This window comes from Shinella pollutisoli (genome assembly GCF_024609765.1).
In the GTDB taxonomy this organism is placed as follows: Bacteria; Pseudomonadota; Alphaproteobacteria; order Rhizobiales; family Rhizobiaceae; genus Shinella; species Shinella pollutisoli.
Genome location: NZ_JANFDG010000003.1, coordinates 112,984 through 169,535, shown reverse-complemented (window position 1 = coordinate 169,535; position 56,552 = coordinate 112,984). Strand labels below are relative to the sequence as shown.

The 56,552-nt window shown below is 66.0% G+C and carries 50 protein-coding genes and 1 tRNA gene (2 of these 51 only partly in view); 29 read left to right on the top strand and 22 right to left on the bottom strand.

Annotated elements, in window-relative coordinates:
• Nucleotides 1-1,141, top strand: partial view of an MFS transporter gene (locus NNZ72_RS03625; protein ID WP_257312857.1) — the 3' portion only. 59 nt of this gene lie to the left of the window's left edge; only the last 1,141 of its 1,200 coding nucleotides appear in the window; its start codon lies beyond the left edge, outside the window; it ends in the stop codon at nt 1,139-1,141.
• A gap of 4 nt (nt 1,142-1,145) precedes the next feature.
• Here the strand turns inward: NNZ72_RS03625 and NNZ72_RS03620 are convergent, their stop codons facing one another.
• Complete coding sequence (locus NNZ72_RS03620) at nt 1,146-2,429, bottom strand: NAD(P)/FAD-dependent oxidoreductase (protein WP_257312855.1); 1,284 nt, start codon at nt 2,427-2,429, stop codon at nt 1,146-1,148.
• A 170-nt stretch (nt 2,430-2,599) separates the two neighbouring features.
• On the bottom strand, nt 2,600-3,493 hold the full coding sequence (locus tag NNZ72_RS03615; protein WP_257312852.1) for a LysR family transcriptional regulator: 894 nt from the start codon (nt 3,491-3,493) through the stop codon (nt 2,600-2,602).
• Between the two features lie 218 nt (nt 3,494-3,711).
• Between NNZ72_RS03615 and amaB the strand changes: the two genes are divergently transcribed.
• Entirely contained in the window at nt 3,712-5,238 is a 1,527-nt protein-coding gene (gene amaB, locus NNZ72_RS03610; RefSeq protein WP_257312850.1) for an L-piperidine-6-carboxylate dehydrogenase, read from the top strand.
• A 21-nt stretch (nt 5,239-5,259) separates the two neighbouring features.
• Nucleotides 5,260-6,492, top strand: a complete 1,233-nt coding sequence (locus NNZ72_RS03605; RefSeq protein ID WP_257312847.1) for a pyridoxal phosphate-dependent aminotransferase — start codon at nt 5,260-5,262, stop codon at nt 6,490-6,492.
• A gap of 148 nt (nt 6,493-6,640) precedes the next feature.
• On the opposite strand, the gene NNZ72_RS03600 is transcribed toward NNZ72_RS03605, so the two are convergent.
• A complete protein-coding gene (locus tag NNZ72_RS03600) occupies nt 6,641-7,741 on the bottom strand; it encodes a saccharopine dehydrogenase family protein (protein WP_257312844.1) in 1,101 nt (366 codons plus the stop codon).
• Nucleotides 7,742-7,854: 113 nt separating this feature from the next.
• Here NNZ72_RS03600 and NNZ72_RS03595 point away from each other — a divergent pair, with 113 nt between their 5' ends.
• Both NNZ72_RS03595 and NNZ72_RS03590 read left to right on the top strand, forming a co-directional pair.
• The gene (locus NNZ72_RS03595) at nt 7,855-8,295 is read left to right on the top strand and encodes an Lrp/AsnC family transcriptional regulator (protein ID WP_257312842.1); all 441 of its coding nucleotides are present in this window, start codon (nt 7,855-7,857) and stop codon (nt 8,293-8,295) included.
• An 81-nt stretch (nt 8,296-8,376) separates the two neighbouring features.
• A complete protein-coding gene (locus NNZ72_RS03590) occupies nt 8,377-8,817 on the top strand; it encodes a hypothetical protein (protein ID WP_257312839.1) in 441 nt (146 codons plus the stop codon).
• Nucleotides 8,818-8,845: 28 nt separating this feature from the next.
• Here NNZ72_RS03590 and NNZ72_RS03585 read toward each other — a convergent pair whose 3' ends face one another.
• Nucleotides 8,846-10,099, bottom strand: a complete 1,254-nt coding sequence (locus NNZ72_RS03585) for an NAD(P)/FAD-dependent oxidoreductase (protein ID WP_257312836.1) — start codon at nt 10,097-10,099, stop codon at nt 8,846-8,848.
• Nucleotides 10,100-10,189: 90 nt separating this feature from the next.
• A complete protein-coding gene (locus NNZ72_RS03580; protein WP_257313117.1) occupies nt 10,190-10,843 on the bottom strand; it encodes a GntR family transcriptional regulator in 654 nt (217 codons plus the stop codon).
• A 183-nt stretch (nt 10,844-11,026) separates the two neighbouring features.
• Between NNZ72_RS03580 and NNZ72_RS03575 the strand changes: the two genes are divergently transcribed.
• Both NNZ72_RS03575 and NNZ72_RS03570 read left to right on the top strand, forming a co-directional pair.
• Nucleotides 11,027-12,376, top strand: a complete 1,350-nt coding sequence (locus NNZ72_RS03575) for a glutamine synthetase family protein (RefSeq protein ID WP_257312833.1) — start codon at nt 11,027-11,029, stop codon at nt 12,374-12,376.
• Nucleotides 12,376-13,683: an NAD(P)/FAD-dependent oxidoreductase gene (locus NNZ72_RS03570; RefSeq protein ID WP_371747688.1), complete on the top strand. Its 1,308-nt coding sequence runs from the start codon at nt 12,376-12,378 to the stop codon at nt 13,681-13,683. Before NNZ72_RS03575 ends, NNZ72_RS03570 begins: the two co-directional genes overlap by 1 nt.
• A 128-nt stretch (nt 13,684-13,811) precedes the next feature.
• Here NNZ72_RS03570 and purU read toward each other — a convergent pair whose 3' ends face one another.
• From purU to rplU, 9 genes are all read right to left on the bottom strand, one after another.
• Nucleotides 13,812-14,696 carry a formyltetrahydrofolate deformylase gene (purU, locus tag NNZ72_RS03565; RefSeq protein WP_257312832.1) on the bottom strand — a complete coding sequence of 295 codons (885 nt, stop codon included), beginning with the start codon at nt 14,694-14,696 and terminating at the stop codon, nt 13,812-13,814.
• Between the two features lie 172 nt (nt 14,697-14,868).
• Nucleotides 14,869-16,080, bottom strand: coding sequence for a TIGR03862 family flavoprotein (locus NNZ72_RS03560; RefSeq protein ID WP_257312828.1), 1,212 nt, complete (start codon nt 16,078-16,080; stop codon nt 14,869-14,871).
• 68 nt (nt 16,081-16,148) lie between these two features.
• A complete protein-coding gene (locus NNZ72_RS03555; protein WP_257312824.1) occupies nt 16,149-17,204 on the bottom strand; it encodes a sulfate/molybdate ABC transporter ATP-binding protein in 1,056 nt (351 codons plus the stop codon).
• A 13-nt stretch (nt 17,205-17,217) separates the two neighbouring features.
• Nucleotides 17,218-18,084: a sulfate ABC transporter permease subunit CysW gene (cysW, locus tag NNZ72_RS03550; protein WP_257312821.1), complete on the bottom strand. Its 867-nt coding sequence runs from the start codon at nt 18,082-18,084 to the stop codon at nt 17,218-17,220.
• Complete coding sequence (gene cysT / locus NNZ72_RS03545; protein ID WP_257312819.1) at nt 18,074-18,937, bottom strand: sulfate ABC transporter permease subunit CysT; 864 nt, start codon at nt 18,935-18,937, stop codon at nt 18,074-18,076. Before cysT ends, cysW begins: the two co-directional genes overlap by 11 nt.
• Nucleotides 18,938-18,942: 5 nt before the next feature.
• Complete coding sequence (locus tag NNZ72_RS03540) at nt 18,943-19,968, bottom strand: sulfate ABC transporter substrate-binding protein (protein ID WP_257312816.1); 1,026 nt, start codon at nt 19,966-19,968, stop codon at nt 18,943-18,945.
• A gap of 291 nt (nt 19,969-20,259) precedes the next feature.
• Entirely contained in the window at nt 20,260-20,889 is a 630-nt protein-coding gene (locus NNZ72_RS03535; RefSeq protein WP_257312813.1) for a GNAT family N-acetyltransferase, read from the bottom strand.
• A 124-nt stretch (nt 20,890-21,013) separates the two neighbouring features.
• Nucleotides 21,014-21,283 (bottom strand): 50S ribosomal protein L27, encoded by a 270-nt coding sequence (gene rpmA, locus NNZ72_RS03530; protein ID WP_257312809.1) that lies wholly within the window; start codon nt 21,281-21,283, stop codon nt 21,014-21,016.
• A gap of 29 nt (nt 21,284-21,312) precedes the next feature.
• Nucleotides 21,313-21,684 carry a 50S ribosomal protein L21 gene (gene rplU, locus NNZ72_RS03525; protein WP_257312807.1) on the bottom strand — a complete coding sequence of 124 codons (372 nt, stop codon included), beginning with the start codon at nt 21,682-21,684 and terminating at the stop codon, nt 21,313-21,315.
• A gap of 309 nt (nt 21,685-21,993) precedes the next feature.
• Here rplU and NNZ72_RS03520 point away from each other — a divergent pair.
• The 13 genes from NNZ72_RS03520 (at nt 21,994) to NNZ72_RS03460 (ending at nt 35,119) form a co-directional block, all read left to right on the top strand.
• Nucleotides 21,994-22,083 (top strand) — tRNA-Ser (locus NNZ72_RS03520).
• 85 nt (nt 22,084-22,168) lie between these two features.
• Nucleotides 22,169-23,737, top strand: a complete 1,569-nt coding sequence (locus NNZ72_RS03515; RefSeq protein ID WP_306766170.1) for a DUF6538 domain-containing protein — start codon at nt 22,169-22,171, stop codon at nt 23,735-23,737.
• Between the two features lie 223 nt (nt 23,738-23,960).
• Nucleotides 23,961-25,433 carry a hypothetical protein gene (locus tag NNZ72_RS03510; RefSeq protein ID WP_257312801.1) on the top strand — a complete coding sequence of 491 codons (1,473 nt, stop codon included), beginning with the start codon at nt 23,961-23,963 and terminating at the stop codon, nt 25,431-25,433.
• Nucleotides 25,434-26,275: 842 nt separating this feature from the next.
• Entirely contained in the window at nt 26,276-26,509 is a 234-nt protein-coding gene (locus NNZ72_RS03505) for a hypothetical protein (RefSeq protein WP_257312798.1), read from the top strand.
• Nucleotides 26,510-26,701: 192 nt separating this feature from the next.
• Complete coding sequence (locus NNZ72_RS03500; protein WP_257312797.1) at nt 26,702-26,893, top strand: hypothetical protein; 192 nt, start codon at nt 26,702-26,704, stop codon at nt 26,891-26,893.
• On the top strand, nt 26,890-27,234 hold the full coding sequence (locus tag NNZ72_RS03495) for a hypothetical protein (protein WP_257312793.1): 345 nt from the start codon (nt 26,890-26,892) through the stop codon (nt 27,232-27,234). Before NNZ72_RS03500 ends, NNZ72_RS03495 begins: the two co-directional genes overlap by 4 nt.
• A gap of 12 nt (nt 27,235-27,246) precedes the next feature.
• A complete protein-coding gene (locus NNZ72_RS03490) occupies nt 27,247-27,501 on the top strand; it encodes a hypothetical protein (RefSeq protein WP_257312792.1) in 255 nt (84 codons plus the stop codon).
• Entirely contained in the window at nt 27,498-27,716 is a 219-nt protein-coding gene (locus NNZ72_RS03485; RefSeq protein ID WP_257312788.1) for a hypothetical protein, read from the top strand. The genes NNZ72_RS03490 and NNZ72_RS03485 overlap by 4 nt, the downstream gene beginning before the upstream one ends.
• Nucleotides 27,646-29,181 (top strand): DNA cytosine methyltransferase, encoded by a 1,536-nt coding sequence (locus NNZ72_RS03480; protein WP_371747687.1) that lies wholly within the window; start codon nt 27,646-27,648, stop codon nt 29,179-29,181. The genes NNZ72_RS03485 and NNZ72_RS03480 overlap by 71 nt, the downstream gene beginning before the upstream one ends.
• Before the next feature lie 386 nt (nt 29,182-29,567).
• Nucleotides 29,568-29,891 carry a plasmid mobilization protein gene (locus NNZ72_RS03475; protein WP_257312783.1) on the top strand — a complete coding sequence of 108 codons (324 nt, stop codon included), beginning with the start codon at nt 29,568-29,570 and terminating at the stop codon, nt 29,889-29,891.
• Nucleotides 29,888-31,075, top strand: a complete 1,188-nt coding sequence (locus tag NNZ72_RS03470) for a relaxase/mobilization nuclease domain-containing protein (RefSeq protein WP_257312780.1) — start codon at nt 29,888-29,890, stop codon at nt 31,073-31,075. The genes NNZ72_RS03475 and NNZ72_RS03470 overlap by 4 nt, the downstream gene beginning before the upstream one ends.
• Nucleotides 31,072-31,707, top strand: a complete 636-nt coding sequence (locus tag NNZ72_RS03465) for a hypothetical protein (protein WP_257312778.1) — start codon at nt 31,072-31,074, stop codon at nt 31,705-31,707. The genes NNZ72_RS03470 and NNZ72_RS03465 overlap by 4 nt, the downstream gene beginning before the upstream one ends.
• Nucleotides 31,708-31,882: 175 nt before the next feature.
• The gene (locus NNZ72_RS03460) at nt 31,883-35,119 is read left to right on the top strand and encodes a type ISP restriction/modification enzyme (RefSeq protein ID WP_257312776.1); all 3,237 of its coding nucleotides are present in this window, start codon (nt 31,883-31,885) and stop codon (nt 35,117-35,119) included.
• 307 nt (nt 35,120-35,426) lie between these two features.
• On the opposite strand, the gene NNZ72_RS03455 is transcribed toward NNZ72_RS03460, so the two are convergent.
• From NNZ72_RS03455 to putA, 7 genes are all read right to left on the bottom strand, one after another.
• The gene (locus NNZ72_RS03455) at nt 35,427-36,032 is read right to left on the bottom strand and encodes an ankyrin repeat domain-containing protein (protein ID WP_257313113.1); all 606 of its coding nucleotides are present in this window, start codon (nt 36,030-36,032) and stop codon (nt 35,427-35,429) included.
• A gap of 107 nt (nt 36,033-36,139) precedes the next feature.
• Nucleotides 36,140-37,105, bottom strand: a complete 966-nt coding sequence (locus NNZ72_RS03450; RefSeq protein WP_257312774.1) for a substrate-binding domain-containing protein — start codon at nt 37,103-37,105, stop codon at nt 36,140-36,142.
• Between the two features lie 39 nt (nt 37,106-37,144).
• The gene (locus tag NNZ72_RS03445; RefSeq protein ID WP_257312772.1) at nt 37,145-38,173 is read right to left on the bottom strand and encodes an ABC transporter permease; all 1,029 of its coding nucleotides are present in this window, start codon (nt 38,171-38,173) and stop codon (nt 37,145-37,147) included.
• The gene (locus NNZ72_RS03440) at nt 38,160-39,674 is read right to left on the bottom strand and encodes a sugar ABC transporter ATP-binding protein (RefSeq protein ID WP_257312770.1); all 1,515 of its coding nucleotides are present in this window, start codon (nt 39,672-39,674) and stop codon (nt 38,160-38,162) included. The genes NNZ72_RS03445 and NNZ72_RS03440 overlap by 14 nt, the downstream gene beginning before the upstream one ends.
• Entirely contained in the window at nt 39,671-40,867 is a 1,197-nt protein-coding gene (locus NNZ72_RS03435; protein WP_257312768.1) for an ROK family protein, read from the bottom strand. The genes NNZ72_RS03440 and NNZ72_RS03435 overlap by 4 nt, the downstream gene beginning before the upstream one ends.
• 147 nt (nt 40,868-41,014) lie before the next feature.
• Nucleotides 41,015-41,719, bottom strand: coding sequence for an SDR family oxidoreductase (locus NNZ72_RS03430; protein WP_257312766.1), 705 nt, complete (start codon nt 41,717-41,719; stop codon nt 41,015-41,017).
• A 123-nt stretch (nt 41,720-41,842) separates the two neighbouring features.
• Nucleotides 41,843-45,532, bottom strand: a complete 3,690-nt coding sequence (gene putA, locus NNZ72_RS03425) for a trifunctional transcriptional regulator/proline dehydrogenase/L-glutamate gamma-semialdehyde dehydrogenase (RefSeq protein WP_257312765.1) — start codon at nt 45,530-45,532, stop codon at nt 41,843-41,845.
• Between the two features lie 273 nt (nt 45,533-45,805).
• On the opposite strand from putA, the gene NNZ72_RS03420 reads away from it, so the two are divergent.
• Nucleotides 45,806-46,294 carry an Lrp/AsnC family transcriptional regulator gene (locus NNZ72_RS03420; RefSeq protein WP_257312763.1) on the top strand — a complete coding sequence of 163 codons (489 nt, stop codon included), beginning with the start codon at nt 45,806-45,808 and terminating at the stop codon, nt 46,292-46,294.
• Between the two features lie 93 nt (nt 46,295-46,387).
• Nucleotides 46,388-48,775, top strand: a complete 2,388-nt coding sequence (locus NNZ72_RS03415; protein ID WP_257312760.1) for an AI-2E family transporter — start codon at nt 46,388-46,390, stop codon at nt 48,773-48,775.
• A 44-nt stretch (nt 48,776-48,819) separates the two neighbouring features.
• Here the strand turns inward: NNZ72_RS03415 and NNZ72_RS03410 are convergent, their stop codons facing one another.
• Nucleotides 48,820-50,748, bottom strand: coding sequence for a methyl-accepting chemotaxis protein (locus NNZ72_RS03410; RefSeq protein WP_257312757.1), 1,929 nt, complete (start codon nt 50,746-50,748; stop codon nt 48,820-48,822).
• Between the two features lie 333 nt (nt 50,749-51,081).
• Between NNZ72_RS03410 and obgE the strand changes: the two genes are divergently transcribed.
• From obgE to NNZ72_RS03375, 7 genes are all read left to right on the top strand, one after another.
• Nucleotides 51,082-52,083 carry a GTPase ObgE gene (obgE, locus tag NNZ72_RS03405; RefSeq protein ID WP_257312754.1) on the top strand — a complete coding sequence of 334 codons (1,002 nt, stop codon included), beginning with the start codon at nt 51,082-51,084 and terminating at the stop codon, nt 52,081-52,083.
• Between the two features lie 2 nt (nt 52,084-52,085).
• Complete coding sequence (gene proB, locus NNZ72_RS03400) at nt 52,086-53,246, top strand: glutamate 5-kinase (protein WP_257312752.1); 1,161 nt, start codon at nt 52,086-52,088, stop codon at nt 53,244-53,246.
• A complete protein-coding gene (locus NNZ72_RS03395) occupies nt 53,239-54,510 on the top strand; it encodes a glutamate-5-semialdehyde dehydrogenase (RefSeq protein ID WP_257312749.1) in 1,272 nt (423 codons plus the stop codon). The genes proB and NNZ72_RS03395 overlap by 8 nt, the downstream gene beginning before the upstream one ends.
• Before the next feature lie 37 nt (nt 54,511-54,547).
• Nucleotides 54,548-55,156: a nicotinate-nucleotide adenylyltransferase gene (locus NNZ72_RS03390; RefSeq protein ID WP_257313111.1), complete on the top strand. Its 609-nt coding sequence runs from the start codon at nt 54,548-54,550 to the stop codon at nt 55,154-55,156.
• A gap of 40 nt (nt 55,157-55,196) precedes the next feature.
• Entirely contained in the window at nt 55,197-55,670 is a 474-nt protein-coding gene (gene rsfS / locus NNZ72_RS03385; RefSeq protein ID WP_257313109.1) for a ribosome silencing factor, read from the top strand.
• Nucleotides 55,671-55,719: 49 nt separating this feature from the next.
• The gene (gene rlmH, locus NNZ72_RS03380; RefSeq protein WP_257312745.1) at nt 55,720-56,202 is read left to right on the top strand and encodes a 23S rRNA (pseudouridine(1915)-N(3))-methyltransferase RlmH; all 483 of its coding nucleotides are present in this window, start codon (nt 55,720-55,722) and stop codon (nt 56,200-56,202) included.
• Between the two features lie 102 nt (nt 56,203-56,304).
• Nucleotides 56,305-56,552: the 5' end (the start) of a murein hydrolase activator EnvC family protein gene (locus NNZ72_RS03375; protein ID WP_371747685.1), read on the top strand. The gene runs 1,162 nt beyond the window's last position; 248 of the gene's 1,410 nt are visible here — the first part of the coding sequence; the start codon lies at nt 56,305-56,307; its stop codon lies off the right edge, out of view.

The window sequence follows — 56,552 nt, the reverse complement described above, 5'->3', positions numbered from 1 at the left end:
CGCCGTCAGCCTGTGCCACATGCTGAACGACATCATGCAGTCGCTGCTCGCCTCGATCTATCCGCTGCTGAAGGAGAACTATGCGCTCGACTTCGTGCAGATCGGCCTCCTGACGCTCGCCTTCCAGGTCACCGCCTCGCTGCTGCAGCCGGCCGTCGGCATGGTGACGGACCGCTGGCCGATGCCCTTCTCGCTGCCGGTCGGCATGGGCAGCACGTTCTGCGGGCTGATCCTGCTCGCCTATGCGCACAGCTTCCCGGTGCTGGTGGCCGGCGCCTGCCTGATCGGCCTCGGCTCGTCGGTCTTCCATCCGGAATCCTCGCGCGTGGCGCGGCTCGCCTCGGGCGGCCGGCACGGCTTCGCGCAGTCGATGTTCCAGGTCGGCGGCAATGCCGGCACCGCCATCGGGCCGCTGCTCGCCGCCTTCATCGTGATGCCCTTCGGCCAGACGAGCCTCGCCTGGTTCTCGGCGATCGCCCTCGTCGGCATGGGCATCCTCACCTGGGTCGGCAACTGGTATGCCGGCGAGCGGAGGCTCGCCGCCGGCCGGCCGCAGGCGAGCCGCGCGCTGCCGCTACCGAAGAACCGGGTGGTCTGGGCGCTCCTCGTCCTCGTCCTCCTGACGACGACGAAGAACGTCTACATCTCCAGCATCTCCAGCTATTTCACCTTCTACACGATCGAGCGCTTCGGGCTCGGCGTGCGCGAGGCGCAGCTGATGCTGTTCCTCTTCCTCGGCGCATCGGCGGCCGGCGTCTTCCTCGGCGGGCCGATCGGCGACCGCTACGGCGCGCGCTTCGTCATCTGGCTGTCGATCCTCGGCGTCATCCCCTTCGCGCTGATGCTGCCCTATGCCGACCTGTTCTGGACGGGCGTGCTGACCGTCGTGATCGGCCTCGTCTTCTCCTCGGCCTTCTCGGCGATCGTCGTCTTCGCGCAGGAGCTGGTGCCGGGCCGCGTCGGCCTGATCGCCGGCATCTTCTTCGGCTTCGCCTTCGGTGCGGGCGGGCTGGGGGCGGCGATCCTCGGCGTCTATGCCGACAGCCACGGCATCGACTTCGTCTACCGCGTCTGCTCCTACCTGCCGCTTCTCGGCATCCTGACGGTGCTCTTGCCGCGCCTGCCCGGAAGCCGGCACTAGAAACCTAGAACCGCGCGCCCGAGAAATGGGCGATCTGCGCGCCCAGTTCGTAATAGCCCTCGCGCAGCGAACGGAAGGACCGGGCGGCGGGATCGGTGACGGGCAGCGGCAGGTCCGTCTCGGCGATCTCGCCGGCGATCAGCCGCGCGAGCGTGCGGCCGAAGACGGTGCCGGGGGCGATCCCCCGGCCGTTGTAGCCGCTGAAGCCGACGACATTCTCCGCAAGCCTGTGGAAGCGCGGCAGCGCGTCCGTCGTCATGCCGATCTTGCCGTACCATTCCGCCTCGAAGGCGACGTCGCCGATCTCGGGGAAGAGCTTCTTCAGCGCGCGCCGCGCCCAGGCCCTGTGGATCGCGGTGCCGGTGCCGCGGAGCGCCCCGACGCTGCCGAACACCAGCCGGCCGCGCCTGTCGAAGCGGAAGGAGGAGAGCACTTCGCGCGTATCCCACGCGCCCTGCCGCTCCGGCAGGATCTTCGCCTGCATCTCGGGCGAAAGCGGCACGGTGGCGAAGTTGAAATAGGGCAGGTGGACGAGCTCCGCCCGGACCTCGGCCCAGGGCGCGACGGTATAGGCGTTGGTGGCGACGACGACCCAGCCGGCCGTGACGCTGCCGCGCGCCGTCTTCACCGTCCAGCGCCCGCCGCTCCGCTCCGCGTCCGTGACCGGGCTGCCCGTGAAGACATCGGCGCCGGCGGCGATCGCCGCGCGGGCAAGGCCGCGCACATAGGCGAGCGGCTGGATCGTGCCGGCGCGCAGGTCGAGGAGCGATCCGGCATAGGCCGTCGTGCCGACCTTCGCCGCCGTCTCGGCCGCGTCGAGCAGGCGCACCGGCGCGCCGTGACGGGCCCACTGTTCGGCGCGTGCCGCAAGCTCGTCGAGCCCGGAACGGCCGACCGCGCAGTGCAGCGTGCCGACCGGCATCGCCTCGCAGTCGATCCCGTGCTTTGCGACGAGGTCGAAGACGGCGCGCGGCGCATTGCCGAGCAGGTCGAGCAGCCGCCCGCCGTAATCCTTGCCGAGCACGCCCGGCAGCTCGTCGGGCATCACCCACATGCCGGCATTGACGAGGCCGACATTGCGCCCCGAGCCGCCGAAGCCGATCTCCGCCCCCTCCAGAAGCACGACGCGCACGCCGCGCTCGGCGAGATGGAGCGCGGCGGAGAAGCCCGTATAGCCGCCCCCGACCACCACCACGTCCGTCTCCAGCCGGCCGGAGAAGGCGACGGTTTCGGGCGCGGGCGGGGCGGTCATCTCCCAAAGGCCATGGGAGCGCGGATCGTTGAGCATGGGCGTCTGTCTTTTCGGCGAGGGAGGAATGCGACGGGGCCACAATCGGCGATCGCGCGCGGGTAAGGAAGCGAAAAATCGGAACGGGATCATGCCTGTCCGGCATGAGGCCCCTCGTTTTCATGCGATTCCGGACGCGAGACCGCTGTACACTTTTGCCGGAATTGCCTTTACCGGACCTGCCCGACGATCCAGGCGCGAAAAGCCTGGCTCAGCGGGTTTTCGAGCTTTCCCTCCGGCACGACGAGATAGTAGCTGTTCTCCGTCTGCATCGGCCGGTCGAAGACGACGGCGAGACGGCCGCCGGCGATCTCCTGCTCGATCAGGTAGAGCGGCACCAGAGCGAAGCCGAGCCCGGCGAGCGCGGCCTCGATGACCATCGAGAACTGGTCGAAGCGGTTGCCGCGATAGGCGGTCTCCGCCGACGCCCCCGTGAGCTCGAACCATTGCGCCCAGAGCTTCGGCCGGGTGGCGAGATGGAGGAGCGGCGCCCGCTCCAGATCCTTCGGATCGGCAAGCCGCCAGCTTTCCAGAAGCGCGGGGCTCGCCACCGGCAGGATCACCTCGCCGCAGAGATAGGAGCAGGCCGCCCGCGCCCAGACCGGCTGGCCGTAATGGATGGCGAGGTCGAAATTCTCCTCGTCGAAATCGAAGGGTTCCGAGCGCGAGGCGATGTTGAGCACGGTGCCCGGATATTGCGCGAGGAAGCCCGGCAGGCGCGGCGTCAGCCAGCGGCTGCCGAAGGTCGGCAGCGTCGCGAGGCTGAGGCTGTGCTCGGACGAGGCCGTCGCCATGGCGCGCAGCATCGTCTCCTCGGTCTGGTGCAGGAGCTTGCGCACCTCCGGCAGGAAGCGCCGGCCGTCCTCCGACAGCACGACGCGCTGGCGCACGCGCTCGAACAAGAGCACGCCGATCTGCTCCTCCAGGTCCTTGATCTGCCGGCTGACGGCGCTCTGCGTCAGGTTCAGCTCATGGGCGGCCTGCGTGAAGCTGCCGTGGCGGGCCGCGCACTCGAAAGCCTGCAGCGTGGTGACGTCCGGGATCAGCCGGCGGCTCAGCTTCATTCGTTCCTCGCATCAACATAGTCAAAACGGTCGCAATCGCCGGTCGCGGCGATCCGTTATGATCCATTTCGAGAATGACCTTTTAGGACGAGACCGCGCGCCGCGAAAGAGGATTCCGGCGGCGCGGGCTTTCCGCGTGACCGGGCGGGCGCTTGAAATCCGCCCGCGCATCGTCAACATGGCGCGCCAGCGCAAGACAGGACGAACAGGGAGACCCCATGACTAAGACCGTCGACGTGAAAGCCGAAACCGCAACCCTTCTCGACAAGCTCGGCGTCGCGCGCGCCGCCTGGCAGGGCGGCGACATGGCCTCCTACAGCCCGGTGAGCGGCGAGGAGATCGCCAGGCTCAAGACCGTCTCCGCCGCCGAGGCCGGCAAGGCGATCGATGCCGCCCATGAAGCCTTCAAGGCCTGGCGCCTGGTGCCGGCGCCGAAGCGCGGCGAGCTGGTGCGCCTGCTCGGCGAGGAGCTGCGCGCCGCCAAGGCTGATCTCGGCCGCCTCGTCTCCATCGAGGCCGGCAAGATCGCCTCCGAGGGCCTCGGCGAGGTGCAGGAGATGATCGACATCTGCGATTTCGCCGTCGGCCTCTCCCGCCAGCTCTACGGCCTCACCATCGCCACCGAGCGCCCCGGCCACCGCATGATGGAGACCTGGCATCCGCTCGGCGTCGTCGGCATCATCTCGGCCTTCAACTTCCCGGTCGCCGTCTGGTCGTGGAACGCCGCGCTCGCGCTCGTCGCCGGCAACGCCATCGTCTGGAAGCCGTCGGAGAAGACGCCGCTCACCGCCCTCGCCTCCCAGGCGATCCTCGAACGCGCCATCGCCCGCTTCGGCGACGCGCCGGCAAACCTCTCCCAGGTGCTGGTCGGCGACCGCGCGATCGGCGAGGCGCTGGTCGACCATCCGAAGGTCGCGCTCGTCTCGGCCACCGGTTCGACCCGCATGGGCCGCGAGGTCGGCCCGCGGCTGGCAAAGCGCTTCGCCCGCTCGATCCTCGAGCTCGGCGGCAACAATGCCGGCATCGTCTGCCCCTCGGCCGACCTCGACATGGCGCTGCGCGCGATTGCCTTCGGCGCCATGGGCACCGCCGGCCAGCGCTGCACGACGCTGCGCCGCCTCTTCGTGCACGAGAGCGTCTACGGTGAGCTCGTGCCGCGCCTGAAGAAGGCCTACACGAGCGTCTCCGTCGGCAATCCGCTGGAAACCTCGGCGCTGGTCGGCCCGCTCGTCGACAGGCAGGCCTATGACGCCATGCAGAAGGCGCTGGAAGCGGCCAAGGCCGAGGGCGGCACCGTCACCGGCGGCGAGCGCGTCACCGACGCCGGCAAGGACACGGCCTATTACGTCAAGCCCGCCATCGTCGAGATGCCGAAGCAGGCCGGCCCGGTTCTGGAAGAGACCTTCGCGCCGATCCTCTACGTCATGAAGTATTCGGACTTCGACGCGGTGCTGGACGATCACAACGCGGTGGCCGCCGGCCTCTCCTCGTCGATCTTCACGCTGAACATGCAGGAGGCCGAGCGGTTCCTCTCGGCCGACGGCTCCGACTGCGGCATCGCCAATGTCAACATCGGCACCTCGGGCGCGGAGATCGGCGGCGCCTTCGGCGGCGAGAAGGAGACCGGCGGCGGCCGCGAATCCGGCTCAGACGCCTGGAAGGCCTATATGCGCCGCGCCACCAACACGGTGAACTATTCGAAGGCGCTGCCGCTCGCCCAGGGCGTCTCCTTCGATATTGAATAGGGCGACATCGAGTAGGCCACCATGACCATGGCACCGACAACAGAGGAGGCGGGCTTCCGGCCCGCCTCGCGCATCGCCTCCGTCGGGGTCTCGAAGATCCTGCAGATCGGCGCCCGCGCCGCCGCGATGAAGAGGGACGGCCTGCCGGTCATCGTGCTGGGCGCCGGCGAACCCGACTTCGACACGCCGGACAACGTCAAGGAGGCCGCCAAGGCGGCGATCGACCGCGGCGAGACGAAATACACGGCACTCGACGGCACGCCGGCGCTGAAGACGGCGGTCTGCGAGAAATTCCGCCGCGAGAACGGCATCGACTACGCGCTCGACGAGGTGACGGTCGCGACCGGCGCCAAGCAGATCCTCTTCAACGCCTTCATGGCGACGATCGACCCCGGCGACGAGGTGATCATCCCGACGCCCTACTGGACCTCCTATTCCGACATCGTCGAGATCTGCGGCGGCGTGCCGGTGCTGATCCCCTGCGATGCGGAAGCGGGCTTCCGCCTGAAGGCGGACCAGCTCGAACGGGCGATCACGCCGAGGACGCGCTGGGTGCTCCTCAATTCGCCGTCGAATCCCTCGGGGGCGGCCTACAGCGAGGCCGACTACCGGCCGCTCCTCGACGTGCTGCTGAGGCACCCCCATGTCTGGCTGATGGTCGACGACATGTACGAGCACATCGTCTATGACGGCTTCCGCTTCGTCACGCCCGTCGCCATCGAGCCGCGGCTGAAAAGCCGCACGCTGACGATCAACGGCGTCTCCAAGGCCTATGCGATGACCGGCTGGCGCATCGGCTATGCCGGCGGGCCGAAGGCGCTGATCAGGGCGATGGCGGTGATCCAGAGCCAGGCGACCTCCTGCCCCTCCTCCGTCAGCCAGGCGGCCTCCGTCGAGGCGCTCAATGGGCCTCAGGACTTTCTGGAAGAACGCCGGGAAAGCTTCCGGCGCCGCCGCGACCTCGTCGTCTCGGCGCTGAACGCCATACCGGGCATCACCTGCCGGGTGCCGGAGGGCGCCTTCTACACCTTCGCCGGCTGCGGCGGGGTGATCGGCAAGACGACGCCGAAGGGCAGGCGGATCGAGGCGGACGGCGATTTCACCGATTACCTGCTGGAGGAGGCGCATGTCGCCGTGGTGCCGGGCTCGGCCTTCGGCCTCTCGCCCTTTTTCCGCATCTCCTACGCCACGTCGGAAGCCGAGCTCAAGGAAGCGCTGAGGCGCATCGCCGAGGCCTGCACCCGGCTGTCGTGACCACCGGGCCGGAACGGAAAGAGGGGGGCTTCGAGCCCCCCATTTTTATTGACCGCGCCCTTGGTGGGCGTTCTCTCTTCCCCGCGGAGTGAGCCGCAGTCATGGCGACGCCCCGGCGGCAACCGGGGCGTCGAACGGGTTTCGGGAATCAGGCGGCGTGGGCGCCGCGCTGCTCCTGGGCGTAGTAGTGGCCGAAGCGGTTGGCGAGGAAGGCGGTCAGCGCGATCTCCTCCTGGCGCACGAAACCCTTGGCCCTGAGCGTCCCGTCGGCCAGCATGTCGAGCACGGCGCAGATCGAGCCGGCGGTGGTGATCTGGATCGCCGAATGCAGGCGGCCGGCGATCGGCGCGCTGTAGACCTTGTTGGCGTAGGTCTCCTGGATCAGGCGGCCGTCCTTGCGGCCCGAGACGGTGACGAAGATGATGACGACGTCCTGCGTGGTGGTCGGCAGCGCGTTCTCGAAGATGTCCTTCAGCACCTCGCGGCGGTGACGGAGCCCCAGATCGTTGAGCAGCGCCTTCATGATGGCGGCGTGGCCCGGATAGCGGATCGTCTTGTAGTTCAGCGTGCGGACCTTGCCCTTCAGCGATTCGCAGAGCGTGCCGAGGCCGCCCGAGGTGTTGAAGGCCTCGTAGGTGACGCCGTCGAGCGAGAACTCCTCGCGTTCCTCCAGCGCCGGCACCTCGATCAGCGCGCCCTCGACGATCGCCTCGCAGGGCTCGATATATTCGTTGATGACGCCGTCCGTGCTCCAGGTGAGATTGTAGTTGAGCGCATTCGACGGGTACTGCGGCAGCGCGCCGACGCGCATGCGCACGCTGTCGAGCGTGTCGAAGCGGCTGGCGAGGTCGTTGGCGACGATGGAGATGAAGCCCGGCGCAAGCCCGCACTGCGGGATGAAGGCGGTCTTGGCGTTCGCGGCGATCCGCTTGACCTGGCGGGTGGATTCGACGTCCTCGGTGAGGTCGAGATAGTGCACGCCGGCATCCGCCGCCGCCTCGGCGATGGCGACCGTCAGATGATAGGGGGCGGCCGAGAGCACGGCGAACTTGCCGGCAAGCAGCGTGCGCAGCGCGGCGCCGTCGGCGATGTCGACCATGGCGGTGGAGACGGCCGGATGGCTCTCGATCGCCGCAAGCTGCTCTTCGGCACGGTCGGCGACCGTGACGCGGTAGTCCCCGCTATGGGCGAGCAGGCGGGCGATGGTCGAGCCGATCTTGCCTGCGCCGATGACGACGATGTCCTTCATGTATGCTTCCTCCGGAATCGGGATGTGGGCCGGATTCTCCTCGCGAAGCCTGTCGATTTAAAGCGCCGTATCTGGCATAATGAGCGATCTCGATCGGCGAAACGACGACGGAAATGAACATATCGACGCTAGGCCCGAAGGACCGGGCGCTTCTGTCCATCCTCAGCGAGAACGCGCGCGCGCCGGTGGCGGAGATCGCCCGCAGGCTCGGCCTGTCGCGCACGACGGTGCAGGCGAAGATCGAGAGGCTGGAGCGCGACGGGGTGATCGCCGGCTACGGCGTCCGGCTTTCGGACGCCTACGAGAGCGGCATGGTGCGCGCGCATGTGCTGATCACCATCGCCCCGAAGACGCTCGCCCGCATCACGACGGAGCTGCACGCGATCTCCGCGGTGCGCACGCTCCATTCCGTCAGCGGCAGCTTCGACCTGATCGCCGTGGTGGAGGCCGCCTCCATCGCCGAGCTCGACCACCTGATCGACCGCATCGGCGCCATCGACGGCGTGGAGCGCACGCTGTCGTCGATCATCCTGTCGACGCGGATCAGGCGATAGGGCAGGACGCCGGAGGCGAATGGCTAGGCCGGCGCAAGGATTGCATGGCAGGTATCGGAAACAACCGTGGAGAGATATGCCATGACGACAATCGGATCGACGTCCTATTCCGCCTTCACCGGCCGCCATGCCGCGGAGCGGTCAAAATCCGGCTCCGATCTCGCCGGACAGGAAACCGCCTCGCTGACAAAGCCCCGGCCGGACAAGCTGGCAAGCCTGCTGGCCGAGCTGAAGGAGCTTCAGGGGCAACAGATGAAGATGTCAAACAAGGACTATCTCTTCGCCAGTCTTTCGCTGAAGGAGCAGATTTCCACCGAAAGGCTCAATGCGGGCGAAGACCTCGACGTGATCGGCGTGCGCTTCGAAGGCCGGGTCTTCAACCTCGCGGGCAAGGTGTTCGGCCCCGGCTCCCTGGATGCCGCCAGGATCCCCGACAGCGAGATGGTGCAGCTCGCAAGGCCCGGGGATAAACTGCGCAGCTATCTGGCGCAGCAACAGGCCGGCATCGATATCCAGGGCTGATCGCAAGGCGGCTGGCGCACCGGGACGTTCAGGCGATGAAGCGCTCCGGCCGGTAGGGGCCGATGTTGATCAGCGTGCGCTCGCCGAGCATCTTCTCCGCCAGCACGCGGCCGGTGACGGGGCCGAGCGTCATGCCGTGATGGGCATGGCCGAAGGCGAACCAGAGGCCGGCATGGCGCGGCGCCTTGCCGATGATCGGCATCATGTCCGGCGTGCAGGGACGCGCGCCCATCCACGGCTCCTCGTCGCGCCGCTCGGCGAGCGGGAAGAACTCGCGCGCCACCTTCTCCGCGCGGCGAAGCTGCACCGGCGTCTTGCGCGTGTCGCGCCTGGCGAATTCCGCCCCGGTGGTGAGCCGGATGCCGCGCAGCATCGGCGCGAGGAAATAGCCGCGCTCGGCGTCGAGCACCCAGTTGTTGAGCTGGGCGCCTTCTTCCGTTCCGTAATGCATGTGGTAGCCGCGCTTGACGGCGAGCGGGAAACGGTAGCCGAGCTTGCGCGTCACCGTGTCGGCCCAGGGACCGAGCGCCACGACGACGTCCTTGCCTTCCAGCGGACCCTCCGGCGTCGCCACGCGCCAGCCCTCGCCCTCCAGCACGTGCTCGATGGTCGCCGCGTCGCCGGACTTCAGCTCGCCGCCGAGCGACTGGAAATAGGCGAGGTAGCGCTTGAGCAGGCTCTGCGGGTCGCGGATCGACCACGGATCGGTCCAGCGCAGGCCGCCCGTGAGCTCCGCGCGGATATGCGGCTCGGCGCGCCTGATGTCCTCGGTCGTCAGCTTCTGGTGGCGCACGCCGAAATTGGCCGAGAGCCTCTCCGCATCCGCATAGGCGCTGTCCCGCTCCTTCTCCGTGCGAAAAACCTTCATCCAGCCGTCCTTGCGGATGAGGTCCTCGGCGCCGGAGGCGGCGATCAGGTCGGCGTGCTCGGTAATCGAGTTCTCGATCAGCGGCGCGTAGAGATGGGCGATGCTCTGGTGCTGGCGGAAGCCGGAATGCCACCAGTAGCGGGCGAGGAACGGGATGATGCCCGGGATCGCCGAAAGATGGTAATGCGCGTCGATCGTGTTGTTCAGCGCATAGCGGAACAGCGCGCCGAAATCGTGCGGGAAGCCGTAGGGAAAGACGCCCTCGCGCTGGATCAGCCCGGCATTGCCGTAGGACGTCTCCTCGGCCGGCCCGCGCCGGTCGACGAGCACGATCGACTTGCCGCGCCGCGCCAGATGGATCGCGGCCGAAATGCCGACCACGCCCGCGCCGAGAACGATGACATCCGTCTTCATGTGCCTGCCCCGATTGCGATTATTGCGAGCCGATCAATGCATGGCCGTCCGGGCAAGGCAATATGCCCGGCACGGCTTTCCGCCGGCCGCTCACTGCCCGGCGAGCCGCAGGAGGTTTTCGATGGCCGGCCGCTCGAAACCGCCGATGCCCTCGCGGATGTCGGCGTCGATGGCCGCGGCGACCGCGTCCTCGTCGCGCTTGCGCAGCGCCGCGATCGCCTCCTGGTGGCGGTCGACGAGATAGAGCTGCTCGACATGCTCCATGGCGATGCCGAGGAGCGGCCCGAGCTGCAGCCAGACGCTCTCCACCATCGGCATGATCACCTGCTCGGGATTGGCCGTGTAGAGCGTGCGGTGGAATTCCTGGTTGAGGAGCAGGGCGGTCGCCTTGTCCTTGCGGGCGATCGCATCGTCCTGCGCCCGGTCGATCTCCGCCAGCCGGTCGATTCGCCGCTCGGTGATGTGCGGCACGGCGCGGCGCGCGGCGTGCTGCTCCAGCACCGAGCGCAGCGAGATCAGCTCCAGGAAGCGGTCGGCCGTCATGCGCGGCACCATGATGCGCCGGTTGTCGAGCACACGTAGCGCCCCTTCCGAGGAGAGCCGCCGCAGCGCCTCGCGCACGGGCGTGGGACTCGACTCCATCGCCTCGGCGATGCCGCGGATCGTCAGCGATTCCCCCGGCCGGATCGACCCCACCATGATCGCCTGGCGGAGCCGGCGGTGCGCATATTCGTGGGTGGTCATGCCTTCCGGCCGGTCCAGCGGCTCCAGCGCCAAGTTGCCCAATCCGTTCCCTCCCGAAAGCGACCGCCCGGCTTCCTATACCGTCGTCCCGGTTTTAGCAGCTTGACCGACGACAAGAAAGTGTGCATATTTTCAAAATGTGATCACAAAAATAAACATGTGATATTCAGGCGGCGGGGACGCATGGCATTGAGCGACGATCCGAACTGGCTGGTCAATGCCGACGGCGTGGAGAGCATCCAGGCCGTCGTCTGCGACCTGAACGGCATCCTGCGCGGCAAGCGCGTGCCGGTGACCCAGGCCGAGAAGGTGCTGAAGGGCGGCATCCGCATGCCGCTGTCGATCGTCGGCGTCGACGTCTGGGGCGAGGACATCGTCGGCTCGAGCCACGTCTTCGCAAGCGGCGACATGGACGGCATCTGCAGCCCGACCGGCCGCGGCGCGCTGCCGATCAACTGGACGCTGAAGCCCTCGGCGGTCGTGCCGCTCTGGCTGTTCAAGGAATCGGGCGAGCCCTTCCTCGCCGACCCGCGCCAGGCGCTCGCGAATATCGTGCGCCAGTATCACGAGCTCGGCCTCAGGCCCGTCGTCGCCTCGGAAATGGAATTCTACCTGATCGACGCCGAGCCGGACCATGCCGAGCCGCCGATCTCGCCCTATACCGGCAAGCGGCTCGATTCCGACGCCATCCTCTCCATCGACGAGCTGGACGACTTCGGCGAGTTCTTCTCCGACGTCTATGCCGAATGCGAGCGGCAGAACGTGCCGGCCGATTCGGCCGTCGCCGAGAACGGCATCGGCCAGTTCGAGATCAACCTGATCCACTCCGACGATCCCCTGAAGGCCGCCGACGACGCGCTGTTCTTCAAGCGCATCATCAAGGGCGTGGCGCGCAAGCACGGCTTCGCCGCCACCTTCATGGCGAAACCCTACGGCATGCGCTCCGGCAGCGGCATGCACATGCATTTCTCCGTGATCGACGAGGACGGCAACAACGTCTTCGACAATGGCACGGCGGAGGGCTCGGAGGTGATGCTGAACGCGGTCGCCGGCCTCACCCGCGCCATGGCCGAATCGACGCTGCTCTTCGCCCCCCACTACAATTCCTACCGGCGGCTGCGCCCCGACACGCACGCGCCGACCTCGATCTCCTGGGGCTACGAGAACCGCACGGCGGCGATCCGCATTCCCGGCGGCAATCCCAAGGCGCGGCGCATCGAGCACCGCGTCGCCGGCGCCGACGCCAATCCCTATCTCGTCATGGCCGCCATCCTCGGCGCGGCCCTCGTCGGCATCCGCAACAAGTGGCAGCCGCCTGCCCCCGTCTCCGGCCGCGCCTATCTCTCGCAGCTTCCGCGCATCCCGAGCGAATGGGGCTCCGCCGTCACCCAGTTCGAGCACGGCGCGATCATGTCGGAGATCTTCGACCAGGACCTCCGCTCCATGCTGATCGCCTGCAAGCGGCAGGAGATCGCCAGCTTCGCCGAGCAGGTGACGGACTACGAATTCAGCGCCTATCTGGAAATCGTCTGATGAGCAGGACTGCATCCTACGCCGGCAACGGCGCCTATCCCGACAGCTACTATGCCGCCTCGCGCAACATCGTCCGCACCCCGAAGGTGCTGGAGGGTGCGGTGACGGCCGACGTCGCCGTGCTCGGCGCCGGCTATTCGGGCCTGTCGACCGCCATCCATCTCGCCGAGAAGGGCTACAAGGTCGCCGTCGTCGAGGGCGCCGGCGTCGGCTGGGGCGCCTCGGGGCGCAACGGCGGGCAGATCGTCAACGGCCTCAACGCCAGCCTCGACACCATCCGCCGCCGCTACGGCGAGGAGGCCGGCGCCTTCGTCGGCTCCCTGGTGCAGGAGGGCGGGAAGATCATCCGCCGCATCGTCTCGACCTACGGCATTAACTGCGACCTGAAGGACGGCAACATCTACGCCGCCTATACGCCCGCCCACATGCGCGAGCTGGAGCACAAGAAGGCGCTGTGGAAGCGCTACGGCATGGACGACCACCAGCTCCTCGACAAGGAAGCCATCCGCAAGCTCGTCAATACCGACGTCTATGCCGGCGGCATGCTCGACACGACGGGCGGCCATATGCACCCGCTGAACCTTACCCTCGGCGAGGCGGCGGCGCTCGAAAAGCTGGGCGGCACGGTCTACGAGCAGTCGCCCGCCGTCCGCGTCGAGCACGAGGCGGCAAAGCCGGTGATCCATACCGCCAAGGGCAGCGTGACGGCCAATGTGGTCGTTCTCTGCGGCAACGCCTATCTCGGCGACGTGGTGCCGAAGCTCGTCTCGCGCGTCATGCCGGTCTCCACGCAGATGATCGCCACCGAGCCGCTCGGGGCGGAGCGCGCCGACGCGCTGATCCCGAGCGACATGTGCGTGGAGGACGTGCGCTACATCCTCGACTATTTCCGGCTTTCGGCCGACAAGCGCATGATCTTCGGCGGCGGCACCGTCTACGGCGGCACCGATCCGGCGGACGTACGCGCAAAAATCCGGCCGAACATGGAGAAGGTCTTCCCCTCGCTCAAGGGCGTGAAGATCGATTACGCCTGGAGCGGCAATTTCGCGCTGTCCTTCTCGCGCGTGCCGCAGATGGGCAAGATCGGCAAAAATACCTATTTCGCCCACGGCTACAGCGGCCACGGCGTCACCGGCTCGCATCTCTACGGCAAGATCCTGAGCGAGGCGATCGACGGCGACCTCTCCCGCTTCAGCCAGTTCGAGAAGCTGCCCTGGATCCCCTTCCCGGGGGGCCGCATGTTCCGCGCGCAATATTCCACCATCGGCTCGTGGTGGTACCAGTTCAAGGACGCCTTCGGGCTGTGATAGCCCCTCATCCGCCTTCCGGCACCTTCTCCCCGGCGGGGAGAAGGAGGATTGCGGCGCCGATGGTTTTCCCCTTCTCCCCGGCGGGGAGAAGGCGGCCCGAAGGGCCGGATGAGGAGGTTTTCGTTTCAGCCCATCCGCTCGGAGGCGTAGGAGCCCGGGCTCGGCGGGAAGACGATGGTCTTGTTGCCGTTCATGAAGACGCGATGGTGGATGTGGGCGTGCACCGCGCGGGCGAGAACCTGGCTCTCCACGTCGCGGCCGATCGACACGTAGTCGTCCGCCGACTGCGCATGGGTGATGCGGGCGACGTCCTGCTCGATGATCGGGCCCTCGTCGAGGTCTTCCGTGACGTAGTGCGCCGTCGCGCCGATCAGCTTCACGCCGCGCTCGAACGCCTGCTTGTAGGGGTTGGCGCCCTTGAAGGACGGCAGGAACGAGTGGTGGATGTTGATGATCCGGCCCGACATCTTCTTGCAGACGGCATCCGACAGCACCTGCATGTAGCGGGCGAGCACGATCAGCTCGGCGCCGGACTGCTCGACCACTTCCATCAGCCGGGCCTCGGCCTGCGGCTTGTTCTCCTTCGTCACCTTGATGTGGTGGAAGGGGATGTCGTGGTTGACCACGACCTTTTGATAATCGAAGTGGTTGGAGACGACGCCGACGATGTCGATCGGCAGGGCGCCGATCTTCCAGCGGTAGAGCAGGTCGTTGAGGCAGTGGCCGAAGCGCGAGACCATCAGCAGCACCTTCATGCGCTCGTCGCTGTCGTTGAAACGGTAGGTCATGCCGAAGGGCTTGGCGACCGGGGCGAAGCCGGACTTGATCTCCTCCTCCGACACGCCCTCCTGGCTGAGGAAGGTCAGCCGCATGAAGAACAGGCCCGTCTCCAGGTCGTCGAACTGCGACGAGTCGGAGATGTAGCACCCCTTGTCGGCGAGGTAGCCGGTGATCGCGGCGACGATGCCGCGGGTCGATTGGCAGGATACGGTCAGGACGTGGCTTTTCATCGGTTCTGTCTCGCGTTCGGTCGATGCCCGGGGCGCGGCATCGTCGGGTCCCCTTTTTTCAGGCCGCCTGCGTCGGCGCAAGCCCCTGCAAGGCGCAGAAGCTACGACGGGCGCCATCCGGAATCCCTCCGGTTCGCGACATCCAATGCGTCGAAAATGCCAGGATGCGGCATCAGGACCCGAGCCAGCGGTCGACGCCCCGGGCCGCCGCCCGGCCCGTGGCGAAGCAGGCGGTCAGCAGATAGCCGCCCGTCGGCGCCTCCCAGTCGAGCATCTCGCCGGCGGCGAAGACGCCCGGCAGGGCTTTCAGCATGAAGTTCCCGTCCAGCTCGCAGAAGCGGATGCCGCCCGCGGACGAGATCGCCTCGGCGATCGGGCGGGGCCGGAGCACGGCGAGCGGCAGCGCCTTGACCGCCGCCGCGAGGCCCGGCGCGGCAAGCGCGGCCGCCTGCGGCAGGCATTCGCGCAGCAGCGCCGTCTTCACCGCATCGAGGCCCGCCGCCTTGCGCAGCCGGTTGGAGAAGCTCGCCTTGCCGGCCGGCCGCGCGAGGTCGCGGGCAAGGCGCGCCTCGCTGCGCCCCGGCGCGAGGTCGAGGAGGAGCGTTGCGGTTCCGTCCCGCTCCAGCGCGTCGCGCAGCGCCGCCGCATGGGCATAGACGAGGCTGCCCTCGACGCCGGTGCGCGTGACGACGAATTCGCCCGGGACCATGCCCGCCGCCGAGCGGGCCGTGACGGCCTTGACCGGCACGCCGGCGAAGCGTTCGGCGAAATGCGCGCTCCAGCCGACGTCGAAGCCGCAATTGGCGGGACGGAAGGGTGCGACGGCGACGCCCTTCTCCTCAAGCCGGCCGACCCAGGCGGCGTCGGAGCCGAGGCGCGGCCAGCTCGCGCCGCCGAGCGCCAGCAGCACGGCGTCGAAGGCGAAGGTGCGCGGCCCCTCCGGCGTCTCGATCGTAAGCCCCGCCGCGGAAAAGCCCGTCCAGCGATGGCGTGTAAGGATCGTGACCCCCTGGGCCTCCAGCGTTGCCCGCCAGGCCCGGAGCAGCGGCGAGGCCTTCATGACGGTCGGAAAGACCCGGCCGGAGCTGCCGACAAAGGTTTCCGTGCCGAGACCCTGCGCCCAGGCGCGAAGGTCCTCCGGCGTGAAGGCGTCAAGCGCGGCGCGCAGCCGCTCGCCGGCCGCACCGAAGCGGGTGACGAAGCGATCATAGGGCTCGGAATGGGTGAGGTTGAGGCCCGACTTGCCGGCGAGCAGGAATTTCCGCCCCACGGTCGGCATGGCCTCCAGCACCGTGACCGCATGGCCGAGCGCCGACAGCGCCTCCGCCGCCATCAGCCCGGCCGGCCCGCCGCCGACGATCCCGATCCTTCGCCCCGCCGCCATGCCGCCTCCGCGCTTCGAACCGTCCTGCCCTGTCCGGTTCCGCAGCGGCTGTCAAGGCGCGGGCGGTCTCAGCCCTCGGCGGGAAAGATCTTCCAGCGGGTCGGGCGGAAGCGGATCAGCGTGCCCGCCGTCGCGTCGGCGTCGAGCGGCACCTCGATCTCGACATGGTGCGGATCGGCCGGCGTGCCAATATCGAGGTCGGCAATGCGGGTGCCGGCGAGGCGCCGGCTGGTGGCCACCCGGCCTTCCAGCGCCGGGCCGCCGTCCGTCACCAGCGTCACGTCCTGCGGGCGGAAGAACAGCGTGCCCTCGCCCGAGCGGACGTCGCCGCCGCGCGGCGCGATGCCGAGCGGGACGTCGCGCAGGCGTACGGCGCCCTCCCCGACCGTGACCGGCAGGCTGGCGCTGTCGCCGATGAAGGAGAAGACGAAAGGCGAGTTCGGCCGGTCGTAGACGTCATCGGAGGAGCCGACCTGCTCGATCCGCCCCTGGCTCATCACCACCACCCGGTCGGCGAGCTCCAGCGCCTCCTCCTGGTCGTGGGTGACGAAGATCGTCGTGTGGCCGGTGCGGTCGTGGAAGGCGCGCAGCCAGCGGCGCAGCTCCTTCCTGACTTTCGCGTCGAGCGCGCCAAAAGGCTCGTCGAGCAGCAGCACCTTCGGCTCGATCGCCATGGCGCGGGCGAGCGCCACGCGCTGGCGCTGGCCCCCGGAGAGCTGGTTCGGGTAGCGCTTCTCCAGCCCCGAGAGCTGCACCATCTCCAGGAGCTCCTCGACGCGGCGGCGGATCTCCGCCTTGGGCGGACGCTCGCCGCGCGGCCGCACCTTGAGGCCGAAGGCGATGTTCTCGGCGACCGTCATGTGGCGGAAAAGCGCGTAGTGCTGGAAGACGAAGCCGACATGGCGCTCCTGCACCGTCTTCAGCGAGGCGTCCTCCGTGCCGAAGAAGATGCGCCCCAGCGTCGGCTGCTCCAGGCCGGCGATCAGCCGAAGCAGCGTCGTCTTGCCGGAGCCGGACGGGCCCAGCAGCGCGATCAGCTCGCCCGAGCGGATGTCGAGCGAGACGTCGTGCAGCGCCGGATAGCGGTCGAATTCCTTGCGGATCTTGGAAACCCTGACTTCCATTCAGGCATGCCTTTCAGTGCTTGCGGCCGGCGGCGATGTCCGCGCCGTAGCGGAGTTCGAGAAGCGTCTTGACGACCAGCGTGACGAGCGCGAGCCCGGCCAGCAGCGACGCGACGGCGAAGGCGGCAACGAAATTGTACTCGTTGTAGAGGATTTCCACATGCAGCGGCATGGTGTTGGTGAGGCCGCGGATATGGCCGGAGACCACCGAGACCGCCCCGAACTCCCCCATCGCGCGGGCGTTGCAGAGAAGCACGCCGTAGAGCAGGCCCCACTTGATGTTGGGCAGCGTCACGTAGCGGAACGTCTGCCAGCCCGTCGCGCCGAGGGAAAGGGCCGCCTCCTCGTCGCCGTTGCCCTGTTCCTGCATCAGCGGGATCAGCTCGCGCGCGACGAAGGGGAAGGTGACGAAGATCGTGGCGAGCACGATGCCGGGCACGGCGAAGAGCACCTCGATGCCGTGGCTCTTCAGCCATGGCCCGAGCGCGCTGCCCGCGCCGAACAGGAGCACGTAGACGAGGCCGGAGATCACCGGCGAGACCGAGAAGGGCAGGTCGATCAGCGTGGTCAGGAACGCCTTGCCCTTGAACTCGAACTTGGCGATCGCCCAGGCGGCGGCAACGCCGAAGACGAGGTTGAGCGGCACCGAGATGCCCGCGACGATCAGCGTCAGCCGGATCGCCGCCAGCGTGTCGGGCTCGCCGAGCGCGGCGATGAACTCGCCGGTGCCCTTGCGGAAGGCCTCGATGAACACCGCCGCAAGCGGCAGCAGCAGGAACAGCGCCAGGAACAGGAGGGCGAGCGCCATCAGCGCATAGCGGGCGGCCGGCGCCTCGGTGGTCGGCGAGCGCAGCCGGCGGGAGGGAACGTCATGCGCCATGACCGTACCTCCTGCGGCTCCAGGCCTGGATGAGGTTGATGACCAGCAGCATCAGGAAGGCGATCGACAGCATGATCGTGGCGATCGCGGTCGCGGCCGCATAGTTGAACTCCTCCAGGCGGATGACGATCAGCAGCGGCGCGATCTCCGAGACGTAGGGGATATTGCCGGCGATGAAGATGACCGAGCCGTATTCGCCGACGCCGCGGGCGAAGGCGAGCGAGAAGCCGGTGAGGATCGCCGGCGCCAGGCCCGGCAGCAGCACGCGGAACACGGTCTGGAAGCGGTTCGCGCCGAGCGTGGCGGCCGCCTCCTCCACCTCGCGGTCGATCTCCTCCATCACCGGCTGCACCGTGCGCACCACGAAGGGCAGGCCGATGAAGACCAGCGCGATGACGATGCCCGTGGGGTTGAAGGCCGCCTTGACGCCGATATATCCGAGCAGCCGGCCGATCCAGCCGTTCGGCGCGTAGAGCGCCGCAAGCGCGATGCCGGCCACCGCCGTCGGCAGCGCGAAGGGCAGGTCGACCACCGCGTCGATGATGCGCCGGCCGGGAAACTCATAGCGCACGATGACCCAGGCGACGATCACCCCGAACACGACGTTGATGAAGGCCGCCGCCAGCGCGGTGCCGAAGCTCACCTTCAGCGCATTGAGCGTGCGCTCGTCGGTCAGGATGGACAGGAATTCGCTGCCCGACAGCGAGGCGGTGCGCCACAGCAGGCCGGACAGCGGGATGAGGATGATGAGCGTGAGATAGGCGAGCGAGAAGCCGAGCGTCAGTCCGAAACCCGGAATGACGCTCGGCTGTCTCAGTCGCCACCGCACGGAGGCAGCGGCAGGTGTCGTCAAGGGCGTCAGTTCCCCGGCTTGTAGAGCTGATCGAAGACGCCGCCGTCGCCGAAGTGCTCGGGCTGCGCCTTCGCCCAGCCGCCGAACAGCGGATCGTCGATCGTCACCAGCTTAATATCGGGAAGCTGCTGCAACAACTCGGGCTTGACCACATCGCGCTTCGACGGGCGGTAGAAGTGCTTGGCGGCGATGTTCTGGCCCTCGTCCGAATAAAGATAGTTGAGGTAGGCCTCCGCCTGCTTGCGCGTGCCCTTGGCGTCGACGTTGCCGTCGACCACCGTGACCGGCGGCTCGGCGAGGATGGAGATCGGCGGGGCGACGATGTCGAAGGCGTCTTCGCCGAATTCGGCACCGGCGAGATAGGCCTCGTTCTCCCAGGCGAGCAGCACGTCGCCGATCTGGCGCTGCGCGAAGGTCGTGAGCGACCCGCGCGCACCCGTGTCGAGCACCGGCGCCCGCTTGAACAGCTCGGCGATATAGGCCTTGATCTTCTCCTGGTCGCCGGAGAATTCCTCGTTCGCCCAAGCCCAGGCGGCGAGATAGTTCCAGCGCGCGCCGCCGGACGTCTTCGGGTTCGGCGTCACGATCTGCACGTCGCCCTTCACCAGGTCGCCCCAGTTCTGGATGCCCTTCGGGTTGCCCTTGCGCACCAGGAAGACGATCGTCGACGTGTAGGGCGCCGAATTGTTCGGCAGCCGGCCGCGCCAGTCCTTGGCGATCTTGCCGGTGTTCTCGACGATCGCGTCGATGTCGCTTTCGAGCGCCAGCGTCACCACGTCGGCCTCCAGCCCGTCGATCACCGCGCGCGCCTGCTTGCCGGAGCCGCCATGCGACTGCTGGATCGTCACGTCCTCGCCCGTCTCGGCCTTCCAGTGCGCCGCGAAGGCCTCGTTGAAGTCCTTGTAGAGCTCCCGCGTCGGGTCGTAGGACACGTTCAGAAGCGTCGTCTGCGCAAGCGCGCCCGAAACCCCGCCGAAAACCAGTCCGACGCCGAGCAAAGCCGCGCCCAATCGTCTCGCCACCATAGACATGTCGACCTCCTCGATCTCTGAAGTTAGAGAAACCCTATTGAATTAGTAGAGTTAGTCAACGCTCAAAAACGAGACTGCAAAACAAGTTCCCGACACGGCACGCCGACAAAACTTCACGGTCGTGGCAGGCGGGAAGGACAAAACTCCGCGACCGGGGACGCGGGGGTTCGGAGAAAAATTATTCCGCGCCAACGCCGCATTTCCCGTCGCAAACAGACTTTTCGCGAGGAAATTATAAAAAACGCCCGGACGAATCCGGGCGCTCTCGTTTCTCCGTCCGGCGCGGCGCGATCAGCCGAGGTTGCCCCAGCTCTTCAGCGACACCCAGGTCTTGCGGTCGAGCCGGTACCATTCGACGGGGACCATGCCGCCGACGGCGAGGCTCTGCACCATGCCGGTCGCCTGGAACTGGAAGCCGCACTTCTGGATGACGCGGCGCGAAGCGATGTTCATGACGCGGCAGCGCGCGTCGATCTGCTCGACGTCGCGGGTGCGGAAGACCATGTCGGTGACGGCCTGGGCCGCCTCCGTCGCATAGCCCCTGTTCCAGTAGGGCTCGCCGAGCCAGTAGCCGAGCTCGACCGTGCGCTCGTCCTGCGGCTCGATCCCGCAGCAGCCGAGGAAGGCGCCGTTGTCGGCTTTCGTGATGGCATAGACGCACTTGCCGATCGCGCCGTCGCGCGTGCGTCGCACGAAATCGGCGGCGTCCGCCACCGTGTAGGGGTGCGGCATGCGGGCGACCATGTTGGCGATGTTGGCATTGTTGGCGAGATGGGCAAGGGCGTCGATGTCGTCTTCGTGCGGGGCTCTGAGAACGAGCCTTTGCGACAACAATATCGGGCAATCGGTCCTCGACCGCTCCGGCCTCGGCCTGTCCTGGGGAGACCGGGATTGGCCCTCCCGCATCAATTCCATCTGCATGGTTCAGTCCTCCGAATGAGAAAGGGGAGACAAGGTCTTGCCTCATCTCCCCTTCTTCGTCAGGTCTGAACCTAAAGCGCCAGCCGGGTCGATGAGACGCCGGCTGTTTTAGAGCGCTACCGGCTTATTCCGCTGCTTCCGCTTTCGGCATGACGGACACGTAGGTGCGGCCGTTCGCCTTCGTACGGAAATTCACGTTGCCGGCCGTGAGCGCAAAGATCGTGTGATCCTTGCCGAGGCCGACATTGGCGCCGGGATGCCACTGCGTGCCGCGCTGGCGCACGATGATGTTGCCGGCGATGACGGCTTCGCCGCCGAATTTCTTCACGCCAAGGCGCTTGGACTGGGAATCGCGACCGTTGCGCGAGGAACCGCCAGCTTTCTTGTGTGCCATGGGAGTTCTCCTTTACCTGTCCTTGAACGTTATTCGGCGGCTTCCGCGGCGGCTTCGGACTTCTTGGAAGCCTTCTTGGCCTTGCCGCCGGCTGCCGCGATGTCGACGATGCGGACAGTCGTGTTGTGCTGGCGATGGCCGCGCGAACGCTTGGAGTTCTGGCGGCGGCGCTTCTTGAAGGCGATGACCTTCTTGGCGCGGCCGTGCTCGACGACTTCCGCGGTCACGACGGCGCCTTCGACGAAGGGCGCACCGATCGTGGCATCGGCGCCGACGCCGACCATCAGCACTTCGGTGAATTCGATCTTTTCGCCGGCGTCGCCGGTCAGCCGCTCGACCGTCAGAACGTCGTTGGCGGCCACGCGGTACTGCTTACCGCCGGTCTTGATGACTGCGAACATCTTTTGTCCTTTCATGTTCGGTCCGGCTCTTGACCCCGGAGGGGCACGGCCGTCTTTTTGTCAGTCGCTGCAGGAAGCGGCGCATGGAGCGCCGCCGCTTGAAACCCCGCGCATCGCGCAAGGAACCGTTCCGGCACGGAAAAGTCCCATGCCACGGCACCGTGCCCAATAGGCGAAGCCGCAGAAACTGTCAAGCGGCCCCGCGCCGCCCGTCACGAAATAGACGAACATTCCGCCCGCCGCCCCTTGCAAGCCAGCCCGGCAGCCGCTATGTAGCGCCCGCGCTCGACGAGCGCCGACCGACGATGCGGAGAGGTGGCAGAGTGGTCGAATGCACCGCACTCGAAATGCGGCATACCTGCAAGGGTATCGTGGGTTCGAATCCCACCCTCTCCGCCATTCCCTCCAAACAGCGTTGAAATTGCTTAACTAGCTGAGCTTCAGGGACCTTTAACCGCCAGAGTGGTACACAAAGGCGGTACACATGGTCCTGAGAATGACACGCCCTACAAAGCACCCCAAAACTGGCATTTACCAGTTCCGCCAACGCGTCCCGCAGCATCTGATTCCTCTTGTCGGAATGCCGTATGTGAAGAAGAGCCTCGGCACCCGCGACCCGCAGGAGGCCGTAATCGCGCATGCTCAAATACTGGTCGAAGTCGAATCCCGATGGCGGCAGTTATCGGCAGGGGTGATCTCCCTGTCGCAGAAACAGGCTGTTGCTATGTCTGGGCAAATCTATCGGAGCATGGTCGAGGAGAACGAAGACAACCCAGGTGCCCCCTCTTCTCGAAAAGCGTCTCTGATGAGCGACTACCTTCACCTCCGTCCAGAGAAGGTCAAGGTCATCCCTATCTCCAGGAATGCGGAGCTCGTCGAGCGGATTTTGCATGCGACGAAGACGCTCCGCAACGACAAGGCCATCAATGCCTACCTCGATCGCCATGGGTATCGCATCGATGCCGCCAGCATGGAGTTGTTACGCAAAGCGGTGGCCGAAGCCATTCTCCAGGCCAAGGAGCATCTTCTGAAGCTTTCCGAGGGCGACTATCGGCCAGACCCGGATGCCAACCGCTTCCCAGAACTCGACCTGGCTCCTAAAAAAGACAGCAAGGAGAACCTGGGGAATTTCGCGCTCTTGACCGTCTTCGAGAAATACGCCGCCGAGAAAGCAGTCAAACATGCGACATATAAGAAGTGGAAGCCGATTATCGCCAAGGTGGCGGAGGAGGTGCCCGACATTCGCGATCTGACACGCGAATGGGTGATTGACTGGAAGGATCGGCTTGTGGCGAGGGGCCTGGATCACGGGCACATAAAAAATAGCTACCTTGCCTGCCTCAAGGCCACTTGCAATTGGGGTAAGGGGAATGGGCGGATAGCTGTCAATCCCGTTGATGATGTAGTGGTCGCCATCCCTAAGAAAAGCAAAGTCCGGAACAAATGGTTCACGGCCGGAGAAGTCCGCACGATCCTTATCGGTACCACGGCTGAACCACCCAAGCGGCTCTCCGAGGAAAATAAGGCTGCGCGACGATGGATTCCCTGGTTGTGCGCCTACACCGGCGCGCGCGTTGGCGAAATCACACAGTTGCGCAAACAGGATATCATCAAGGAAGAAGGCCATTGGCTTATTAGGATTACGCCAGAGGCGGGGTCGACCAAAGACTCGAAAGCCCGATTTGTGGCGATCCACCCGCATTTGATCGAGCAAGGCTTCCTGGCATTCGTGCAGTCGAAGAAGATCGGCCCTCTATTCTACGACCCGGCCCGATACCGTGGCGGCAAGGACGGAAACCCGCAATACAAAAAGGTCGGAGAGCGACTTGCCGCATGGATTCGCGAGCTCGGCGTTGATGATGAGAATATTTCCCCGAACCATGCGTGGCGGCATCTCTTCAAGACGAAAGCACGCGGTGTTTACATGGATGTAGGCGCGCGCGATTACATGCAAGGCCATGTTCCTGCAACGGAAGGCGAAGCCTATGGCGGTTTCGAGCCGCATGTACTTGCGCATGAGATATCGAAGCTTCCGAAGTTTACGCTGGAGTAACCGACTACTATAGATCGCTGTGGCGACAAAATCGTGTCGCCACCATAGGCCCTCCACCGTACTACATCGTAGCGAATATTCGGCGCTTGACGCCGACGTGGTATCACCCGACCATGAAAAAACCGCCATCAACGGGCTCGCAACCCTCCGGCGGTTTTTCTTGGGAATGTTCGAAAATGATGAACGATCTTTTCTGCATTGTAAAGCCGCCATTGACGGCTGAGTGACGGCGAGGCTGGGACATATCCCAGCCGATCAGAGCCCCACTTTACCCGGCGAAAGTTGTCAACATTTTTGGCCCGATGGGACGTTCCGATATGATCTCTTCGGCCCTCGCCAGCATCTGCAGGCTCTTCATCCAGAGAACACCAGAACCCATAACGGCATTCGCAAGGGTGTCGTATCCTTCGCCCAGCGCGTATCGGACGGCAAGAAGAACTGGCGAGAGTGGACCGTTCCCGTTGGCGGCGATGCTATCCTTCAGGCCGAGCAAGTCCTTCGCGTCGGTGGCGACGATGTGTATATCAGCCAACAGGCATTCAATCGTTGGCGCGGCGTTGCGGACCTGTCCGCTCTCGGTTCAAATTACGTCGATCTCGATTATCACCAGCGCGTGCGATGGAAGGAAAAGCGGCCAAGTGCTGTTGCCGCGGCGGTTCTTCATAAACTCGAAGAAGGCGGCATACCGTTTCCATCCTATATCCTTGCGACAGGGCGCGGCCTGGTCTGCGTCTGGCTGACCGAACTCCTTCCACCTATGGCGTTGCCGCGCTGGAGCCAGGTGCAAAAAGCTCTGGCCGGCGCGCTCACGGAATTCGGCGCGGACAAGAGGGCGCTGGATGCCGCTCGTGTTTTCCGACTTTCCGGAAGCACCAATTCCCGCGCCGATTGGGATCGGCGTCAGGTCGGCATGATCTGGTGTCAGGGAACACCAGATACGCCGACACGTCACGTATTCGGCACGCTTGCGGACGAGGTGCTGCCGTACACTCAGGCCCAGATCATTTCGCTACAGGCAGAGCGCGCCGCCCGCCACGAGGAGCGTGAGGGACGGCCCAGACAGTCGGGCCAGAAGCTGACCGGCGCGACATACTGGTCCACGGTACACGACGACCTTCAGAGCCTTCGTAGATACCGCAATCCCGTCACGGGGACCCTTCCCCCGGGACAACGCGACATCTGGCTTTTCGTCGCGGCCAATGCCCTCTCCTGGACCCGCGCGGTGGACGACATGGAACGGGAAATCCGTATCCTTGCAATGCAATCGGCGGGATGGTCGGAATCGGAGTCCAAAGCCAGAATGAGCGCCGTTGTGAAACGGGCGCGACAGGCCGTTTCTGGAAAGATGGCAACCTATAACGGCAAGGAAGTCGATGCCCGGTACAGAATGAAGGTGGGCACCATTATCGACTGGCTCCAGATCGAGCCCGCCGAAATGCGGGCCGCCGATCTCCGGGTACTCATCGACACGGACAGACGCCGCGAGCGCGAGGCCGAGCGTCAGACGGAGAGCCGCCGCCGACGCGGTGCAAAAGATCAGAACGAGCAACAGGCCGCTCGCTTGGAGCTCGGCAGGAAATGCCTTCACCTCTCCGCTAAGGACGGCATGACCCGCGATGACCTGGCCGTTCGTTTCGGCGTTTCCACAGGCCAGATTTCCAAAGCCATGAAAGAAGCCAGAGCCGCCGCCGGCTAGCTGTGACCATCTGCAAATTCAGCGTCCGTCACGATTCGTCACGGTGTATGGTGTTTACTGAGGCTGGGGGAGGCCGAAGGCCAGGGGGTGCTTGCACCCCCACCCGATCCTATAAAATCATCTTCCGTCTCTTGCCCTGACGTTCACCCCAGTCGCGGAGCCGAAAAACGGGCATGGGAAGGGCGTGACCTTGCACCTCTCCGAATGGGTTAGAAACGGAATGCGATATCGGGGTAGTCGGTCCCAGGGTCCGCCCGCCGGCGGCGCGATGCTACCCTTCCTGCGGCTACCCTCTCTCCGATTACCGCATGCGCGAATTCCCGCCCCATCCCTATCGGGTCGCTATGCTTGGGGCTCCGATATGCTCACGTCTCTCATGGGCGCGGAAAACCGCGCGAAAGGGCGGATTCCGCGATTTCGGACATCGGTATCGAAAAAAGAGGCTCCTGGAGGCTCGTACAGCGCTAATATACACTTCGGATGACCTCAGATACCTCCTGAAATCCAACCCCACTCTGACGCGCAAGCCTGCCGCCGTGCGCGCTCTGTCAATGTCCTACGGACATCCTCCACGTCGTTTCGGCCCTTCCGGGTGACTGCCGCTGTGCGCGATGGCGACTTTGAGGCATCGGGACGGGGAACGTCTCGGCCGCCCCTACGGGGCGGGTTCTCGCGGCCGGCGCATCGAACAGGGAACAGGGCAAACTGGAAAACCCTAGAATTCTACTGATTCCGCTTACCGCGCCTCCGGCATGATGCAACCATGCCGCGTTCCTTCCTGGGCTCCTGCATTGCGGCGGCTATAATCAAGCCATTGGAAACACCGGAAATCGAGGCATTCCATGGCGATCAGAACAACCGTTTTCAGAGGGCTGACGTACAACATCCTGATTGAAGAATTCCAGGATCGGGATGCGGCCGGACATGTCAACGGATACGTGGCATCAATCTACGTGGAAACCGCGTCCGCACGGCATCTCATCCGCCGATCGCGTCTTCTGGGTGCCGCTGAACACCTACGTCGAGAGATCGAGCGCGATGGTATTCAGGCATTCCGACGCTTTGCCCGGAACTGAAACCTTCAGGCCGGCGTGGCGCAGATCGATCGTAGGCCGCGGCAATTCCGACATCATTGTTGCCCCACAGGGCATCTCGATCTTTTTTCAGAAATCGTGCGCCGGCCCCCTTGTGGGCATCCGATATCGGCGTCAGCATGATGATGTGAGGACGCACAAAGTTGCCTTCTCACAAAAACAGGAACTCTGAAAATGGGAACGAAATCAAGAAATAACCCGCTTCTGCGGGAGGGGCGGAGCCGTGCCGAAAGGCTGACGGTCGAGCTTCCGACAGGAACGCTGATGGCGCTGAAAATCCATGCCGCGCAGCGTGAAACGACCATCCGGGCATTCGTCACGAGCCTGGTGCAAACAGCCCTCAAAGAGAAAGGAAAACGGGCATGACAACTATCGAACTCGACGGCCGATCCGTCGAAAACCCTGCTTATTGCAATCACCGGCGCGGAAGGAACTGGGCCGCGATCATGCGCGGAAGGAATGCCGCCAATTGCGAACGGGCATTTCTAAAGGCCGTGGGCGAGGTTGTTGACCTTGAACCCGTTCAGCCTGGTGACGTGCTCGAATTCGGCGGAGATTACGTGACCGGTGGCGGCCGGCGGCACCCCGATCGTCGCTGGTGGCACGTCCAAGACATCACTGACGACACCATGACTTACGAGCCGCACGAGACGCTGGCGAAGGCGCTCAGGTCCGCGCGTCAGCAATCCCCCAGAACAGAAGCTTGAGAGGAAAACGGCATGAGAGAAAAGATCATCGAGAAAATCGGCCAGGTGGCACGGGGCGAAATCGCCGTGGGAGACTTGCCAGGGTCCACGACCGAACGCATGACAATCGGGCTGGCACTCAACGCACTGGAGCACACGAATCCCAGTTTTGCCAAGGACGAGGAAGGTGCCTGGTGGCGTCTCGACCCTTGGCAATGCGATATCGTCCGGGCATTCAATCCTGCTTATCGCACGCAGAAATGGGCCAAGCTGGCGAGGCCGATATGAGGAAATTCACCGACATCCCAACGCCAGATTTTCCTCTGAATGTCGAGAAGTATCGTCGCCTTCGGGATGAGATTGAGACCGCGGCAGACCGTTTTGATTACCTCGGAACGACTGACGGATACAACGTTTCATGCGCACTAACCGATGTCAGGGTGCGGCTGGATGAAGCCTGGCAGCTCATCCTCAGAATCGAGCAACACGAAAACGGACGCTGACACCGCTGCTCGATATTCGCATTTTCGTAACCCCTGGCATGTGAAGAAACCTCATGTACAAGTACATGATAGGCATGGCAGGGGTTTCGTGCGAGCGGTTGAGTTGTTTTGTGGTGCTGGCGGGATGTCCCGCGGCCTTGTCGATGCGGGATTTGACGTTGTTCGGGCATACGATGCCTGGCCCGCCGCGGTGGAAACCTACCGCCGAAATATCGGACCTCATGTGGTCGAGGCCGACCTGAATAATCTCCTCACCGTCGTTCCGGAAATATCGGCGCTTGCGCCAGATATCATTTGTGGTGGTCCGCCGTGTCAGGACTATTCGCTCGCCGGCAGACGCGAGGAAGGGAAGAATGCGTCCATGACCATCGCGTTCGCAATCGTCGTGACGACGGTTCGCCCTCAGTGGTTCATCATGGAAAATGTGACACAAGCCCAGAAGTCAGAAGCTTGGGCCGAGTCGCGCGCCATGCTGAAACGCGCCGGCTATGGACTTTCGGAATCCAAAATCAACGCCGCCTATTTCGGGGTGCCGCAATCTCGGCGGCGTCTTTTTGTCGTCGGGCGATTGGGAGAGAAGGACGGTTTCCTTCAATCGGCCATTGCCACGAAGGCATCCGCAGCACCGATGACGTTGCGCCAGTTTTTCGGCTCGGCGGTGCCAGATGCCGTGTTTTTCCCCGCAACATCAGATGCCCGACGCTCCTTTTACTCGGCCGATGAATCCGCACCGACAATCCGGGAACGGTCGATCCGATCGCTTCCAGAAGGTCACAGATACCATCCCGCCGATGTGGCCTTGCTGGAAAACGGATACGTATATTCCCGGCCAGTTCGCGGCGGACGCGGGGTCCGCTCGATCGATGAGCCTATTGCTACGATCACCCGCACATCCTGGGAACGGCCGACGCCGCGTTATCTGAGTGCGCCCCATCACCTCGATCCAGTTACGGCAACGGACACGGCGGTGCTCAGCGTCGATCAAATCGCTCGCATTCAAGGTTTCCCCGCCGAGTGGACGTGGGGCGATATACCGAAGCGCGATGTCTTGCAGATGATCGCCAACGCGGTGCCCGCGCCGGTGGCGCGCGCGCTCGGAGAAATCATCCTTGAGCGCCACCAGGGGCAATCGGTTCCCGCGATCGAGGGGCGGTTTGTCGATTGGCTTGTCCGCGTCGGGCGTACCCGGACAACGGCGCACAATATCAAAGCCAATGTTGGCAGGGCGCGGCGTCTGCTTCACGGCAGAACCTTCGCGGATATGGGCCACGAACTCCTTGCGCTTGAAGCCGCGTCTGGTTTCGATGCGCTACCGAAAAACACGAAGAGCGATCTACGACGGGCGCTTTCCGTGCTCGCAGAATTCGAGGCATCAAAGCTCCAGAAGAAACGGAAACCACGTCGGCCGGCCGTATCGGTTCTTCCAGAGCTGGAATCTGTCACGACGCTGAAACAGGCCGCTTGAGGCCAAGATGCCGAGAATCTGCCTATTTTGGGCTTCCAGGTCAAAAAACGACCGTCAGGGAGGCCCATACAGTGCGATTCCGTGACATGGATGATGTTTGATACCCAGTAGAAATCGCCATGGTCCGGATAGATGCCGCCGTCGTCGCGGCATCCGGCAACCCGCACTTCCATCCCGAAACCCACGATGATCATGCGGAGGCGGAACCATCTGTCTCCCTCCGAGACCTGGCGCTATTTGCGCCGGCGGAGTCCTGATCGCATCCTTTTTCTCAGAAGACAGAAAGGGGAGCCAGCAATGGCGTGTGCCCACGCCGCTGGTCAGGGGAAGCAAGCTCCCCCGTGAACCCCCTCACGGCCCGAGACGGGCCGAACAGGAGACGATCGATGCGGGATCAGATCATCCGGATTCGCGCCAGCCGTGACGAGGCAACGGCAATGAAGGACCGCGCCATTGCCCGAGGTCTGTCATTGTCGGACTTGCTCCGCCGTGCCGCACTCGGCGTTCGTATGCCTGTCCGGTCTTTTGATGCCACTCATGTCGGCTTGCTGGCTCGGACCTTGGCCGAACTGGGCCGTATCGGTGGCAACATCAATCAATTGGCCCGTCGCGCAAACGCGGGCAAATTGTCAGGCCACGATGCCGAACTCGTGTCGGCCCTCGCAGAACTCGACAAGCTGCGCGGTCGCCTTCGGGAGATCATCTCATGATCGTGCAGACGACCCGGATCAATCGTGCCGGCGGGGTTCAGTATCTGGTCCGCCATCTGCTCGACAAAACCGATGAAAATGAACGGATCGAGATTCTGGCGGGTGATAGGATCGCCCTTCATGATGCCCACGCGCTCGCCTCCGCAAAAGGCTGTCGATACAGCATCCGCCATCTCTCGATCTCTCCCGAGCGGGAGATGACCCCAGGGCAATTATCCGAATTCCTCAGATCGGTGGATGCGGAATTCCATATCGGTCCCAATCGACCGCGCCTCATCGTCCGCCACATCAAAAATGGCCGGAGCCATTTTCACCTTGCCGTTGCCGAGGTCGATCCCGGGACGTTGCGGGTGCTCGACTGCAAGAATGACTATCGGCGTTTTGAAGACCTCGCCCGCCGCTACGAATTGGACCACGGCGAGACCGTCCAGCCAGCGCGCGCCGAAAGACGACGTGACCGGGCAGAAGGCTTTTCCGACACCGCACGTAAACGGGCGGAGCGGGTTGCGCCGAGTTTCGACCGCACCGCGTTGAGAAAATCCTTTGCCGAAGGGGGCGCGGCGTTTCGTGCCGAACTTCACCGCCAGGGGCTCCGCATTGCCGAGGGCGAGAAGGGCGCGATCCTGGTCTCCGTCGAGAGCGGAGCATTCGTTTCCGCCGCGTGCCGTGCGGCCGGCGTGAAGCGCGCCGAATTCGAGAAACACCTACAGGAGGAAGTCCCCAATGAACGACACAGCAGAAGTCCGCCCCGAGTATCGGAGCATGATCATGGCAACAGAGCGCAACACCGAACGGCTCTTGCCGCTTCTCGCGCTTCTGGAGCCACCAGAGGGGCCAGACCGAATAGCGCAACTCATGGAAATCCTGGGTTCGATACTCGACGCGCAGCACATGCAAGCCACGGCGCTGAAAAGCCTCACCGAAAAGGTCGATCGGCTACCGCGTCGATAGCGCGAGCGCGTGAGGCGTTGTTTCTACACCGTCTTACGAAACTGGACCTGGACGATCTCCTCAGGCGGGCGATGGAACTGGCCGTCTCCATCATGTCGATGCTCGCCCCGGAAAGGGATCGCCTTGCATGGCGGATTGCGGAAGCAAAGCGCGTACAGAAAACAATCACGCCGGCGGAACCGATCGAGGAGAAAAGCCCGAGCTATGATCTGACGAGGAGGATCAGATCATGAAACCAGATATTCACAAGGAGAAAAGACGCCGCACCTGTTATGATCGCGCACGCAAGCGCTGGCTTGAAGCTCGCCGCGCCCAGATGAACAATCCCGCGGCATCGTCAGCCATGCAATTGCTCGGCATCTTCGGCTTTCTCCTCGGCAGGATGCCGGTTGCCGCACCTGTATCGGCCCCTCAGCGCTACGTCGCGCCGGCCATGTCCCCGCGGCAGGTCCAACGCATCGAAGCTGCGCGGCATCTCGGGGTGCCGACACGGTATCTTGATATCGTTCTGAGTAAAGGCAAGGTGCCATACCCAGTGCTCGTCGAGCATATCCGCCAGGGCGGAGCCACACGGCGGGATGCGCTTGACGAGCTGCGCAAATCCGCTCCTGTCGAGGCGCTGGACTGGCTTGCGCACGTTGAGGAACGGCACCTCTGGTCAGAGCTGTCACGCTGTTTCCGCCCGGATGCCAGCGAGGAGGATGCCCATGTCCTGATGCTCAAGGCTACGCTCGCCTGGGTCGAGGCCCAGAAGAAATCGGGGGGCGGACCTTCCGTTCCCTCGGACACGGAACATGAATTGAAACCGCCGAAGCCAGGTGACGACGATAAACCTGAAGATGATCCGCAGTCGCCCAAACCTTGACAACTGACGATGGCCGAATCGACATGACGACTCGGTCATCGTCAGTTATTGATCCTGTATAGCAATCTGGAGAAAACTGGGCTCGAGAGACCGAAAACGGGGGACAAAAAACACAAGGGAGCGCATTGTCGGATGAATGCCGTCTTGATCCCCCGCGTTGTTGGCGATTGCCTAAATGAAACATCTTGTTCTAGATAGCGCGATGGATATTCAGGGTTATATCAACGAAATTCGTGCGCTTTACGCGAGTGGACAGACAACCGAACATAGCTTCCGTCCCGCGTTGGCCAAGCTCTTTAATGCTATTGATCCGGCGCTCACCGTTATCAACGAGCCGAAACATATCACTGACGTTGGTGCGCCCGATTTCGTATTCAATCGTGGAGACATCGCTATCGGTTGGTGCGAGGCAAAGGACATTGGCAGGGATGTTCGCAAGTTTGCCTCGAATGACTACAGCAAAGCTCAAAAAGAGCGATACAAAAAGGGCCTTCCCAATCTGATCTACACCAATGGGTTGGATTTCGAGTTCATCCGCGAAGGCGAGGTGGTGGACTTTATCACTATTGCGGACCTTATTCCGACGCTACCCGCGCGTGTAGAAAACTTCTCCGCGTTGGAAAACCGCCTACATGATTTCGCCACCGTCACTCCCCTCAGCATCACCTCGTCGAGACGACTAGCCGAGATGATGGCAGGCAAGGCGGCGATCATCAAAGACATAATGGCGCGCGCGCTGGGTGCCGACCTTAAGGAACGAGATAACGGAGCCCCACCAACTGATTTGATAGGCCAATATGAGGCATTCAAGTCGAATCTGATTCACGACATTAAGGTTGAAGATTTCGCTGACATTTATGCGGAAACCATCGCCTACGGTCTTTTTGCCGCGCGCTTACATGATGAAACGCCAAGCAGTTTCACTCGTGCTGAAGCGTTGGACCTTCTGCCCAGGTCCAATCCATTCCTGCGTCAGTTATTTATCTATATAGCCGGACCAAATTTGGACGAACGTCTGCGCCGAGTGATAGACGAATTGTGCAATGTTTTCTGTGCAACCAACATGGCCAAAGTGTTGGCCAATTTCGGCAAAGTGACCGCGCGACAAGACCCTTTCCTCCATTTCTATGAAGTATTTCTAGCCGAATATAACCCAGCTAAACGCAAGGCGCGTGGCGTCTGGTATACGCCAGAGCCAGTTGTGAATTTCATAGTTCGTGCGGTGGACGAAGTGCTCAAATCGGAGTTCGGCCTAGCGGACGGACTGGCCGACACCAGCCGCATCACAATCAACTGGGACACTGGGCAGAACGACAAGAAAAGCAAGCCGATCACGATCAAGAAACAGGTTCATCGCGTCCAGATTCTCGATCCGGCTACTGGCACTGGCACCTTTCTCGCCGAAGTGGTGAAGCTGGTTGCCGAACGGGTGAAGGGGATCGCGCCGGGGCAATGGTCCAACTATGTCGAAAAAGACCTGATACCGCGTATCCACGGCTTCGAACTGCTGATGGCCAGTTACGCCATGTGCCACATGAAACTGGATATGACCTTGACCGCATTGGGCTACAAGCCCACGGCGAAGCCGCCCCGCCTTGGTGTCTACCTTACCAACAGCCTTGAAGAAGGCGAGCGGGTGGAACAGACCCTATTTGGTCTGTCTCGCGCCATTGCCGAGGAAGCCAAGGCCGCCAGCGACATCAAACGGCAAATGCCCATCATGGTAGTGATCGGCAATCCGCCTTATTCTGGTCATTCATCCAACAAGGGGGAATGGATCGAAAAGCTAATGGCTGATTACAAGGTCAGCTCAGAATTGAAACGCCCGGCACAGGCCAAATGGCTGTCAGATGACTATGTGAAGTTCGTCCGTTTTGCCGAACATATGATCGAGAAGAACGGCGAAGGGGTGCTGGGTTTCATAACCAACCACGGTTATCTTGATAACCCGACATTCCTCGATATGCGGAATCATCTGCGCCAGACATTTGATCGAATCTATGTGCTGGACCTGCACGGCAATTCCAAGAAAAAGGAAGTCAGCCCAGACGGTTCGCCGGACAAAAACGTGTTCGACATCATGCAGGGCGTGGCGATCATTATTGCAGTGAACCGGGGTGAGGCAGGCGGGGCGAAGAAGCTGGCCAGCGTGTTCCACGGCGACCTATGGGGCGACCGGGAAGCAAAATATCAGCGGTTGTGGGACGGCACGACCGGCGAACTTGCCGCACAGGATGTTTCACCAGATGCCGCGCCTTGGCGTTTCAAGCCCACCGACAAGGTGCTGGAAGCTGCGTATCAGGCCGGATTTTCTGTGGCGGACCTATTTTCACCCAATGGCCGCCCAGCCCCGGGCATTGTCACGACCCATGACGAGTTCGCGATTTCGTGGACCGCCGCTGAAGCTGCGGAAAAGGTGGAGCGCCTGCTTTCGACTGCGAACGAAGCCGAAGCCCGCCAGCAATTTCGCCTATGTTCGCAAAGCCAGTGGAACTATGCCACTGCCAAATCCGCGCTGGCCGATGGTGCATGGCGGAACGTAATAACGCCTATCGCTTACAGGCCATTCGACACTCGCTACACCGTTTATGACCCTCACGTAGCCGTTCATCGACGCGAAAGGGTGATGCGCCATTTTATCACAAAAGCAAACTTGGCCTTGGCGATTTGCCGTCAAGGGGTCGGAGGGGATTGGGCGAATGTCTTTATCGCTAGTTTGATCGGAGATGACAGCTACGTCTCCAACCGGTCAAAAGAGCGTGGATATTTCTGCCCTCTCTACCTGTATCCGGAAGAAGGCACCCTCGACCAATCCATCAGTCTGAACTTCGACCCCAAGCTATATGCTCGAATCCGCAAGGCGGCGGGGTTAGCTGGGATGCTCTCCACACCCGATGGCACGGACAGCTTCCGCAAGGCGGCTGGCGAAGCCCGTCCCGAGGAGGTCAAGGTGTTCGACTACATCTATGGCGTGCTGCATTGCCCCGCCTATCGTCAGACCTACGCCGAGTTCCTGAAGTCCAACTTCCCCCGCATTCCGTTCCCGGCCTCGCCAGAAGTGTTCGGGGCTGTTAGCGCAAAGGGGGAGGAACTACGCCGCCTGCATCTGATGGAAGATGTTGCCATCGGTGCAACGCCCTATCCCTTCGACGGAGACGGTGACAGCGTGGTAGACAAGCCGCGTTTCGATGCAGGGCGCATCTGGATTAACAACACCCAGTATTTCGATAACGTGCCCGCCGTTGCCTGGGATTTCCCCATCGGTGGTTATCGGCCCGTGCAAAAGTGGCTCAAGGATCGCAAGGGGCGTGCGCTGGGATGGGACGATATTCGCCACTACCAGAAGATTATCAAGATTCTGGCGGAAACAGACCGCATCATGCTGGGAATCGAACTTCCAGCACTGAGTTAGAGCAGTTCCAATCAGTTCACGGTTCCAAATAACTGCTCAGGTGTCGAACACGATCTGCTTAAGGCCGCTTAATCCATTGACGCCCACCGCATTTGACGGCTAAGTGAAGGTCACAATATTGGTACACACGGCACCAATTTGGCGACTCAAGAACCTTGGTTTCTCAGGCGTTTGAGGGTGGTCGAGCGAGATTCCCACCCTCTCCGCCATATCCCGCGCACGGCGGATCCAGGCTTCCCCGCTTCCAATTACCCGTAACGGCATGGCCTCCGGCGTTTCGTCCGCAAGCATGCGGCATGGATCACGGTCACCCGCCTTCGAGGATCGCCGCGATTTCCCCGTAGCCGCGGGCGCGGGCGTGCTGGAGCGGGGTCACGCCGTCCCGGTCGGCGAGATCGGTGCGGGCGCCGGCCGCGACGAGGAGCCGGACGATGGCGATGTGGCGCGGGCCGCCGTCCGACAGGATGATCGCCTCCAGGAGCGCGGTCCAGCCGAGGTCGTTGACGTGGTCGACGTCGACGCCCGCCCCGATCAGCGTCCTGACGGTCTCGACATGGCCGCGCTCGGCGGCCGGGATCAGCGCCGTTCCGCCGAAGCGGTTGGTGCTCTTCAGGTCCGCCCCGTGGGCGAGCGTCATGCGCAGGATTTCCAGGTGGCCCCGCGCGCCGGCGTAGAGATAGGGACTGTCCGCGATGGCATCCTTCGCGTTGACGTCGGCGCCCGCCTCGACGAGCAGCCGCGCCGCCGCGACGTCGTTGGCGCGCGTCGCGATCATGAGCGCGGTCTCGCCCCGGTCGTTGCGCGCGTCGATGGCGACGCCCTGCGGCAGGAGCGCCGCGATCGCGGCGGTGTCGCCGTCCTGCGCGGCCTCGATCAGCCGCTGCTCCTTCGTCTGCGCCATGGCGGCCCCCATCGTCAGCGCCGCCGCCGTCACGGCGGCAAGCAGCCCCAAGCGCCGGCGGGCAAGGGGAGAGGACGCCGCCGGAAGGCCGGCGGCGCCCGTTTCGTCCGGTCGCCGGCTCAGAACGGCGAATCCGGGAAGTAGAAGTCCTTGGCGTTGTCCTTGTCGATCAGCACCGAGGGGATGATGTTGTTGGCCGGCAGGGCCTCGCCCTTCAGCCGCGCCTCGGCCGTCATCTTGATCGCGTCGTAGATGAACTTCGGCGAATAGCTGACGTTCGCCTGGATGCGCGGATCGGAGCCGTCGAGGATGACCTTGACCATGTCCTTGGCGCCGGCGCCGCCGAAGATGATCTTGATGTCCTTGCGGTCGGCCTGGTCGATGGCGCGGATCGCGCCGAAGGCCATGTCGTCGTCGGCCGCCCAGAAGGCGTCGATCTCCTTGAAGCGCGTCAGGAAGTCCTGCGTGACCTTGTAGGCGTCGTCGCGGTTCCAGTTGGCATATTGCGCGTCGAGCAGCTTGATGTCCGGATAGTCCTTCAGCACGCTGTTGAAGGCGTCCATGCGCTCGTTGTCGAGCGTCGTGGCGATGCCGCGCAGCGCCACGACGTTGCCCTTGCCGTTAAGCTGCTTGGCGATGTACTCGGCCGGGATCTTGCCGAAGGCCGTATTGTCGCCCGAGACATAGGCGTCCTGGATCGACGGGTCGGTGAGGCCGCGGTCGACGACGGTGATGTAGGCGCCCTTGGCCTTCACGTCGGCGACGGGCTTGGTGAGCGCCGCCGATTCGAACGGGAAGACGACGAGGGCGTTGATCTTCGAGACCGTCGACAGGTCGCGCAGCTGGTCGGCCTGCTCGGTGGCGTTGGCCGCCGTCTTGATCGTGATCTTCAGGTCCGGATGGGCGGCTTCCAGGTCCTTCTTGGCCTGTTCCGTCCAGTAGTTGACGCCGCCCATGAAGCTGTGGGTGGCTGCCGGGATGGAGACGCCGAGATGGACCTTCTCCTGGGCCATCGCCGTCGCGGCCATCAGCGCCGCGGCGGCGACCGTGGCCTGAAGGACGAAACGTCTGGTAATCGCTGTCATGTTCTCACTCCCTTTGTTGGATCGTTGTGGTTGCCTGGATCATGTCCGGCGGCTGCGCTGCAGCAGCGCGACGGCGATGATGACGAAGCCCTGCACCGCCGCGTTGAGATAGACGCTGATGATGCTGGTCAGGTTGAGGATGTTGCTGATGACGGAAAGCAGGATCGCGCCGACCACCGTGCCGGCGATGGAGCCCGCGCCGCCCTTGAGCGCCGTGCCGCCGACGATGACCGCGGCGATCGCCTCCAGCTCCCAGAGCAGGCCCGTGGTGGGCGAGGCCGAGCCGAGGCGCGGCACGTAGAGCAGCGTGGCGACGCCGACGCAGGCGCCGAGCAGCATGTAGGTCTTGAGCTTCACCCAGTCGACGTCGACGGCGGCGTAGCGCGCCACCTGCTCGTTCGAGCCGATCGCCTGCACGTAGCGGCCGTAGGCCGTGCGGTTGAGGACGAGGCCGCCGGCGAGCGCCACGCCGAGGAAGACCCAGACGGGGATCGGGATGCCGAGGAAATAGCCGTAGTAGACGGGCGCGTAGAGGTCGGCGAGCGCGTTGTCGAGCGTGATCGCGCCGCCGCCGGAGAAATAGGTAAGGTAGGCGCGGTAGATGCCGAGCGTGCCGAGCGTGACGATGAAGGGCTCGATGCGGCCGCGGGTGATGAGCAGGCCGTGGATCATGCCGAGGAAGGCGCCGAGCACGATAGCCGCGAGCGCGCCGATCAGCACCGCGGCGAGCGGCGAGCCGACCGCCTGTCCCGCCCAGTTGATCAGCATGATGACGCAGCCGGCGATCAGCGCCGCCATCGAGCCGACCGACAGGTCGATGCCGCCCGAGATGATGACGAAGCACATGCCGACGGCGATGATGCCGATGAAGGCGGTGCGGGTCAGCACGTTGAGGATGTTCTCGGGCGTGGCAAAGTCGCTGTTGAGCCAGGTGCCGATCAGGCACAGCAGGATGAGGCCGGCGACCGGCCCGTAGCTCTGGATGCGCTCGCGCCAGGTGGCGGCGGACGACTCGCGCGGGCGCACGGCGTCGGTGGCATTGGCTTGGCTCGGTTCAGGCGTCGACATTGGCGGTCCCCGTTGCGTGCGCGATCAGTTCCTGCTCGGTGAGATGGGCGCCGTCCACCTCGGCGGAGAAGCGGCCGGCCCGCATCACCACGACCCGGTGGGCGACGCCGATCAGCTCGAGCAGTTCGGAGGAGATGACGATCACCGCGAGCCCCTGCGACGCGAGCCGGCTGATCAGGAAATAGATGTCCCGCTTGGCGCCGATGTCGACGCCGCGCGTCGGCTCGTCGAGCACGACGACCTTCGGCTCGGGATGCAGCACCTTGGCGAGCGCCAGCTTCTGCTGGTTGCCGCCGGAAAGGGCGGAGGCCTTGTTGCGCAGCGTGCCGGTGCGGATGCCGTATTCCTTGACGGCCGCCTCCAGCGCGGCGTGCTCGGCGGAAGGGTCGAGGAGCGGCTTCACGTAGCGCTCCAGCGCCATCAGCGTGAGGTTCTCGCCGAGGCCGAAATTGACGTGCAGGCCCTTGCCCTTGCGGTCCTCCGACAGATAGGTGAGCCCGTGGTCGGCCGCCTCGCGCGGCGAGCGGAAGGTGACGGTCCTGCCGGAAAGCTCGATCCGCCCGCTTCCCTTGCGCAGGCCGAGGATGCCCTCGAACAGCTCCGTGCGGCCCGCGCCGACGAGGCCGGCGAAGCCGAGGATCTCGCCGGGGCGCACCTCGAAGGAGATCTTCTCCGCCCAGCCGGGCACCGAGAAATCGGTGACGCGCAGCGCCGGCGCCGTCTCGCGCGGCACCGGCGCGCGCGGCGGGAAGAGGTCGTTGACCTCGCGGCCGATCATCATGTTTGCCATCTGCCGGCGGGAAATGTCCTTCGTCGGCGAACGGCCGACGAAGCGGCCGTCGCGCAGCACGATGACCTCGTCGGTGATGCGCTCCACCTCGTCCAGCTTGTGGGAGATGTAGATGACGGTGACGCCGTCGGCGCGCATCTCCTCGATGAGGCGGAACAGCCGGTTCGTCTCCGACGGCGTCAGCGTCGCCGTCGGCTCGTCCATGATCAGCAGGCGGGCGTTGCGCGCGAGCGCCTTGGCGATCTCGACGAGCTGCTTCTCGGCGACGATGAGCCGGCTGACCTTCGTCGCCGGATCGACGGCGAGGCCGACCTTCGCCAGCACCTTCGCCGATTCGGCGTGCATCGCCCGGTTGTCGAGCAGCAGGCCGCGCTTCTTCTCGTGGCCGAGGAAGATGTTGTCAGAGATCGACAGGTCGTCGGCGAGGTTGAATTCCTGGTGGATCAGCACGATGCCTTCGGCCTCCGCGTCGCGGGAGCTCGAAAACGCGACCGGCCGGCCGTTGACGCGGATCGTGCCGGAGGTCTGCGGCTGGTAGCCGCCGAGGATCTTCATCAGCGTCGACTTGCCGGCTCCGTTCTCGCCGAGCAGGCCGTAGACCCGGCCCGGCTCGAGCGCGAAGCCGATGCCGTGCAGCACGCGCACCGTGCCGAAATCCTTGACGACGTCGTCGAACTCGACCGCGAGCCCCGGCTTTGCCGCATCGTTCATGGATAGACCTCCCCGTCACGCAAGGCTTCGCGCACCGCAAGCACGCCGGCACCGATCAGCCCGGTATCGCCGACGAAGGGCAGCGAGGCGATCTCGAGGTGGCGGATGGACAGAGCCGGCGAGCGCTGGTGCACGCGCTGGCGGATCGCGGCGAAGAAGAGCGGCCCGAGACTGGCCACGCCCCCGCCGATGAAGACATGCGAGGGATTGAAGAAATTGACGACCGAGGCGAGCATCTGGCCGATCAGCCCGCCCGCCCGCGCGATGATGCGGTCGGCCGCGGCATCCCCCGCCCGGCTCGCCGCGCCGACGGCTTCGGCCGTCAGCGTGCCGTTGCGGGAAAGCCAGTCGGCGAGGAAGGGGCTCTCGCCGCTTGTCGCCGCCTCCGTGCCCATGCGGGCGATCGCCGGGGCGGCGGCCATCGCCTCGACGCAGCCGCGGCTGCCGCAGGTGCATTGCGGCCCGTTCTCGTCGACGCAGATATGGCCGATATCGCCGGCCGAGCCGGTCTGGCCGCGATAGAGCTCGCCGTTGCAGATGACGCCGCAGCCGATGCCGGTGCCGACCTTGACGACGAGGAAGTTGCGGTGCTGGCGGCGCTGGCGCCAGAGCACGCCGAGCGCCATCAGGTTCACGTCGTTGTCGACGTAGCAGGGGGCGGGGGCGATGTCGCGCATGTAGTCGCGGATCGAGAAACTGTCCCAGCCGGGCATCAACGGCGGGGCGACGAGCTGGCCGATGCCGAAATTGACCGGCCCCGGCACGCCCATGCCGATCGCCAGCAGGCGGCCCTCCGCCCGGTGCTGGCGCATCAGCTCCTTGAGGCACGCGCGCACGCGCGACAGCACGACCGCCGGTCCCTCGCGCACGTCCGCCGCCTCGGCATGGCGGCCGACCACGCTCATGTCGGGCTTGAGGAGCGCGATGTCCAGGCTGGTCGCGCCGAGATCGACGCCGGCCACCAGGCCGAGGTCGCGGTGGAGCCTGAGCGCCTCGGGCCGGCGCCCGCCGGTCGAGGGCCGGTGGCCGCTCTCCTCGATCAGGCCCTGCTCGACCAGCTCGGAGACGAGACCGTTGGCCTTGCTGCGGGAGAAGCCGAGCGAGGTGGCGAGCCCCTGGCGCGAGCTGCCGTGCGACCAGAAGGCGCCTTCCAGCACCTGTCGCTTGCGGCGGCTGAGATTGTTCCAGGGCAAAGTAATGACGACCCTCCCCCTGTCGGCATCACGACGTTGGGGCTAATGTTCCGTATCGTCCGGGCCCTTGCAAGCGCAAACTTAGGCCTATTTTCGGCAAAAGTCTGCGCATGTGCAGCATGATTTTGCGCTTGCAGCAGACGCGCCCTACACGGAGCGCATCAGTCCGCCGTCGACGCGGAGGTTCTGGCCGGTGATGTAGCCGGCACCCTCGGAGAGCAGGAAGGCGACGGTCGCGGCAATCTCCTCGCTCGTGCCGTAGCGCTTCATCGGCACGCTGTCGCGCCGCTCCTCGGTGCCCGGCAGGCTGTCGATCCAGCCGGGCAGCACGTTGTTCATGCGCACGTTGTCGGCCGCATAGGTGTCGGCGAAGATCTTCGTATAGGCGGCAAGCCCTGCCCGGAAGACGGCGGAGGTCGGGAACATCGAGCTCGGCTCGAAGGCCCAGGCGGTGGAGATGTTGACGATCGCGCCCGCCTTCTGCGCCTGCATCACCGGGGCGACGAGGCGCACAGGGCGGATGACGTTCATCAGATAGGTGTCCATGCCCTTCGCCCAGTCCTCGTCGCTGATCTCGACGATCTGCGCGCGCGGGCCGTGGCCGGCGCTGTTGACGAGCGCGTCGATGCGGCCCCAGCGGGAGAGCGTGCCGTCGACCAGGCGCTTCAGGTCGTCGCTCGACTGGTTGGAGCCGGTGACGCCGAAGCCGCCGAGCTCGGCCGCCAGCGCCTCGCCCTTGCCGGAGGAGGAGAGCACCGCCACCCGGTATCCGTCCGCCGCGAGCCGCCGCACCGCCGCGGCCCCCATGCCGCTGCCGCCCGCCGTGATGATCGCCACCTTTTCCGCCGCCATTGCCGTCTCCTTGCGTCCGTTCGTGCTGCCGGTTCCGGTTGATAGCATTGCCGCGCCGCTCACGAAAGGAAAACGGGGCGACCGCGCGGCCGCCCCGTCCCGATCCGGCAAGGCGGCAGCGCCTCAGCCGATCGTCATCAGGCTCGCATTGCCGCCGGCGGCCGCCGTGTTGATGGAGGTCGCGACCTCCTCCAGGAGCCAGTTCAGGCAATAGGCCTCGGGATCGCCGGCAAGCTCGGCGGCGCTCGCCGCCTGCACCAGCACCAGCGGCCCGGGAAGCGCGGCGATCCGCCGGTTCACGGCCTGGACCCGGGTGGCGTCACCCTCGACCAACGCACCTGAGAAGGGCCCGTCCTTCTCCCAGTCCGCGGTCCAGGAGAGGCGCGCGGCGACCGAGACCGGCAGGCCGGACAGCGCACCCTCCAGGCCGGAGGCCGCGTCGACCGCAACGCTGTTGCCCGTCGCGAGCGCCGCGGCGACCTGCCGGTGCAACCCGGCTTCCGTCTCCGGCACGAGCAGAATGCGGCCGCGCGGATGCAGCGCATAGAGGTTGCGTTCGCCGACCGGGCCGTCGAGCTCGCGCGTCAGCCCGAGCGCCGAGCGGCCGGCAAGCCCGCGCGCCGCCTCCGCCGCCTCGGCAAGGCCCTTGCGGTCGAGCCAGGCGATATAGTCGCGCAGTCCCGGATCGGTATGGACCGAATCCTGCTGCGGCGGCACCGGCGCGCGTTGCACGAGGCGGCCGATATAGAGCGGCCCGCCCGCCTTCGGCCCCGTGCCCGAGAGCCCGCGCCCGCCGAAAGGCTGGACGCCGACGACGGCGCCGATGATGTTGCGGTTCACATAGAGGTTGCCGGCCTGGATGCGGCTCGTCACATGGGCGATCGTCTCGTCGAGGCGGGTATGCAGGCCGAAGGTGAGGCCGTAGCCCGAGGCGTTGATCTCGTCGATCAGCCGGTCGAGATCGACGCGGCGGTAGCGGATGACGTGCAGCACCGGCCCGAACACCTCGCGCTTCAGGTCGGAAAGCGCCTTGATCTCGATGATGGTCGGCGGGACGAACGTGCCTTCCCCGGCGCCCTCGGGCAGCGGGAGCTGGTCGACCTTGCAGCCGAGGCCGCGCATCCGCTCGACATGGGTGTCGATCTCCTTCTTCGCGTCGAGGCTGATGACCGGACCGACGTCGACGCTCAGCCGGTCGGTGCGGCCGATCGAAAGCTCCCGGAAGGCGCCCTTCAGCATGGCGAGCGTGCGGTCGGCGATCTCCTCCTGCAGGCAGAGCACGCGCAGCGCCGAGCAGCGCTGGCCGGCGCTGTCGAAGGCCGAGGTGATGACGTCGGCGACGACCTGCTCGGCGAGCGCCGAGGAATCGACGATCATGCCGTTCTGGCCGCCGGTCTCGGCGATCAGCGGGATGGGCTTGCCGGCGGCCGAAAGCCGCTCGGCGAGCTGCGCCTGGATGAGGCGGGCGACCTCCGTCGAGCCGGTGAACATCACGCCGGCCGTCTCCGGCGCCGCGACCAGCGCCGCGCCCAGCCGGCCGCTGCCGGGCACGAACTGCAGCGCGCCGCGCGGCACGCCCGCCTCGTGCAGGATGCTCACGCTCTCGTGCGCGATGATCGGCGTCACCCCGGCGGGCTTGGCCAGCACCGGGTTGCCGGCGACGAGCGCGGCGGCGACCTGGCCGGTGAAGATGGCGAGCGGGAAGTTCCACGGGCTGATGCAGACGATGGGGCCGAGCGGTGCATGCGCCGGCCCGAGCGTGCGGCGCGCCTGGTCGGCATAGTAGCGCAGGAAGTCGACCGCCTCGCGCACCTCGCCGATCGCGTTGGCGGCGGACTTGCCGGCCTCGCGCATGACGATGCCCATCAGCGTCTCGATGCGGGACTGCATGATGTCGGCCGCCCGGTCGAGGCAGGCCGCACGCTCGGCCGGCGGCACCGCCGCCCAGGCCGGCGCGTGCTCGGCCGCCATCCGCGCGATGCGCCCCGCATCCTCGACCTTCAGCTCGGTGACGGAGCCGACGACATCGCGGTGGTCGGCGGGATTGAGGACCGGGCGGGTGTCGCCGTCCGTCGATCCGTCGGCAAGCAGCGGGCCCGCATGCCAGGCGGTGCGCGCCGTCGCGGCGAGGTTCTCCGAAAGCGCGGCGAGCGTCGCCTCGTTGGAGAGGTCGAGGCCGGCCGAATTCTCCCGCGCCGCACCGTAAAGGGCCTTCGGCAGCGCGATCAGGTCGTGCGGCGCCCCGACGACCGGCATGGCGGCGACGATCTCGGCCGGGTCGGCCGTAAGCTCGCCGACGGAGACGGCCGGATCGGAGATGCGGTTGACGAAGGAGGAATTCGCGCCGTTTTCCAGGAGGCGGCGCACGAGATAGGCGAGCAGCGTCTCATGCGTGCCGACGGGCGCGTAGATGCGGGCCGGCCGGTCGAGCTTGTCCTTGCCGACCACCTCGTCGTAGAGCGGCTCGCCCATGCCGTGCAGGCACTGGAACTCGTACTTGCCGACGGAGAAGTCCGGACCCGCCAGGTGGTGGATCGTGGCAAGCGTCTGGGCGTTGTGGGTGGCGAACTGCGGGAAGACGGCGTCGGGCGCCGCAAGCAGCTTGCGCGCGCAGGCGACATAGGCGACGTCGGTGTGGATCTTGCGGGTATAGACGGGGAAGTCGGACAGGCCGTCGAGCTGGGCGCGCTTGATCTCCGCATCCCAGTAGGCGCCCTTGACGAGGCGAACCATCACGCGCCGCTCGGCCCGGCGGGCGAGGTCGATGATGAAGTCGAGCACGAAGGGGCAGCGCTTGCCGTAGGCCTGCACGACGAAGCCGAGGCCGTTCCAGCCTTTGAGGTCGGCGTCGAAGCAGAGGTCTTCCAGCAGGTCGAGCGACAGTTCCAGCCGGTCGGCCTCCTCGGCATCGATGTTGAGGCCGATGTCGTAGCCCTTGGCGAGCACGGCGAGCGCCTTCACCTTCGGCAGGAGCTCGTTCATCACGCGCTCGGCCTGCGCGCGGGTATAGCGCGGATGCAGCGCCGACAGCTTGATCGAGATGCCGGGGCCGTCATAGATGCCGCGGCCGGCCGCGGCCTTGCCGATGGCGTGGATGGCGTTCTCGTAGTCGCGGTAGTAGCGCTCGGCGTCGGCCGCCGTCGTCGCCGCCTCGCCCAGCATGTCGTAGGAATAGCGGAAGCCCCGCGCCTCCAGCGGCCGGGCGCGCTTCAGCGCCTCGTCGATCGTCTCGCCGGTGACGAACTGCTCGCCCATCATGCGCATCGCCATGTCGACGCCGCGGCGGATGACCGGCTCGCCGCAGCGGGCGATGAGGCGCGTCAGCGCCGCCGCGAGGCTGCGGTCGTTGACGGTGCCGGTGAGCTTGCCGGTGACGACCAGGCCCCAGGTCGCGGCATTGACGAAGAGCGAGCGCCCGCCGCCGATATGCGACTTCCAGTCCCCCTCGGCGATCTTGTCGCGGATGAGCGCGTCGCGCGTCGCCGTGTCGGGAATGCGCAGCAGCGCCTCGGCGAGGCACATCAGCGCCACGCCCTCCTGGCTCGACAGCGAGTATTCCTGGACCAGGCCCTCGACGCCGGTGCCCTTGTGCTTGGCACGCAGCGCCTCGATCAGCCTGCGGGCCGTGCCGGCGATGGCGGCGCGCTCGGCGTCGGACACGCGGGCCTCCGGCAGGAGCGCCGAGACGCATTCCGGCTCGGGGCGGCGGTAGGCGGCGGTGATCGCCCGGCGCAGCGCGCTCTGCGGCCGGATCGGCGGCGCGAAGGCGGAGAAGGGGGAGGGGCCGGCGGAGGTGGCGTCTGCTTTGAGCATCGGAGTCCCTGACGAAAGAAGCGTTGCGATGTGGACGCCCTCGGCCGCATGGGAGCCGCCGGCGATCCGGCTGGTATCGACTTCGAACCCGGTCCGCAGGATATTCCCGCCGTCCGCGCCCGCTTGCAAGGCTTTCGCGCAGGCGGGCCGCCGGCCGCGGCGGCGCGCCGGATTCAGTGGCCGCACCATACTCCAAGGGCTAAAATCGTTCCGACTTGCTTTTCCGCCTTTCTTGGGCGTAAAAACTTATTTTTAGCGGATAGACGGTGCAAAATGGCTATGGAAAAGCATGATCCTGGTGAATTGGACCGGTTCGACGCCAAGATCCTCAAGGCGGTCACGGAAGACGGCCGCATCTCGATCACCGAGCTTGCCGCCCGCGTCGGCCTGTCGAAGACGCCGTGCCAGATCCGCCTCAGGCGGCTGATCGAGGAGGGCTATATCGAGGGCTTCACGGCGGTCCTCAACCCGGGCAAGCTCGGGCTCGACCATATCGCCTTCGCCGAGGTGAAGCTCACCAACACGAAGGAGGACGCGCTGAAGAGCTTCAACGACGCGGTGAAGAAGATCCGCGAGGTCGAGGAGTGCCACATGATCGCCGGCCGCTTCGACTACCTCCTGAAGATCCGCACGCGTGACATCCGGCGCTACCGCTATATCCTCGGCGAGCGCATCTCGACGCTGCCCTTCGTCGCCAGCACCTCGACCAGCGTGGCGATGGAAACCGTCAAGGAGAGCCGCGGCGGCCTGTCGGCGGGATAATTTGCCTGCTACGGGCCCTTGATCTGCGCGGCGGCCGCGCAAGATATCCGTCACGCCGCCCGGACGGCGGTGCTCTCACGGAAAGGACAGACGGTGCGAAAGCGCGACCCCCTCCTTGCCCCCGATCCCGGCGCGCGGGACGGCGAGGCGCTCCTTTCCCCGCAGACCGACATCGTGCGCCTCGCCGCCGCCTTCATCGTCGCAGCGGTCCTCGTCGCCGCCCTCTATCTCGGCCGCGACGTGCTGCTGCCGCTCGCCGTCGCCTTCCTGATCGGCTTCGCGCTCAATCCCTTCGTCTCTTGGCTCGCCCGGCGCGGGCTGCCGCGCCTTCTCGCCGTCATCCTCGTCATGGTGACGGTGTTCGCCTTCATCGCCGGCCTCGGCGTGCTGCTCGCCACCCAGGTCCGCGCGCTCAGCACGGAGCTGCCGACCTACCAGACGACGATCCGCGAAAAGCTCTCCGACCTGCGCGCCGGCATGAAGGGGCCGGGCATGCTGGAGGGCGCGCTGGAGACGGTGGACGCGGTGCAGAAGGAGATGCTGGCCGAACCGGAGGAACCGGCCGCCGACGGGCCGCAGCGCGTCGAGATCGTCGGCGTCGCCAAGTCGCCCTTCGAGACCGCCTTCGAATGGCTGGTGCCGATGCTGGAGCCGCTGGCGACGGCGGGCATCGTCTTCGTCTTCGTGTTCCTGGCGCTGCTCGACCGCAGCGACCTGCGCGACCGGCTGCTCAGGCTGCTCGGCGGCAACCTGCACCGCTCCACCACGGCCATCGAGGAGGCCGGCACCCGCATCAGCAAGTATCTCCTGATGCAGCTCCTCGTGAACCTCACCTATGCCGTGCCGATGGCGCTCGGCCTCTGGCTGATCGGCGTGCCCGGCGCGCTGCTCTGGGGCACGGTCGCCGGCGTCATGCGCTTCATTCCCTATATCGGCCCGATGATATCGGCGGTCTTCCCGATCGCGCTCGCCTTCGCCGTCGATCCCGGCTGGTCCATGGTGCTCCTGACCGTCGGCCTCATCGTCGCGCTGGAGCTCGCCAGCAACAATGTGGTGGAGCCGATGCTCTACGGCACCAGCACGGGACTTTCGGCCATGTCGCTGATCGCCGCCGCCACCTTCTGGACGCTGCTGTGGGGGCCGGTCGGGCTGGTGCTGTCGACGCCGCTCACCGTCTGCCTGCTGGTGATCGGCCGCAACCTGCCGCAGCTGCAGTTCCTCGACACGCTGCTCGGCTCTTCGCCGGCCCTCGACGTGCCGACGCGCATCTACCAGCGGCTGCTAGCCGACGACCCGGAGGAGGCGATCGACATCGCCATCGACGAGATCGAGGCGTCCTCGCTCGTCGGTTTCTACAACGACACCGGAATGGCGGTGCTGCGCCTCGCCGGCGCCGACCACGGCGGCAACTCCACGGCCGAGCACCGGCTGCGCGTCGCCAACGGCATGGACGAGCTGCTGGACGACCTGCGCGAGGAATATCCGGCCGACGGTGTCGGGAAGGAAAGCCCGCGCGTCGTCTGCCTCGGCGGCAAGTGGCATATCGACGCCGTCGCCGCCGAGATGCTCGCCCATGCGCTGGCGCACGAGGGCATTCCGGCCGATTTCCACGCCGCCGGCGGCGTCTCGACCCGCCATGTCGCCAAGCTGGAGCTCGAAGGCGCCGACGTGGTCTGCCTCAGCTATTTCAGCCCGGCGCCGGCCGCCGCCGCCCGCCAGCTCTGCCGCCGGCTGCGCCACCGCTTCCCGCATCTGCGCATCGTGCTGGCGCTGTGGAACAGCCCGCCGGACCTGCTGAAGGACGGCGCGCACCGCGATCTCGGCGCCGATGCCGTCGTCGCCTCCGTCGACGAGGCGGTGCGGCGCATGCAGCACATGCTCTCCCCCGACGAAGGGCTGGCGGCGCGCACGGCGACCGAGCCGGAGAACGATCCCGGACGGATCGACGCGCTGCACGCGAGCGGCGTGCTCGCCGGCCATGCGCGGGAGGATCTCGACGCGCTCGCCAAGCGGGCGGCCGACGTCTTCGACGTGGGCTTCGCGGTGATTTCGGCGATCGACGCCGAGCGCGAGTTCATCATCGGCCAGAGCAAGGACCTGCCGGGCATGACGACCGCCGACGGCACCGTGGTCATGCCGCGCAAGCAGGCGGTCTGCGACCACGTGGTGGCGAGCGGCGAGATGCTGGTGGTGCCGGACACGGAGCGCGACCCGCGCTTCGCCGACCATCCGGCGATCACGCTGTGGAGCACCCGCTTCTACGCCGGCGCGCCGCTGAAGACGCCGGACGGCCACGTGCTGGGCGCGCTCTGCCTGCTCGACACGCGCCCGCACGCCCTGTCGGAGCGGGAGAAGGAGCTGCTCGGCATGCTGGCGGCCGACGTCGTCTCGGTCATCACCGGCGAGGAAGCGGGCGAGCCTGCGGGCAGGGAGGCCGCGTCCTCCCCCTCGGCGACCGTCGGCCAGAAGGTTCCGGAATGATCGGGTAGCGCCGGGCGGCGCCTCTCGCGCCGCCCGGCCGTTTCTCAGAAGTCTTCCCAGTCGGCGGCCGCGGCCGCCGCCATCTTGCCGGAGAAGGCGGACGCGACCTTGCGGCCGAGCGCGCGGGCGGGCGAGGCGACCGGCGCCTCGCCGCCCGACGCCGGCCGGAAGGCCGGTGCGGAGGCGGAAGCGAGCCTGAACTGGCCGAGCAGCTGGTTCAGCGACGTCACCTCGCGGGCGAGGCTGTGGCTCGCGGCCGTCGTCTCCTCCACCATCGCGACGTTCTTCTGCGTGTCCTGGTCCATCTGGTTGACGGCCGTGTTGATCTGCTGGAGGCCGGAGGACTGTTCCTGCGCCGCCTCGACGATCGCCGCGACGTTGCGGTCGATGTCCTGCACCTCGGCGACGATCGTCTCCAGCGCCCGGCCGGTCTCGCCGACGAGCTCGACGCCCTCCTGCACCTGCTCGTTCGAGGTCGTGATCAGCGCCTTGATCTCCTTGGCGGCATTGGCCGAGCGCTGGGCGAGCTCGCGCACCTCCTGGGCGACGACGGCGAAGCCCTTGCCGGCCTCGCCGGCGCGGGCCGCCTCGACGCCCGCGTTCAGCGCCAGGAGGTTCGTCTGGAAGGCGATCTCGTCGATGACGCCGATGATCTTGCCGATCTCGTCCGACGACGTCTCGATCCGCTCCATCGCGTTGATGGCGCGGCGCACCACGGCGCCGGACTGCTCGGCATCGTGGCGGGCCTGGGCGGCGAGCTGGCCGGCCTCCTGGGCACGCCTGGTCGAGTCCTTGACGGTCGTCGTGATCTCCTCCAGCGCCGCGGCGGTCTCCTCGACGGCGGCGGCCTGCTGCTCGGTGCGCTTGGCGAGGTCGTCGGCGGCCGCCTTGATCTCGTTGGCGCCGGCGTCGATGCCGCGCGCGTTCTCCGCGACGCGGGAGAGCGCCGACTGCAGCTTCTCGGCGGATGCGTTGAAGTCGCGGCGCACGCCGTCGAGCGCACCGGCAAACGTGGCCTCGATGCGCGAGGAGACGTCACCGTCCGACAGGCGGGAGAGGCCGGCGGCGAGGTTGTCGACGGCGAACTTGATGTCGGCCGCTTCGCGGGCACGCTGCTCCTCGCGCTCGATGCGCTCCTTCTCCGAGAGGCTGCGGTTGGCTTCGGCCTCCTGCTCCAGGCGGATGCGCGCGCGGGCGTTCTCCAGGAAGACGTCGACGGCCTTCGCCATCGCGCCTACCTCGTCGCCGCGGTCCATGCCGGGGATGCCCTCGTCGATCCCGCCCGCGGCAAGCGTGCGCATGCGCTCCTGCAGCCGGCCGATCGGCGCGGCGATGCCGCGGCTCGCCACCACGAGACCGCCGGCGAAGGCGGCGGCGATGGCCGCGACGATGCCGGCCAGCGAGAACAGGATCGTTTCCGAGTTGCGCGTCGAGATCTCCTCGACGCGCACGTCCAGCTCGTGGCGCAGCTCGTCGGTATAGGCGCGCAGCCGCTCGGTGAACGCGGCGCCGCGCTTGTCGAGCGAGACGGTCTTCTCGCGGAAGGTCTCGATCGGGCCGCTCCTGCTTTCCGCCGCGAGCCTGTTCAGGTCGGCCTCGATGGAGCGCATCTCGGCGACGAACGCGTCCAGGTCCGCGGTCTTTTCCGGAAACTGCGCCTTGGCCTCCTCCATGCGCGCATACATCTGCTCGGAATTGGCCTTCAGGTCGGCGACGGCGAAATCGTAGCTGGACGTTCCGGCACCGTGCACGCCGATGCGGTAGACGTCGTGGAAGAGCGTGACGAAGTTGCGGTCGGCGCGCGCGATCTGGCGCAACGCCGCGGCATCCTGCGTGATGAACTCCTTGTAAACCGCATCGCTCTCCCTGAAGCTCTGGGCCATGTAGGCCGCGCCGGCGAGCGCCAGCACGGAAACGCCGGCAATCACCGACAGGATTTTCGTCTTGATCTTGGTATTCGTCAGAAAGGACATGAGGCCTCTTCATCTCATCGGTAAGCGGCCGCGTCCGCGGATACGGACCGGCTCGTAAGGCAAGGGACATCGCGCACGGAAGCATCCGCTCATCGGATGCGGGGAGGATCGGCACGAGGACGGCCGCCCGGATGGAACCGCCGGAGGCCGTGATCATGCTGCGCAGCACAATTAGGCAGGCAAGGTAAACAAAACTCTATTTTCGCACCCCGGGCTCGGGGGGTGCGCCGGCTCTGGCCGGGCCTCGGCCGACGATTTTCGCCGATAATCTTTGACCTCCGCCGGAACCGGCTATATCGAGACAAAAACGCAAATGGCGGACGAGAACGGCCGATGAAATTTCTGGACGAAGCGAAGGTCTATATCCGGTCCGGCGACGGCGGCGCGGGCGCGGTGTCGTTCCGGCGCGAGAAGTTCATCGAGTTCGGCGGCCCGGACGGCGGCGACGGCGGGCGCGGCGGCGACGTCTGGGTGGAGGCGGTCAACGGCCTCAACACGCTGATCGACTTCCGCTACCAGCAGCATTTCAAGGCCTCGACCGGCATGCACGGCATGGGCCGCAACCGCACCGGCGCGAACGGCCAGAGCGTGACGCTGAAGGTGCCGGTCGGCACACAGATCTTCGAGGAGGACAACGAGACGCTGATCGTCGACCTCGTCGCCGAGGGCCAGCGCTTCCGGCTCGCCGCCGGCGGCAACGGCGGCTTCGGCAATGCCCATTTCAAGTCCTCGACCAACCAGGCGCCGAACTGGGCCAACCCGGGCCTTGCCGGCGAGGAGAAGACGATCTGGCTGCGGCTGAAGCTGATCGCCGACGCCGGCCTCGTCGGCCTGCCGAATGCCGGCAAGTCGACCTTCCTCGCCACCTGCACGCGCGCCCGGCCGAAGATCGCCAACTATCCCTTCACGACACTGCACCCGAACCTCGGCGTGGCCACCATCGACGGCCAGGAATTCATCCTCGCCGACATCCCCGGCCTGATCGAGGGCGCGCACGACGGCATCGGCCTCGGCGACCGCTTCCTCGGCCATGTCGAGCGCACCCGCGTGCTGCTCCACCTCGTCTCCGCCCAGGAGGAGGACGTCGCGAAGGCGTACAGGACGGTGAAGCACGAACTGGAGGCCTATGGCGGCGGGCTTGAGGACAAGCCGGAGATCGTCGCGCTGTCGCAGATCGACACCGTCGACGCGGAGACGCTGAAGAAGAAGGTCAAGGCGCTGGCGAAGGCCTGCGGCCGCACGCCGTTCCAGCTGTCCGCCGCGGCGCATACCGGCATGACGGAAACGCTGAGGGCGCTGCGCGACGTCATCGTCGCGGCGAGAAACGGCGACTGACCATGACGAAAAGCCGCAAGCCGCTCGGGAAATACCGCCGGATCGTCATCAAGATCGGCTCGGCGCTCCTCGTCGACCGGGCGGCCGGCCTGAAGAAGGCCTGGCTCGACGCGCTCTCGGCCGACATCGCCGCACTTCGCGCCGGCGGCACGGAGGTGCTGGTCGTCTCCTCGGGCGCGATCGCGCTCGGCCGCTCGGTTCTGAAGGTGCCGTCGGGCGCGCTGAAGCTGGAGGAAAGCCAGGCGGCCGCGGCCGTCGGCCAGATCGCGCTCGCCCGCGCCTGGTCGGAGAGCCTGTCGGCGGACGGCATCGTCGCCGGGCAGATCCTGCTCACCCTCGGCGACACCGAGGAGCGGCGGCGCTACCTCAACGCGCGCGCGACGATCAGCCAGCTCCTGAAGCTCGGCGCCGTGCCGATCATCAACGAGAACGACACCGTCGCCACGACCGAGATCCGCTACGGCGACAACGACCGGCTCGCCGCCCGGGTCGCGACGATGACGGGCGCCGACCTGCTCGTGCTGCTCTCCGACATCGACGGCCTCTATACCGCGCCGCCGCATCTCGACCCTTCCGCCCGCTTCCTCGAAACCATCGACGCCATCACGCCGGAGATCGAGGCGATGGCCGGCGGTGCGGCCTCCGAACTGTCGCGCGGCGGCATGCGCACGAAGATCGACGCCGGCAAGATCGCCACCGGCGCCGGCTGTGCCATGATCATCGCCTCGGGCAAGATCGACCGGCCGCTGTCGGCGATCGAGAACGGCGCCCGCTCCTCCTGGTTCGCCCCCTCCGGCTCCCCCGTCACCGCGCGAAAGACGTGGATCGCCGGGCAGTTGCAGCCGGCCGGCCGGCTGGAGATCGACGCGGGCGCGGAAAGCGCGCTTTCCTCCGGCAAGAGCCTGCTTCCGGCCGGCGTCCGCGCCGTTTCCGGCACGTTCTCGCGCGGCGATACCGTCTCGATCATCGGCACCGGCGGGCGCGAGATCGCCCGCGGGCTCGTGGGCTACGATGCCGACGAGGCGCGGCTGATCGCCGGCAAGAAATCCGCCGAGATCGCCGAAATCCTCGGCTATGCCGGCCGCGCCGCCATGGTGCACCGCGACGACCTCGTCGTGACCGGACGTGCCGCCACGGCAGAGAAGGACGTCGCCCATGCTTGACCAGACCGATATCGACGGCCTGATGGCCGAAATCGGCCGCAATGCGCGCGCCGCCGCCCGGCCGCTGGCGATCGCGACGGCCGAACGGAAGAACCGTGCGCTGGAGGCGATGGCCGCGGAGATCCTCGCGGGCAGCGAGGCGATCCTCGCCGCCAACGCCATCGACCTCGAAAACGCCCGCGAGAGCGGCGTCGCCGCGTCCTTCCTCGACCGGCTGACGCTGACGCCGGAGCGCATCGCGGCGATCGCCGCCGCCATCCGCGACATCGCGGCGCTCCCCGATCCGGTTGGCGGCGTGATCGCCGCCTGGGACCGGCCGAACGGCCTGCATATCGAGCGCGTGCGCACGCCGCTCGGCGTCATCGGCGTCATCTACGAGAGCCGGCCGAACGTGACGGCGGATGCCGGCGCGCTCTGCCTCAAGGCCGGCAATGCCGTGATTCTCCGCGGCGGGTCGGACAGCGTGCATTCATCGCAGGCTATCCATTCCTGCCTCGTCGCCGGGCTCAAGGCCGCCGGCCTGCCGGAACACGCGATCCAGTACGTCCCGGTGACGGACCGCGCCGCCGTCGGCGCCATGCTCTCGGGGCTGAACGGCGCGATCGACGTCATCGTCCCGCGCGGCGGCAAGAGCCTCGTCGCCCGCGTGCAGAGCGAGGCGCGCGTGCCGGTCTTCGCCCATCTCGAAGGCCTCTGCCACGTCTATGTCGACGCCTCCGCCGATCTCGCCATGGCGACGAACGTCGTCGTCAACGCCAAGATGCGCCGCACCGGCATCTGCGGTGCGGCCGAGACGCTGCTCGTCGACCGCGCCGTCGCCGGCACCCATCTCGCCCCCCTCGTCGAAGCGTTGCAGGCGGCCGGCTGCGAGGTGCGCGCGACGGAGGAGATCCGCGCCCTGATCCCCGGCCTCGTCCCCGCGAACGAGGCGGACTGGTCGACGGAATATCTCGACGCCATCATCGCCGTCAGCCTGGTCGACGGCATTTCCGGCGCGATCGCCCATATCAACCGCTGGTCCTCCTCCCACACGGAAGCGGTGATCGCCGAGGATCCGGCGGTGGTGGAGCGCTTCTTCAACGAGATCGACTCGGCGATCCTGCTGCACAACGCCTCGACGCAGTTCGCCGACGGCGGCGAATTCGGCATGGGCGGCGAGATCGGGATTGCCACCGGCAAGATGCACGCGCGCGGCCCCGTCGGCGTCGAGCAGCTCACCTCCTTCAAGTACCGGGTGCGCGGCACCGGACAGGTGCGGCCCTGACGTGACGACGGACGATGTCGCCGAGCGCTATCTCAAGATGCCCCATGTGGAGAAGGGCATGGCGGTCGGCCTGTTCGGCGGCTCGTTCAACCCGCCGCACGAGGGCCATGCGCTGGTCGCCGAGACGGCGCTGCGCCGTCTCGGCCTCGACCAGCTCTGGTGGATGGTGACCCCCGGCAATCCGCTGAAGAGCCACCGCGAGCTCGCGCCGCTTGCCGAGCGCATCCGCTGGAGCGAGGCGATCGCCCCGGACCCGCGCATCAAGGTGACGGCCTTCGAGAAGCGGCTCGGCCAGAACTACACGGCGAAGACGCTGGAGCGCGTGCGGGCGCTCAACCGCGGCATCCGCTTCGTCTGGGTCATGGGCGCGGACAATCTCGCGACCTTCCACCACTGGCAGAACTGGCGGAAGATCGCCACGACCTTCCCGATCGCCGTGGTCGACCGGCCGGGCTCGACGCTCGCCTATCTCTCCTCCCGCATGGCCAAGACCTTCGACCATGCACGCGTCGACGAGGAGCACGCGAGAAGCCTTCCCGGCCGCCCCGCGCCCGCCTGGACCTTCATCCACGGCCCCCGCTCGGCGGCGAGCTCCACCGCGCTGCGCCGCCGCGCGGCGATGGAGAAAGTGATCCCTCAGAAGTGACGTCTTGAAACGGGCACCCGTTGATGCCACCTTTTACGGTGTGCCGGCGCTCTTTGCCGGTGCGAGACGTGCTTGTCCTGTTACACGGAAAGGAACGAACCTGACAACAGTGCACGCGAAGGGAAGCGCCCAGAGCGCCTTCTCGAAAAGCCCGGGACGTGGCGACGATGCCGCCGACCGAGCCCTTCAACTGGTCCTCGCAAGCCTCGAGGACTCCAAGGCGGAAGATATCGTCACCATCGACATTGCCGGCAAATCGGCGCTGGGCGACTACATGGTGGTCGTATCCGGACGCTCCAACCGTCACGTCATGGCGATCGCCGACCATCTCATCTCCGACCTCAAGGACGAAGGCCTGGGCAATGCCCGCGTCGAGGGTCTCGAAGGCGGCGACTGGGTGCTGATCGACACGGGCGACATCATCGTCCACGTCTTCCGGCCGGAAGTGCGGGAGTTCTACAACATCGAACGGATGTGGGCGGCTCCCGAGATCGAGGACGGAACCGTCCACTGAGACGGAAACCGCGCGGCCTCCGCGCGAAGACGAGCGGACGGAGCGGGCGATGCGGATCGGTCTTTTTGCGGTGGGTCGGCTGAAGGCCGGCCCCGAGAAGGAGCTCGCGGCCCGCTATCTCGACCGCTTCGCCAAGGCCGGCCCCGCCGTCGGCCTCGATCTCGGAAGGATTTCCGAGGTGGCCGAAAGCCGCGCCGGCAATGCCGAGACGCGCAAGCGCGAAGAGGCGGCGATGCTGGAGAAGGCGCTGCCGGAAGGCGGCGTGCTGGTCCTGCTCGATGAGCGCGGCAAGGCGCTCGATTCCCCCGCCTTCGCCGACCTGCTCGCGGGCTTCCGCGACGCCGGCAAGCGCGACCTCGTGATCGCCGTCGGCGGCGCCGACGGGCTCGACCCCGCGCTCCGCGACCGCGCCGACGCGATTCTCTGCCTCGGCCGGCTCACCTGGCCGCACCAGCTCGTGCGCATCCTGATCGCCGAGCAGCTCTACCGCGCCGTCACCATCCTCTCCGGCCATCCCTACCACCGCGTCTGAGACGATACCGTCGCGCAAGGCTCAAGCCGTATTTTCGGCGCGGTTTCTTGGCGATATGGAAGACTTCGGCAGAATGGGGAAGGAACGGACGTCCTGGACGCGATGAGGAGAGCCGGCAGATCCAATCCGGGACGGGGCGTCGGCCGCCTGTTGCGGCGGGCGGTGCTGGCCGTCCTGCTCCTGCCGGCGCCGCTTTCCGCCGAGCCCGGCGTCGCCCTGGAAAAGACCGCCTCGCTGCCGAAGGTCGAGCCCGATCCCGCCGCTGCGCTGGCCTTGCGCCGCGACAGCACCCGGCGCGAGCTGGAGGCGCTGTCGCAGACGATCACGCTGTCGACGGAGCGGGCGAAGGA

Excerpts from the sequence above, each read along its gene's own strand:
- NNZ72_RS03575 (WP_257312833.1), top strand. The coding sequence starts at position 11,027 with ATGGCATTGAGCGACGATCCGAACTGGCTGGTCAATGCCGACGGCGTG.
- NNZ72_RS03395 (WP_257312749.1), top strand. The coding sequence starts at position 53,239 with ATGCTTGACCAGACCGATATCGACGGCCTGATGGCCGAAATCGGCCGC.
- NNZ72_RS03590 (WP_257312839.1), top strand. The coding sequence starts at position 8,377 with ATGACGACAATCGGATCGACGTCCTATTCCGCCTTCACCGGCCGCCAT.
- NNZ72_RS03615 (WP_257312852.1), bottom strand. The coding sequence starts at position 3,493 with ATGAAGCTGAGCCGCCGGCTGATCCCGGACGTCACCACGCTGCAGGCT.
- NNZ72_RS03390 (WP_257313111.1), top strand. The coding sequence starts at position 54,548 with ATGCCCCATGTGGAGAAGGGCATGGCGGTCGGCCTGTTCGGCGGCTCG.
- NNZ72_RS03430 (WP_257312766.1), bottom strand. The coding sequence starts at position 41,719 with ATGGCGGCGGAAAAGGTGGCGATCATCACGGCGGGCGGCAGCGGCATG.
- NNZ72_RS03465 (WP_257312778.1), top strand. The coding sequence starts at position 31,072 with ATGAAACCAGATATTCACAAGGAGAAAAGACGCCGCACCTGTTATGAT.
- proB (WP_257312752.1), top strand. The coding sequence starts at position 52,086 with ATGACGAAAAGCCGCAAGCCGCTCGGGAAATACCGCCGGATCGTCATC.
- NNZ72_RS03440 (WP_257312770.1), bottom strand. The coding sequence starts at position 39,674 with ATGAACGATGCGGCAAAGCCGGGGCTCGCGGTCGAGTTCGACGACGTC.
- NNZ72_RS03450 (WP_257312774.1), bottom strand. The coding sequence starts at position 37,105 with ATGACAGCGATTACCAGACGTTTCGTCCTTCAGGCCACGGTCGCCGCC.
- NNZ72_RS03580 (WP_257313117.1), bottom strand. The coding sequence starts at position 10,843 with ATGACCACCCACGAATATGCGCACCGCCGGCTCCGCCAGGCGATCATG.
- NNZ72_RS03620 (WP_257312855.1), bottom strand. The coding sequence starts at position 2,429 with ATGCTCAACGATCCGCGCTCCCATGGCCTTTGGGAGATGACCGCCCCG.
- NNZ72_RS03470 (WP_257312780.1), top strand. The coding sequence starts at position 29,888 with ATGATCGTGCAGACGACCCGGATCAATCGTGCCGGCGGGGTTCAGTAT.
- NNZ72_RS03555 (WP_257312824.1), bottom strand. The coding sequence starts at position 17,204 with ATGGAAGTCAGGGTTTCCAAGATCCGCAAGGAATTCGACCGCTATCCG.
- NNZ72_RS03455 (WP_257313113.1), bottom strand. The coding sequence starts at position 36,032 with ATGGGGGCCGCCATGGCGCAGACGAAGGAGCAGCGGCTGATCGAGGCC.
- NNZ72_RS03410 (WP_257312757.1), bottom strand. The coding sequence starts at position 50,748 with ATGTCCTTTCTGACGAATACCAAGATCAAGACGAAAATCCTGTCGGTG.
- NNZ72_RS03480 (WP_371747687.1), top strand. The coding sequence starts at position 27,646 with ATGTCAGGGTGCGGCTGGATGAAGCCTGGCAGCTCATCCTCAGAATCG.
- NNZ72_RS03475 (WP_257312783.1), top strand. The coding sequence starts at position 29,568 with ATGCGGGATCAGATCATCCGGATTCGCGCCAGCCGTGACGAGGCAACG.
- NNZ72_RS03490 (WP_257312792.1), top strand. The coding sequence starts at position 27,247 with ATGAGAGAAAAGATCATCGAGAAAATCGGCCAGGTGGCACGGGGCGAA.
- NNZ72_RS03445 (WP_257312772.1), bottom strand. The coding sequence starts at position 38,173 with ATGTCGACGCCTGAACCGAGCCAAGCCAATGCCACCGACGCCGTGCGC.
- NNZ72_RS03585 (WP_257312836.1), bottom strand. The coding sequence starts at position 10,099 with ATGAAGACGGATGTCATCGTTCTCGGCGCGGGCGTGGTCGGCATTTCG.
- NNZ72_RS03500 (WP_257312797.1), top strand. The coding sequence starts at position 26,702 with ATGGGAACGAAATCAAGAAATAACCCGCTTCTGCGGGAGGGGCGGAGC.
- NNZ72_RS03560 (WP_257312828.1), bottom strand. The coding sequence starts at position 16,080 with ATGGCGGCGGGGCGAAGGATCGGGATCGTCGGCGGCGGGCCGGCCGGG.
- amaB (WP_257312850.1), top strand. The coding sequence starts at position 3,712 with ATGACTAAGACCGTCGACGTGAAAGCCGAAACCGCAACCCTTCTCGAC.
- NNZ72_RS03540 (WP_257312816.1), bottom strand. The coding sequence starts at position 19,968 with ATGTCTATGGTGGCGAGACGATTGGGCGCGGCTTTGCTCGGCGTCGGA.
- rpmA (WP_257312809.1), bottom strand. The coding sequence starts at position 21,283 with ATGGCACACAAGAAAGCTGGCGGTTCCTCGCGCAACGGTCGCGATTCC.
- obgE (WP_257312754.1), top strand. The coding sequence starts at position 51,082 with ATGAAATTTCTGGACGAAGCGAAGGTCTATATCCGGTCCGGCGACGGC.
- NNZ72_RS03595 (WP_257312842.1), top strand. The coding sequence starts at position 7,855 with ATGAACATATCGACGCTAGGCCCGAAGGACCGGGCGCTTCTGTCCATC.
- putA (WP_257312765.1), bottom strand. The coding sequence starts at position 45,532 with ATGCTCAAAGCAGACGCCACCTCCGCCGGCCCCTCCCCCTTCTCCGCC.
- NNZ72_RS03605 (WP_257312847.1), top strand. The coding sequence starts at position 5,260 with ATGACCATGGCACCGACAACAGAGGAGGCGGGCTTCCGGCCCGCCTCG.
- rplU (WP_257312807.1), bottom strand. The coding sequence starts at position 21,684 with ATGTTCGCAGTCATCAAGACCGGCGGTAAGCAGTACCGCGTGGCCGCC.
- NNZ72_RS03535 (WP_257312813.1), bottom strand. The coding sequence starts at position 20,889 with ATGCAGATGGAATTGATGCGGGAGGGCCAATCCCGGTCTCCCCAGGAC.
- NNZ72_RS03420 (WP_257312763.1), top strand. The coding sequence starts at position 45,806 with ATGGCTATGGAAAAGCATGATCCTGGTGAATTGGACCGGTTCGACGCC.
- NNZ72_RS03600 (WP_257312844.1), bottom strand. The coding sequence starts at position 7,741 with ATGAAGGACATCGTCGTCATCGGCGCAGGCAAGATCGGCTCGACCATC.
- NNZ72_RS03485 (WP_257312788.1), top strand. The coding sequence starts at position 27,498 with ATGAGGAAATTCACCGACATCCCAACGCCAGATTTTCCTCTGAATGTC.
- cysW (WP_257312821.1), bottom strand. The coding sequence starts at position 18,084 with ATGGCGCATGACGTTCCCTCCCGCCGGCTGCGCTCGCCGACCACCGAG.
- purU (WP_257312832.1), bottom strand. The coding sequence starts at position 14,696 with ATGAAAAGCCACGTCCTGACCGTATCCTGCCAATCGACCCGCGGCATC.
- NNZ72_RS03515 (WP_306766170.1), top strand. The coding sequence starts at position 22,169 with ATGGTCCTGAGAATGACACGCCCTACAAAGCACCCCAAAACTGGCATT.
- NNZ72_RS03460 (WP_257312776.1), top strand. The coding sequence starts at position 31,883 with ATGAAACATCTTGTTCTAGATAGCGCGATGGATATTCAGGGTTATATC.
- NNZ72_RS03495 (WP_257312793.1), top strand. The coding sequence starts at position 26,890 with ATGACAACTATCGAACTCGACGGCCGATCCGTCGAAAACCCTGCTTAT.
- rlmH (WP_257312745.1), top strand. The coding sequence starts at position 55,720 with ATGCGGATCGGTCTTTTTGCGGTGGGTCGGCTGAAGGCCGGCCCCGAG.
- NNZ72_RS03505 (WP_257312798.1), top strand. The coding sequence starts at position 26,276 with ATGGCGATCAGAACAACCGTTTTCAGAGGGCTGACGTACAACATCCTG.
- NNZ72_RS03570 (WP_371747688.1), top strand. The coding sequence starts at position 12,376 with ATGAGCAGGACTGCATCCTACGCCGGCAACGGCGCCTATCCCGACAGC.